General features: G+C 43.0%; 44 protein-coding genes (2 of these 44 running past the window's edge). 20 read left to right on the top strand and 24 right to left on the bottom strand.

The features are described 5' to 3' along the window. A protein-coding gene (gene rodA, locus H6G05_RS04340) for a rod shape-determining protein RodA (protein WP_190576627.1) crosses the window boundary here: on the bottom strand, positions 1-705 show its 5' portion. 552 nt of this gene lie to the left of the window's left edge; only the first 705 of its 1,257 coding nucleotides appear in the window; it begins with the start codon at positions 703-705; its stop codon lies off the left edge, out of view. 284 nt (positions 706-989) lie between these two features. On the opposite strand from rodA, the gene H6G05_RS04335 reads away from it, so the two are divergent. The 6 genes from H6G05_RS04335 to H6G05_RS04310 all read left to right on the top strand — a co-directional run bounded on the left by H6G05_RS04335 (position 990) and on the right by H6G05_RS04310 (position 6,382). Next, positions 990-1,247, top strand: a complete 258-nt coding sequence (locus H6G05_RS04335) for a DUF3107 family protein (protein ID WP_190576626.1) — start codon at positions 990-992, stop codon at positions 1,245-1,247. Between the two features lie 80 nt (positions 1,248-1,327). After that, positions 1,328-2,008 carry an energy-coupling factor ABC transporter ATP-binding protein gene (locus H6G05_RS04330; RefSeq protein ID WP_190576625.1) on the top strand — a complete coding sequence of 227 codons (681 nt, stop codon included), beginning with the start codon at positions 1,328-1,330 and terminating at the stop codon, positions 2,006-2,008. Positions 2,009-2,339: 331 nt separating this feature from the next. After that, the gene (gene eno, locus H6G05_RS04325) at positions 2,340-3,623 is read left to right on the top strand and encodes a phosphopyruvate hydratase (RefSeq protein ID WP_190576623.1); all 1,284 of its coding nucleotides are present in this window, start codon (positions 2,340-2,342) and stop codon (positions 3,621-3,623) included. Between the two features lie 387 nt (positions 3,624-4,010). After that, on the top strand, positions 4,011-4,508 hold the full coding sequence (locus H6G05_RS04320; protein ID WP_190576621.1) for a hypothetical protein: 498 nt from the start codon (positions 4,011-4,013) through the stop codon (positions 4,506-4,508). 72 nt (positions 4,509-4,580) lie between these two features. Continuing rightward, entirely contained in the window at positions 4,581-5,972 is a 1,392-nt protein-coding gene (locus H6G05_RS04315) for a DUF3370 domain-containing protein (RefSeq protein WP_242025237.1), read from the top strand. 269 nt (positions 5,973-6,241) lie between these two features. Further along, on the top strand, positions 6,242-6,382 hold the full coding sequence (locus H6G05_RS04310; protein WP_190576616.1) for a hypothetical protein: 141 nt from the start codon (positions 6,242-6,244) through the stop codon (positions 6,380-6,382). A gap of 44 nt (positions 6,383-6,426) precedes the next feature. Here the strand turns inward: H6G05_RS04310 and H6G05_RS04305 are convergent, their stop codons facing one another. Beyond that, on the bottom strand, positions 6,427-8,754 hold the full coding sequence (locus tag H6G05_RS04305; RefSeq protein WP_190576614.1) for a GUN4 domain-containing protein: 2,328 nt from the start codon (positions 8,752-8,754) through the stop codon (positions 6,427-6,429). A gap of 95 nt (positions 8,755-8,849) precedes the next feature. On the opposite strand from H6G05_RS04305, the gene H6G05_RS04300 reads away from it, so the two are divergent. Together H6G05_RS04300 and H6G05_RS04295 are read left to right on the top strand one after the other, a co-directional pair. Further along, positions 8,850-9,065, top strand: coding sequence for a hypothetical protein (locus H6G05_RS04300; RefSeq protein WP_190576612.1), 216 nt, complete (start codon positions 8,850-8,852; stop codon positions 9,063-9,065). Further along, complete coding sequence (locus tag H6G05_RS04295) at positions 9,058-9,327, top strand: type II toxin-antitoxin system RelE/ParE family toxin (RefSeq protein WP_190576610.1); 270 nt, start codon at positions 9,058-9,060, stop codon at positions 9,325-9,327. The genes H6G05_RS04300 and H6G05_RS04295 overlap by 8 nt, the downstream gene beginning before the upstream one ends. Positions 9,328-9,376: 49 nt before the next feature. On the opposite strand, the gene mnmG is transcribed toward H6G05_RS04295, so the two are convergent. After that, complete coding sequence (mnmG, locus tag H6G05_RS04290; protein ID WP_190576609.1) at positions 9,377-11,311, bottom strand: tRNA uridine-5-carboxymethylaminomethyl(34) synthesis enzyme MnmG; 1,935 nt, start codon at positions 11,309-11,311, stop codon at positions 9,377-9,379. Between the two features lie 302 nt (positions 11,312-11,613). Here mnmG and H6G05_RS04285 point away from each other — a divergent pair, with 302 nt between their 5' ends. Continuing rightward, positions 11,614-13,233, top strand: coding sequence for a hypothetical protein (locus H6G05_RS04285; protein WP_190576608.1), 1,620 nt, complete (start codon positions 11,614-11,616; stop codon positions 13,231-13,233). Positions 13,234-13,356: 123 nt separating this feature from the next. Here the strand turns inward: H6G05_RS04285 and H6G05_RS04280 are convergent, their stop codons facing one another. The 6 genes from H6G05_RS04280 to H6G05_RS04255 all read right to left on the bottom strand — a co-directional run bounded on the left by H6G05_RS04280 (position 13,357) and on the right by H6G05_RS04255 (position 20,726). After that, positions 13,357-15,264, bottom strand: a complete 1,908-nt coding sequence (locus H6G05_RS04280) for a DUF2779 domain-containing protein (protein ID WP_190576607.1) — start codon at positions 15,262-15,264, stop codon at positions 13,357-13,359. 141 nt (positions 15,265-15,405) lie between these two features. Then, on the bottom strand, positions 15,406-16,791 hold the full coding sequence (locus H6G05_RS04275) for an FtsX-like permease family protein (protein WP_190576606.1): 1,386 nt from the start codon (positions 16,789-16,791) through the stop codon (positions 15,406-15,408). A gap of 57 nt (positions 16,792-16,848) precedes the next feature. Next, positions 16,849-18,123: an ABC exporter membrane fusion protein gene (locus H6G05_RS04270; protein WP_190576605.1), complete on the bottom strand. Its 1,275-nt coding sequence runs from the start codon at positions 18,121-18,123 to the stop codon at positions 16,849-16,851. 403 nt (positions 18,124-18,526) lie between these two features. Further along, positions 18,527-19,738 carry a bifunctional ornithine acetyltransferase/N-acetylglutamate synthase gene (gene argJ, locus H6G05_RS04265; RefSeq protein WP_190576604.1) on the bottom strand — a complete coding sequence of 404 codons (1,212 nt, stop codon included), beginning with the start codon at positions 19,736-19,738 and terminating at the stop codon, positions 18,527-18,529. A gap of 59 nt (positions 19,739-19,797) precedes the next feature. Next, complete coding sequence (locus tag H6G05_RS04260; protein WP_190576603.1) at positions 19,798-20,274, bottom strand: acyl-CoA thioesterase; 477 nt, start codon at positions 20,272-20,274, stop codon at positions 19,798-19,800. 68 nt (positions 20,275-20,342) lie between these two features. Next, positions 20,343-20,726, bottom strand: coding sequence for a DUF3110 domain-containing protein (locus H6G05_RS04255; RefSeq protein ID WP_190576601.1), 384 nt, complete (start codon positions 20,724-20,726; stop codon positions 20,343-20,345). A 302-nt stretch (positions 20,727-21,028) separates the two neighbouring features. Here H6G05_RS04255 and H6G05_RS04250 point away from each other — a divergent pair, with 302 nt between their 5' ends. Together H6G05_RS04250 and H6G05_RS04245 are read left to right on the top strand one after the other, a co-directional pair. Beyond that, the gene (locus tag H6G05_RS04250) at positions 21,029-22,771 is read left to right on the top strand and encodes a carbamoyltransferase family protein (RefSeq protein WP_190576600.1); all 1,743 of its coding nucleotides are present in this window, start codon (positions 21,029-21,031) and stop codon (positions 22,769-22,771) included. A 99-nt stretch (positions 22,772-22,870) separates the two neighbouring features. Continuing rightward, positions 22,871-23,821: a class I SAM-dependent methyltransferase gene (locus H6G05_RS04245; protein WP_190576598.1), complete on the top strand. Its 951-nt coding sequence runs from the start codon at positions 22,871-22,873 to the stop codon at positions 23,819-23,821. Positions 23,822-24,029: 208 nt separating this feature from the next. On the opposite strand, the gene H6G05_RS04240 is transcribed toward H6G05_RS04245, so the two are convergent. The 9 genes from H6G05_RS04240 to H6G05_RS04200 form a co-directional block, all read right to left on the bottom strand. Beyond that, positions 24,030-26,558 carry a CHAT domain-containing protein gene (locus H6G05_RS04240; RefSeq protein ID WP_190576596.1) on the bottom strand — a complete coding sequence of 843 codons (2,529 nt, stop codon included), beginning with the start codon at positions 26,556-26,558 and terminating at the stop codon, positions 24,030-24,032. A gap of 151 nt (positions 26,559-26,709) precedes the next feature. Then, positions 26,710-29,595, bottom strand: coding sequence for a CHAT domain-containing protein (locus H6G05_RS04235; protein ID WP_190576594.1), 2,886 nt, complete (start codon positions 29,593-29,595; stop codon positions 26,710-26,712). Between the two features lie 407 nt (positions 29,596-30,002). Further along, entirely contained in the window at positions 30,003-33,254 is a 3,252-nt protein-coding gene (carB, locus tag H6G05_RS04230; protein WP_190576592.1) for a carbamoyl-phosphate synthase large subunit, read from the bottom strand. Between the two features lie 196 nt (positions 33,255-33,450). Beyond that, a complete protein-coding gene (locus H6G05_RS04225; protein WP_190576589.1) occupies positions 33,451-33,684 on the bottom strand; it encodes a DUF167 domain-containing protein in 234 nt (77 codons plus the stop codon). Between the two features lie 48 nt (positions 33,685-33,732). Then, positions 33,733-35,631: a ribonuclease J gene (locus H6G05_RS04220; protein WP_190576587.1), complete on the bottom strand. Its 1,899-nt coding sequence runs from the start codon at positions 35,629-35,631 to the stop codon at positions 33,733-33,735. Positions 35,632-35,845: 214 nt separating this feature from the next. Further along, complete coding sequence (gene dapA / locus H6G05_RS04215; RefSeq protein ID WP_094533685.1) at positions 35,846-36,739, bottom strand: 4-hydroxy-tetrahydrodipicolinate synthase; 894 nt, start codon at positions 36,737-36,739, stop codon at positions 35,846-35,848. Between the two features lie 71 nt (positions 36,740-36,810). Next, positions 36,811-37,827: an aspartate-semialdehyde dehydrogenase gene (locus H6G05_RS04210; RefSeq protein ID WP_190576585.1), complete on the bottom strand. Its 1,017-nt coding sequence runs from the start codon at positions 37,825-37,827 to the stop codon at positions 36,811-36,813. A 138-nt stretch (positions 37,828-37,965) separates the two neighbouring features. Continuing rightward, on the bottom strand, positions 37,966-38,238 hold the full coding sequence (locus H6G05_RS04205; protein WP_094533689.1) for a DUF3143 domain-containing protein: 273 nt from the start codon (positions 38,236-38,238) through the stop codon (positions 37,966-37,968). A 44-nt stretch (positions 38,239-38,282) separates the two neighbouring features. After that, the gene (locus tag H6G05_RS04200; protein ID WP_190576584.1) at positions 38,283-38,756 is read right to left on the bottom strand and encodes a J domain-containing protein; all 474 of its coding nucleotides are present in this window, start codon (positions 38,754-38,756) and stop codon (positions 38,283-38,285) included. 147 nt (positions 38,757-38,903) lie between these two features. On the opposite strand from H6G05_RS04200, the gene H6G05_RS04195 reads away from it, so the two are divergent. Further along, complete coding sequence (locus H6G05_RS04195; RefSeq protein ID WP_190576582.1) at positions 38,904-39,815, top strand: phosphatidate cytidylyltransferase; 912 nt, start codon at positions 38,904-38,906, stop codon at positions 39,813-39,815. Between the two features lie 115 nt (positions 39,816-39,930). Here H6G05_RS04195 and H6G05_RS04190 read toward each other — a convergent pair whose 3' ends face one another. After that, positions 39,931-40,755, bottom strand: a complete 825-nt coding sequence (locus tag H6G05_RS04190; RefSeq protein WP_190576580.1) for a prepilin peptidase — start codon at positions 40,753-40,755, stop codon at positions 39,931-39,933. Positions 40,756-40,840: 85 nt separating this feature from the next. Next, positions 40,841-41,239 (bottom strand): DUF4189 domain-containing protein, encoded by a 399-nt coding sequence (locus H6G05_RS04185; protein ID WP_190576578.1) that lies wholly within the window; start codon positions 41,237-41,239, stop codon positions 40,841-40,843. 496 nt (positions 41,240-41,735) lie between these two features. Between H6G05_RS04185 and H6G05_RS04180 the strand changes: the two genes are divergently transcribed. Further along, positions 41,736-42,530, top strand: coding sequence for a TrmH family RNA methyltransferase (locus tag H6G05_RS04180; protein WP_190576576.1), 795 nt, complete (start codon positions 41,736-41,738; stop codon positions 42,528-42,530). A 208-nt stretch (positions 42,531-42,738) separates the two neighbouring features. Next, entirely contained in the window at positions 42,739-43,383 is a 645-nt protein-coding gene (locus tag H6G05_RS04175; protein WP_190576574.1) for a GAF domain-containing protein, read from the top strand. On the opposite strand, the gene H6G05_RS04170 is transcribed toward H6G05_RS04175, so the two are convergent. Then, positions 43,380-43,919 carry a hypothetical protein gene (locus H6G05_RS04170; protein ID WP_190576572.1) on the bottom strand — a complete coding sequence of 180 codons (540 nt, stop codon included), beginning with the start codon at positions 43,917-43,919 and terminating at the stop codon, positions 43,380-43,382. The two genes, H6G05_RS04175 and H6G05_RS04170, sit on opposite strands and share 4 nt — an antisense overlap. A gap of 128 nt (positions 43,920-44,047) precedes the next feature. On the opposite strand from H6G05_RS04170, the gene aroH reads away from it, so the two are divergent. The 6 genes from aroH (at position 44,048) to H6G05_RS04140 (ending at position 53,672) form a co-directional block, all read left to right on the top strand. Continuing rightward, complete coding sequence (gene aroH / locus H6G05_RS04165; RefSeq protein WP_142657185.1) at positions 44,048-44,428, top strand: chorismate mutase; 381 nt, start codon at positions 44,048-44,050, stop codon at positions 44,426-44,428. Between the two features lie 73 nt (positions 44,429-44,501). Beyond that, positions 44,502-46,541: a tetratricopeptide repeat protein gene (locus tag H6G05_RS04160; RefSeq protein ID WP_190576570.1), complete on the top strand. Its 2,040-nt coding sequence runs from the start codon at positions 44,502-44,504 to the stop codon at positions 46,539-46,541. Positions 46,542-46,606: 65 nt separating this feature from the next. Next, positions 46,607-47,662, top strand: a complete 1,056-nt coding sequence (locus H6G05_RS04155) for a HindVP family restriction endonuclease (RefSeq protein WP_190576568.1) — start codon at positions 46,607-46,609, stop codon at positions 47,660-47,662. Beyond that, positions 47,659-48,633 carry a DNA cytosine methyltransferase gene (locus H6G05_RS04150; protein ID WP_199310318.1) on the top strand — a complete coding sequence of 325 codons (975 nt, stop codon included), beginning with the start codon at positions 47,659-47,661 and terminating at the stop codon, positions 48,631-48,633. The genes H6G05_RS04155 and H6G05_RS04150 overlap by 4 nt, the downstream gene beginning before the upstream one ends. Positions 48,634-48,706: 73 nt before the next feature. Beyond that, the gene (locus tag H6G05_RS04145) at positions 48,707-51,346 is read left to right on the top strand and encodes a M1 family metallopeptidase (protein WP_190576566.1); all 2,640 of its coding nucleotides are present in this window, start codon (positions 48,707-48,709) and stop codon (positions 51,344-51,346) included. A gap of 478 nt (positions 51,347-51,824) precedes the next feature. Beyond that, complete coding sequence (locus H6G05_RS04140; RefSeq protein WP_190576564.1) at positions 51,825-53,672, top strand: ATP-dependent nuclease; 1,848 nt, start codon at positions 51,825-51,827, stop codon at positions 53,670-53,672. A 187-nt stretch (positions 53,673-53,859) separates the two neighbouring features. Here the strand turns inward: H6G05_RS04140 and H6G05_RS04135 are convergent, their stop codons facing one another. The 3 genes from H6G05_RS04135 to metK form a co-directional block, all read right to left on the bottom strand. Next, positions 53,860-55,665, bottom strand: coding sequence for a phosphodiester glycosidase family protein (locus H6G05_RS04135; protein ID WP_242025235.1), 1,806 nt, complete (start codon positions 55,663-55,665; stop codon positions 53,860-53,862). 316 nt (positions 55,666-55,981) lie between these two features. Then, complete coding sequence (locus H6G05_RS04130; RefSeq protein ID WP_190576560.1) at positions 55,982-57,034, bottom strand: NADP(H)-dependent aldo-keto reductase; 1,053 nt, start codon at positions 57,032-57,034, stop codon at positions 55,982-55,984. An 84-nt stretch (positions 57,035-57,118) separates the two neighbouring features. After that, positions 57,119-57,671 carry the 3' portion of a methionine adenosyltransferase gene (gene metK / locus H6G05_RS04125; protein ID WP_190576559.1) on the bottom strand. It continues 686 nt past the right edge of the window, so 553 of the gene's 1,239 nt are visible here — the last part of the coding sequence; the start codon falls outside the window, past its right edge; its stop codon occupies positions 57,119-57,121.

Below are 57,671 nucleotides of genomic sequence, written 5' to 3'. Positions count from 1 at the left end.
TGCAATCACTGTGCTGACAATCCGAAACCAAGGTAATGATACCCAAGCTGCTACACCCATCAGGATTACCCAAACAATCCAAGCGGGTAAATAAAGTGAAAATAGGACTGCGGACACAATTGGCGAAAATATAAGTACCAACCACCCTAAACTTGCACCCGCCCAATAGAGCATCCCAATTGTAATCGCGGCGAACACCAGAGATGTACCAAGGTTCGGTTGTAAAAAAATCAATATCCAAGGCGGTACGGTCACCCAAGCCACTTTAAAAGCATCGATGGGACTTTGAATCGGGCGATCGTGCATCACCGCAGCTAAGGAAATAATTATTCCGACCTTGGCAAATTCTGAAGGCTGGATATTAAACCCACCGATCGTAATCCAACGTTCTGCACCAAGTGCCGTTGTGCCAACAATCATCACCAAAACCAAAGAGATATTGGTGATTGCATAGGTGATCCAGTGCAACCGCAATAACTGATCGTAGTGAAAACGGGCGATCGCAAACATGGCAACCAGCCCAACCGAGCCTGTGACCCAATGCTGCCACCATTCGGTGCGCTGAGAGCGAAAGTCTGAACTATAAATGGCAATGCCACCTAAAATCATCAATAGGATCGGGAAAATCAGTAATAAAGGATCGGCATCACGCCACTCCCGTTTAATATTTTCCCAGTTGGGTAGTTCTAAACCTTTTACGATCATAAACGCAGCTAATTTCGCATCAATTCTTATTATGTATCTTAATTCCAAGATTTACATCAAGAGATAGCTAGGAACAAAAAGATGAGTGGCGGCGCTTCGCGCCGCCACTCATCTTTTTGTTCCTATTACGGGATGCTCTACTGCACAAACCTCACCTTGATTGTCTATGCAATGGCATACTGAAGGTAATAAACAGGTATGCAAATCACTAATGCATCTGCGCTAAACCTTGTAACGACTCTATCTACCTTTCATTTCTAGGCAGGACAACCGAATCAATGCTGATGTATACAGTTGAAATCACCCTCAAAAATAATCCGATCGCTTTGTCTGTACAGCGCAAGGAGCAAGAAAATGCTGAGGCGCTTTATCGTGAAATCGCTAATGCGATCGCTGACGGTAATACCAAAATCTTGGAATTAACCTGCGAAAAACAGGAAGGCAAGAAAGTCTCAGTACTTGCCAGCGAAATCTCGGCTGTGCAGGTTTCTGAAAAGTCAGGGGCTTCTGCGAATATGGGCGCAGGCTTTATCCGTGGCTAATCCTTAGAGTTGCGCCCCACAGGGGCGCAACTCTAAGGGGTTAAGTAATTTTTTGTACAAGTACATACCTGCTATTAACAATGCCCACCGATCAATCTGTAACCACCGCCATCAGTGTTCGCGATCTTAGCTTTGCATGGGCTTCAGGCGAAACCGTCCTCGATCGCTGCACCTTATCTGTACCAAAAGGGGAATTTTGGATGCTGTTGGGTACTAACGGCAGTGGCAAATCGACTTTGCTTAGGCTCCTAGCAGGTTTGCTCAAACCAAGCTGTGGCGATATTGAGATCGGCTCCCGTATTGGCTTTGTATTTCAAAATCCCGATCATCAATTAGTGATGCCAACGGTCGGCGCAGATATTGCCTTTGGCTTAGCATCCGAAAATCTTTCCTACATAGAAACTTTGCATCGAGTCAAAGAATCCCTGAGCGCGGTTAATCTAGAGCAAATGCTCCGTCGCCCCATTTATGCTCTCAGTGGTGGTCAAAAACAACGGGTGGCGATCGCAGGGGCGATCGCACGTCATGCGGAAGTTTTATTACTAGACGAACCTACAGCTTTATTGGATGGCGAAAATCAAACCGATCTGGTTGCTTCGGTGCGAGAGTTGGTCAAACAAAAAAATCTGACGGCTCTATGGGTTACGCATCGATTAAATGAGTTGGATTATGCTGATGGTGCATTTTTATTAGAGCATGGCAAAGTTATTGATCAGGGCGATCCCATGCGTTTAAAACAAGTATTGATAGAACGCAGTTAAAGTTTTTTGGTGGCACGGCAAAGCCGTGTCACCAAAAAATTGATTCTTACTGAATCATCCTAAAAAAGGATTTGGAGACCAAATCCCTACATATTTGTAAAAGTAGGGGCTTGGTTTCCAAGCCCAAATCTCAGAGTTTCACGCTCCAAGTCAAAAGAGAATGGCGGCGCTTCACGCCGCCATTCTCTTTTGACTTGGAGCTATAAAGCATACCAAAAAGTGAATTTTGTCAATTTTTTTGATGAAGACCTAACATTTGAGAAATGGGACAACGCAAAACTGTAAGATTGTTGCGACTAGCTTTACTTAATCATCAAAGGAATTGCTTAAAGTGACTAAAGGCACAGAAATCATTGCGATCGCAGCACGAGAAATCCTCGATTCGCGTGGCAAACCAACCGTTGAAGCGGAAGTTAAATTAGCAAATGGAGCAGTTGGTCTTGCCCAAGTACCCAGTGGCGCATCTACAGGTAGTTTTGAAGCCCATGAGTTGCGAGATGGAGACAAAAAACGCTATGGCGGTAAAGGGGTTTTGATCGCAGTTCGCAATATTACTGAAAAGCTGCTACCCGAATTGAAAGGAGTAGATGCACTCAATCAAGAACTCGTTGATCGGATCATGATCAAGCGAGATGGTACACCTAACAAATCTGAAATTGGCGCAAATGCCATCTTGGCAGTTTCTCTTGCAACTGCCAAAGCAGCTTCCGCAGCGATCGGGCAACCCCTATATCGTTATCTAGGCTCACCCCTATCGAATGTTCTTCCAGTCCCCATGATGAACGTTATCAACGGTGGTGCTCATGCGGATAACAACGTTGATATTCAAGAATTCATGATCGTGCCTGTAGGCGCACCAACTTTTAAAGAAGCATTGCGCTACGGTGCTGAAGTATTTGCAGCGCTTAGCTCGATCCTCCATGAAAAAGGCTTGTCAACTGCTGTGGGTGATGAAGGTGGATTTGCTCCTAACCTTGAGTCTAACCAAGCAGCTCTAGAGTTGCTGATCGACGCAATCACCAAAGCAGGTTACAAACCAGGTGAGCAAGTTGCTTTGGCGCTAGACGTAGCCTCTAATGAGCTATTCAAAGATGGCAACTATGTGATCGACGGCAAGTCTCTCACTCCTCAAGAGTTTGTCAACTATTACGAAGGTCTAATCTCCAAATATCCCATCGTCTCAATCGAAGATGGACTAGAGGAAGATCAATGGGCTAGCTGGAAAGCCATGACTGATCAACTCACCAATACTCAGTTGGTGGGCGATGATTTGTTTGTAACCAACAAGACCCGCCTAGATCGTGGTATTCGTGAGGGTTGCGCTAGTGCAATTTTGATTAAGCTCAATCAAATTGGTAGTTTAACCGAGACGTTAGAAGCGATCGCCACTGCTGATAAGAATGGCTATCGCTCAGTGATCAGCCATCGTTCTGGCGAAACCGAAGACACTACTATCGCCGATCTTGCTGTCGCTACTCGCGCAGGTCAAATCAAAACAGGTTCTCTATGCCGTAGTGAGCGTGTTGCTAAGTACAACCGTTTGCTGAGGATTGAAGCAGAACTTGGCAGTCAAGCTGTGTATGCTGGTGCTGTTGGTTTAGGTCCTTCTCGCTAAGTAATCGTAATACCAAAGCACAAAACGGCTTAGCCGTTTTGTGCTTTGAAAACCCTTCAAACCCAAACCAAAAGATTTTTTGAAAGTATTGCTTTGCAACACTTTCAAAAAATCTTTTGGTTTGAGCGCAAATAATATAGCAAAGCAAGTTTTGCTTAGGAAATAAAACCCAAGAATCGAGTGGCGGCGCGAAGCGCCGCCACTCGATTAGCTAACTCTTTTTTTTGCTATACAAATCCACGAAAGTGTAGCCACACTTTCGTGGATTAAAAACCAAACCCAGTAAGGGTTTTAAAACCACAAAATAGCGTAGCCTTTTGTGGGTAGCCATTTTGTGGTTTGGTATAAACTGGTCGCACAAAAAACAAAAGTAAAAGCAACGAAAGTATGGAAGAACAGCAAAATTTTCTCTACGAATATACTAAATTTTGCCTAGAGCAAGCTCAGCATGGAGTCGATACGCTAGGAACAAAACTCTCAGGGGTTATGGAAATTAGTGCATTACTATTGCTGGGTTTGCGTGTTACTTCTACCTTTCAAATCTATGTCAAACCAGATCAGGAAAACCTGTACTTTATCTATTTAAGTCTCAAACTTTCGGCATGTGTGGCTCTAGCGATCGCGATCGCCTTTGCTGTATTGGGACTATATCCTCGTAAAGTCGCAACCACAGGACTTTCTCCTGAAGTATTAATGCAAAAAAATGAAAGCTTGCAAACTGCAATTACCACTACATGGATGCAGCAAATCGAGGATTTACAAACCTATAAGGCTGAACGCACAGTTTTTTTGCGAAAGGCGATGATCTCCCAAGGAATTGGCATTGCGATCGCCTCTCTTGCTACTACTGATGCTTTTATGATGGCGATTAGTGCGGGACGCTAGTTATAATCGCGATTATTAGATAAACTTGCTTCAATCTTTGGATGCCACAAGCCTATGTTGACAGCTTTTTTAATGTCGCTATTAACTCCGATTACCCCAGTTTTACCTACAACAAACTCCGTAAACAGCCCTACTGTCACTAATAAAGTTGCTCAAGCTGCCAACCAACGCCAAATTATTCTAGATCGCCAAGAAATGCGTCCGCTTATGGGGCAACTTGACAATGTACCAATGTTTAATAGCAATAGTCCTGAGATTGTGCAAACAGAAGGAATTTTGCTGTCAGCTTTTCCACCTGAAGGGATGGCTCATCCCAAGGCGCATTTAAACTTTCCCTTTCAAGGTCGGTTCGATTTATTTACGCACCATATTTCCAAAGCTCCACCCCCAGAAGACTTAAGGACTTTGTATATTGGTGCGATCGCCTATAACCCCACCGATCAGCCTGTAAAAGTCGATATATTGTTAGGGGCTAGCTATCTCAGTCAGCCCGATGCGCCTTTTTACGATGCCCCTAGCTACTCCTTAAATAACAATGGTGAAGTGTATCGTGGTCCTGGCGATCGCGCCATGCTCGACATTTTGCGCGGTCGTCGGCAGGATATCTTCCCTGCTCAGATTGTAATTCCACCCAAGCAAAGCCGCATGTTAATGAATGTGCCGATTCCTGTAAAGGAATTAGAACCACCCTTAAATGGGCGATCTGGATTATCGCGGTTACGCAGTGATGGCAAGGTTTATGTAGCGACGCTCTCTCTCTATGCCCGTCTAAATCCTGATGGAACCGAACGCGCTCCTAATCTTGGAGAATGGGAAGAGATTCTCAAAAAAGGAGAACTAGCTAAACCTCGTGATGTCGTGCCTACGCCACCTGATTTGACGGAAGGAAGATTTGAATATAGCCGTGTGGCTGGTGTGCAGCTAGGTTCCCAATGGTTTGGGAATTTGACCGATAAGGATAGTAATGATCTAGCTATTCCCAAACGTGGTGAATCCTATTCTTATGGGTTGAGTCTCTTGCAATATGGCACGATGGGAACGGGGCAAGTACAAACAGCACCGCTAAAGGTTCGCTATCCCGATACGGCTTATTCGGCTCACGGCAATTATGGTGTGCAGTACAATTTGACAATGCCTCTGCATAACCCTACTAGCGAAACCCAAACTGTCGTTCTCTCATTCCAAAATCCGATCAAATACGACAAGCCAGTTGGTGGTTTGCAATTTTTTGAACCACTTCCTGATGATGTATTTTTCCGTGGTTCGGTAAGGGTGAGATTTCGTGATGATAGGGGCTTAGCACAAACGCGCTATGTCCATTTGATGATGCGTCGTGGTGAGCGTGGGAAGTCTCTTGTGACATTAACTATGCCACCAAGCGATCGCCGTGTTGTCCAGTTTGATTTTCTCTATCCTGCGGATGCTACTCCACCACAGGTTTTGACTGTAACGACTACGCCTTAAAAGTAGCGATCGTTTAAATTTTGGTGGTGCTGCTTTCTGCGCCACCAAAATTTGGTAGAGAAGGAAAATATTTGTAGGTTGTAGGGGTAGAGCATTTGCGCTGATATTTGTAAATTATCATCGAAATCTTTATACGCAAATGCTCTACCCTCTTTGCTGTCATCGATAATTTATCCCTGCGGTTTGGGGATGATCGATGAATGTTGGAGGTTTAGGGCAGAGCATTACCGAATGGAGGGGATCTGTTAATTTTATAAATTGTGACGGTAATGCTCTGCCCCTACGAAATGATGGCAAATTGCTATGATCCCAAGGTGGCTTGCCAGAAATTTTCGGATAATGGTGTGGTGATGGTGAAGAGGCTGGTGACAGGTAACGGATCTTGGAAAGGCGCATTATGTCGTAGCTAATTGTCGGTTTACAAAAGTTAATAAGAGTGTAAAACCTTTATGCCTTACACTCTACAAGTCTCGATGCGAGAAAAGAAGACTCCCCTCCACCCTACCCTTCCCTCATGGGTATAAGGGAGGTGTCCCTTCCCACTCATAAAATTATTCTTGAAAAATGGGTCTTTCTTGAAAAATGGGTCTGGATAGTCCACCCAATTACCCTCGCTTTTCCATGCGGTGCGATCGCAAAATTTATTCCAAGTCTCATCACTCGGATAACTAAAATCTAGCTTACCATCACACTCGACATAAATATCCTTCTGAACGCTAAAGCCAAACTCAAATCCATGTTTCTTGCTATATACCACCCACAGGCGATCGAGCGTAAATAAATCTTGGCAAGGGAAATTTTTAATATCTTCCGCTCTCACCCATCCATCTTCCTCTCGTTCCGTTACCTTAAGTATCAACTTCCAAGTTTCCTGATCCGCTTCATACCATTGCTGATTTTTGAGATATTCCTCTAATTGTTGATAGAGAGAGTTTTTTACCTCAACTTCTACAGCTTGTAACTGACGTTGTTCCTCTAGGGCTTGTAAATCTTTCTTAACCCCTGCATCAATCTGCTTCCTTGTCTCCTGAGTGCAAGCCAAAGCCAAATCGATCGCCCCTGCATCTAGCGCTTTTTTGATGAGACTACTAGGATTCTTCACCTTGCCCACATACAACAAAGTCACCTGTTTCCACCAATCCTCATGGAAATGTGTGTGTAAAATATCTTCCTTTTTGATGCGGATAATTTCCATCGCTGCCAGAAATTCTTGGAAACTCAAATGCGAAAACTCAAGCTCATCATCTTTCTGAACTAACAACTCACTAATCTCTTCTACTTGTTTAAGAAATTCACTCGCATTAACAGTTTCCCCCTGTTCCTTCAAATAAGCATCTAGTCTTTCTAGCAAGATTTCACGATCTATCCGTTCTTCCTTTTGCTGCATCATCTCTAACGCCAACATTTGCAAGATCACCTGTGCCTCAACCTCTCTAAGCATTGTCTCTAACTGTCTTGCATTGGGACGATCCTTGAGTTGCAAATTGCAGATTTCTTGATACAGATCCACTCTCCGCTTTGGCAGTTCCGCACTCGGATAGCGACGATGAAACCGTGCAATCATGGTTAACAATAGGGGATTACTCGCTAGTTTAGTTAATTCATCACGACTAGCGATTTGTCCTAACAATTCATTGGCTGCATCCGTTGCTTCTTTGCGAACTGCGGGAGTGTTTGTTTTGCCACAGCCATAATATTCTTGACACCAATACCACTTGCCCACAAATTCCTGAATCTGCGGGAGCGTAAAAGGCTGCACATGAAACACTGATTTTAGATCTAAGCGATTATTTGCAAAGGGTTGCTCAATGTAGGCTTTAGGACGGGATGACAAAACAAATAATGACTTGGGATAGTTCTGCATTTGTTTATTCAGCCATCGAGCCACCAAGGGGCGCTGTAGTTTAGGAACCTCATCAAATCCATCTAATAAAATTACCATCTTGCCTTTATTGAGAAGATCTCGCGCCCAATTTGTCGGCATTTGCAAATTAGCATTCAGACTAGGAATATGATGTTTCTCAATGATTGTTGGTAAGTCTTCAGGACTTTCTTGGGTGAGTAAATCGCGATACTTCCGTAATAGCAATAGCACAGGCACAAAGCGCTGTACATCTTGATTCTGTTTATTGCGACATAGGCGATAGGTAACATGGCGCAAGAGGGTTGTTTTGCCATAACCACCCCAAGCCAAGATCGCAATCTGCCGATAAATCGAGTCACTTTTTACTTTTGCTAGTAACTGCCAAATATCAACCGTGAAACGATCCTCTAGGTCTTTTGCATTAAAATTTTCAGATTTGACTAACTGAGCGAATTTCTGCTCATGGCGAAATCCCGCCATCCCCATATTCAGATTCAGGCTCAACCGCACAAACACATCCTCTAACATCGGTGTTGCAATGTTATCCATTTTCCCAACACCTTCAGTCCTACAAAGCTCACAGTCCGATGCCTGTGCCTCAAAGTAGCGATCTTCTAACGAGATCACTTTTGCAACAAGCGCACCACCAACACGATCAATTCCTTCATTAATTACCTTACCAAGTCTTTCAGCCCGTTCTTCAGTCCCTTTGTGAATCGGTTGTAATACTTTCGCGGCATAGGAAATTCCCACACCAATAGCTGCCGAAGCGATCGCTTTCGGAATATCACTCTCCTTAAACAATATCCAAAACGCATGAATACCACCAAGCCCTACACCACCTGTCCTTGTTGCCTTAAATAAAAGATCAACAATCTGTTCCTGTAATGTTAGTTTTGGTTCTGGTTCTTGAGTCATTGTGTTTAGGGCGATCGCATTTCAAGCATTGTAAACTAATCAAAATAAATTGGTATGATCGTAAAGTAACAACATTGAAAATTGATCCAAGTTGTATGCAAACATTAACAGTCGGCAATATTTTAGAAGCTATATCGGTTCTTGCCTTTGAAGATCAACTATTTGTAGCCGAAACCTTGCAAAAAAGAATGGTCGAACTACGCAGAAAACAAATTGCCTTAAGAATTCAAGAAGCCGAAGAAAACTATCGACTTGGTAAAGTTCGCACAGGTTCTATTGAAGATCTCATGATGGATTCTAGCGATGATTGAACTAACTTGGGATGAATCATTTGCGCGAATCTTAAAGAAATGGCGCAAAAAGCATCCTGAACTCGTTGCTCGATTTCAACAAAAACTTGAACTGTTCAAAAATGATCCATTTCATCCATCATTAAAAACCCATAGCCTAGTTGGAAATCTTGCAGGCTCTTGGTCAATCAGCATCAACTATGAGCAGAGATTAGTTTTTAGATTTCTATCCGATACCAAAGTTTTGTTGATCGATCTTGGTACTCATGATGATGTTTATTAGACTCAATTCGCTCTTGAGTCATGGTGTTTAGGGCGATCGCCACAACTAATTATCTTGTCTTCGCCGCAAGTCGATGCTGAATCTCCAGATACACTAGCAATGCATTCACATCCGCAGGATTCACCCCACCAATACGGCTAGCTTGCCCAATCGTCATTGGACGAATCTTGCTCAACTTCTCTCTTGATTCCTTAGAAAGAGTCTCGATCGCATTGTAATCAATATCCGTTGGTAACTTGCGATCGCTATGTTTCGCAACCTCCTCAATTTGATGCTCTTGACGTTGGATATAGCCCACATACTTCACTTCAATTTCCGCAGCCAGACGTTCAAACCGATTCAAGTTAGGATCGGCTAAACCATAGTGAATCAATTCCGCATAGTTAAACTTAGGACGACGCAATAAATCCGAAAGCGTAATTGCACCACGAATTATTTCTCCTGTTTCGGCAGTAATTCTTTGCCCAAGTTCATCCTTTTCCTTAACGCGAGTTCCATTCAGACGCTCCACTTCTGCATAAACACGCTCCTGTTTATCACAGAACAATTGCCAACGACGATCATCGACTAAGCCGATCTCGCGTCCAATCGGCGTAAGTCGGCGATCGGCATTGTCCGATCGCAAAATTAAGCGATATTCGGAACGGCTCGTCAACATCCGATAGGGTTCGCGCAATTCCTTAGTGCAAAGATCATCAATTAGCGTACCGATATAGCTGCTAGCACGAGGTAATACCACCATCTCTTTACCCTTTGCAAATAGCGCCGAATTCATTCCTGCAATCACCCCTTGAGCCGCCGCTTCTTCGTAACCAGTAGTTCCATTAATTTGCCCCGCACAAAATAGCCCTTCAATCAATTTCGTCATCAAAGTGGGATAGCACTGAGTCGCAGGAATATAGTCATATTCGACGGCATAGGCGGCGCGAAGCATGTGACAATTCTCTAAACCTGGGAGAGTTCTCAACATTTGCAATTGAATATTCTCAGGCATTCCCGTTGAGAAGCCCTGAATATAAAGCTCAGGAATCGTTCTACCTTCTGGCTCGATAAAAATTTGATGACTTTCTTTATCGGCAAAACGCACAATTTTATCTTCGATGCTCGGACAATAGCGCGGTCCCTTTGCATCGATGAAGCCGCCATAAACAGGCGTAAGGTGAAGATTTTCGCGAATGATGCGATGGGTTTCGGCAGTAGTACGAGTTAAGTAGCAATTCATTTGCTCACGTTCCACCCATGCACTTGGATCGAAGCTAAACCAGTTATGCTCAGTATCCGAAGGTTGCACTTCCATTTTGCTGTAGTCTACGCTGCGGCGATCGACTCTTGCTGGTGTGCCAGTTTTTAGGCGATCGGTGACAAATCCCAAGACATTGAGAGTTTCCGTAAGTCCTGAGACTGCAAATTCTCCTGCCCGACCTGCGGACATGGAGCGATTGCCCACCCAAATCTTGCCATTGAGAAATGTACCTGTGGTCAGGATGACGGCTTTGCAAGCATAACCCACACCAAACTGAGTTTCGACTCCAATAATTGCTTGGTTAGGGTCTAGCAAAACGTTAATTACTGTTCCTTCGCGAACGGAGAGATGCGGCTCATTCTCAACTACAGCTTTCATTTCCGCAGCATATTCGCGCTTGTCGGTTTGCGCTCGCAATGCCCAGACAGCAGGACCTCGTGAACTGTTGAGGATGCGTTTTTGTAAATAGGTGCGATCGGTGATTTTGGCAATTTCGCCACCGAGGGCATCGACTTCATGGACAAGTTGCGATTTGGCGGGACCACCAACGGCGGGGTTACAGGGTTGCCATGCAATGCGATCGAGGTTGAGGGTGAGGAGTAGGGTTTTGCAGCCCATGCGTGCTGAGGCGAGGGCGGCTTCACAGCCTGCATGTCCTGCACCCACGACGACGACTTCAAATTCATCAAGAAACTGAACTTGATTGGCTGAATTAATTGAATTACTCGTTATCTCGCTCATTGTCTAACAGCCCTGACCAACAAAACTTTATTTTAGCCCAAAATTAAGATGAATCTATCGATCGCAAATAACCCAAGAACTCAAGTTATTGGCTAAAAGCTAAAGTCCACTGAAGTGGACTACAAAATATTTCTTACTCCCTTCCCGCCCAAGAATTAGAGGTGTGGCGCAAAGCGCCACACCTCTAATTCTTGGGTTTTATGTCCTAGGCATAGCAAATAAACATTAATAGCTCTAGTTTTTAAAGCTTGATCCCCAAAAAGAAAAGTGCGATCGCGCATTTCTTTTTTATGATGTTACATATGCCTAGATTTCAAAGCCGACTTTTTAATTGGATTGATAGCTCATTACCTGCCCAACTTGGGCGCAGCGTAAGGCGATCGCTCGATCAAAAAATTCGACAGCTTGCAGGACTACCACTCCAAGAGTTGCCGCGCTTGCTAGCTTATCAAGTAGCCAAGGCAGCTCTATATCCTGTGTATCTGATTGCATCTACAGCAAAACGTGTTTTTCCAGCACTTGAGCGAGGCAAGGCTGAGCCTAAAGAAAAACTGCGATCGCAACCAGAGGCGGTGGGGCTTTTATCTGAATTTGATAGTCCAGATCTTGAGCCAAATCTTGATCAACCTCTTGAGCCAAAGCTTGATCTTCCTAAGCCAGAGATTCCTCTACTTTTGCGTCCATTAACTAAGTTTTTGGATTGGATTGATCGCACTAAAACTCAGCTAGATCGCAATATTGCGGCGATCGTTAAGCGCCAAACAGATTACCTTGCAACTTCTGAAAATCCAGACCTAGAACCCAATCTAAATGCTAATCGCATCTTTGCGGAAATCTGGCAACAACAGATAGCCCAAGCCGAACGGAACACCTTAAAAGAAAATAATGGACTCGCTGAAAATGTATCTCTGGGCAAAAATAGAAGACTAGAGCAATTACGTCGTTTAATAGAAGCAGCGATCGCTTACTTTTTTGGCAATCAATCCCCTTCTCCAGAATCTAGCCTAGACAATAAGGAAGAAAGCTCAGAAATATTTGGCACAGAATCCGCAGAAGCATTGCCAGACAGTCCCAAGTTAAGGCGGCGACGAGTCACTTCTGCAAAAGCGGAAACACTTAAAAAAAATGCCCCTCTAGTTGAAAGTAGCAAGCTAGACCGTCTGCGCGATCTGATTGCCGCCGCAATTGATTATTTCATTGGCAAGCGATCGCTAGGTGGTGATCAAGATAAGGCAGATAGCATCAATGGAACTCAGCCCGACTTGCTAGCAGAGCGACTAATTAATCAGCTTCAATCTAGAACTAACAGTTATCCCAAGCGTGATCCTCGTGGTGATCTTAATCAAGATTCCGAATTTTCTGACGCACTCAAAGTTGACTATCAACTAGACCGCTTACAAAGATTAATTGAAGAAGCGATCGCCTATTTCTTTGGTAAACAGCGATCGTCAACTCTAGAAGAAACCTCGGACATCACTCCCAGCGACAAAGCATGGTTAACGATGGAGGATGTATTTGGCGATGACAATGGTCCTTGGCCGATGCCCTTGGAATATGAATCCATTGCATTTAGTAAATCACCAGATCGAGTTGCCATCCATTCATCGGGCGAGTTAGAAAATTTTGAAACTACAACTACACAAATTTCTCAAGATCAACTTAATGGGAGTTTAGTTTTTGAAGAAGAACTATTGAGGTATCAACAGCAAAGTTCTGATACCGACAGCGATCGCCCTCTACGAGCTTGGATTGAAAACAAGGCAAATATTGGTGGGCGTTCCAATAATCCTGTAATTAGGTTACTGCTTTGGCTTGATGAAATCGTTCTCAAGATCGAAGATTTGCTCATAAAGTTTTGGAAAGGATTAACGCGTTTTCCCAAGCGCTTGATTAATTTCATGCGTTTTGGCAAGAAGCGTTAAATTACAGCGCTTTGCGCTCAAACCCAAACAAAAAAATATTAAAAGTGTTGCTTCGCAACACTTTTAATATTTTTTTGTTTGGCAATAACTAATAGGATTGCGCCCCTGCGGGGCGCAATCCTATTAGTTTGAACACAAATTTTGCCAATGTTTCCAAATAATGACCATTGCCATCGTATCAAGGCGGCAGTATTGATAGAGCAACTCTTTCCACTGCGATCGCATGGCTTGATTGTCCATTCCCCGATCGCGATTTTCGCCATACATCAGGTCTTGATAGGCTAGCATTGCGCCAGCACCCTCATTCACCACTTGAACGCGATCGCCTATTTGCAATTGCGGCAACACATCATAGGGACTCAGGATTTCACCATCAACTTCTCGATAGTATTCCTGAAAACAGGGAATTTTATGTAAGTAGGGATTGGTTTTCCAAACCGCAGGTAAAACACATTTAAGGGAAGTACGTCCTTTCATTAAGGGATGAAAATAATGATTAAGTGTAAGCGCATTCATATCAACTAGGTGCGATTTGCCCTTGCTTCCCAACTTAGCGGTATTCGCTAGCCATGTTTGTAATTGCGGATTTTGATAGTCATAGGCTTGCATTTGATAGTAGATATCGCGCAATACACTGTTTTCATGGGTTGCCCATGTCAAGATTGTGCCGCGATCGCCTAGGCATTCCATCAGCGATTCGGCAAATTGAAAATTCGGGAAGGTATTTTCCAGATCTAGCCATTCTGTTTGGATAGGATCTGCATCTGGCTCAGAAATTGTGTGACAGCTCCACTGAAAGGCAACCTGCTCATAGGGGCGCATCCCTGCACGATAGGGGATTGCCATGCGCGAAGTCTCAAAATCAATAAAATGAATGGGATATTCTATCTGCTGCACAATTTGGGGGAGATGCTCAGAAATCCATTCTTTGTTTTTTTGCGTGTATTCAATCTGAATAAGTTGACGATAGCTATAGGTCTCGTCAGTGAGTTCTTCTAAGGGAACATCAAACATACTGACTTGCTTTTGCTGAATCATTTCATTGACTAGAGGAGTCTCATGACCACCAATGCGCCCCATTTGATAGAGTTCGAGGACATGGTTCTCGACATCCGCTAAGTCACCCCAACATTCCTTAAAACCATCACGGGGATCGCGATCGCTAGCACGGTACTCACAACTTTTACAGCTTTTGCTAATCGGCGCAAATATTTCAGAAGATCGCTCTAGCAAATAGTCTAAATATTTCTGAGCAGAAGCAATTGTCGGCTCGATTAATTCTGCAACTTCTGTTTCGATACTAACTTTAGTGAGAAATTGATCTTTTTCTAGTTCCTGAATATCCCCGATAAAATCAACCTTAATTCCATTCATTTTGGAAAAGGAATTACGAGGGGTCGATAGACGCTGAATTTGGAAATAGGAAGCAAGATGATCTATGGCTGTAGTTTTGGCGCGATCGGGAACCAGTAAATAAGGCGCAATCTCTGCCGTGCAATCAGGTAAATGCTCGGCTAGCATTTCTTGCAAAATCCCAACTTGGTAAGCCACATCTTCGATGATATATCTCCATTCACCGCCAACATTTCCAGTACGTTTATTGCGAAAGAGAGAAAGATTGCGGTATTTGACTAAGTTTTCGTGAGCATTACTATCAAATCCTTTAGATCTAATTTCGATAATCTCAATGCGATCGCCTTGCTTGACGAGAATATCAGCTCGGGCTAGCTTATGGGATGCATAAAAAACTGGCTCAAAGAGAGTCACATTCTCCTGTTGTAAATAAGCGATCGTTTCTTGAGCAGCACTTGCAATGCTTTCATCGGAGTTAAGATTTGCCGAAATGTAGATGCCTTCAGGATAGAGAAGGTGAGCAATCTTACTAATGATGAAATTCCCATCGGCTAATATTCTGGTATAGGCATCAACGCGATCGACCGTGGGATAGCCCAACTTCTTGTAATAAAGTTTGGTTGTGCAACTGCGGGCAGTCTTGAGATCGGATTTTGTCAGATAAATAGGATGGGACATACTGCCTAAAAAACTTCGCTGTATCAATCTAGCATGAACGAACAAACCACAAAAGATTTTTTGAAAGTGTTGCAAAGCAACACTTTCAAAAAATCTTTTGCTTTGGATGGGAGCGTAAAGTTTTTGAGAACAGCGATCGCTCTATCCAAAAATTTCCGCAGGATCGGCAGATTGGACTTTGCGTAATGATATCGCACCAGAAATCACACACATCACCATCGTTAAGATCATCACAGGAATTGCCTTATCCCAGATATACAGAGGCAATAACGTGGCATTTTTGGTGAGATTGTACAGCCCAAAGGAAATTCCTAACCCAGGAATAAAACCCAAAATCGATAGAACAAACGCTTCTTGAATGACAACTTGAGCTAGGTATAAATTTCCATAGCCCATCGCCTTAAGCGTCGCATATTCTGCAAGGTGATCAGAAACATCTGTATAGAGAATCTGATAAACGATCACAATTCCGACAATGAATCCCATCACAGTTCCAAGACTAAAGATAAAGCCGATCGCCGTACTTTTTTGCCAATATCCTTTCTCAAAGTCAATGTAGCCTTCCATAGTCAAGATCCGCGTATCATCGACCGCCGCATCGTGAGTTTTTTTCAGATCTTCCACCGTGAGATCGGTCTTATAGACAAACACCTTATCTTTATTCTCTTCGCGAATCATTTTTCCATTTGCATCAATACTTTCTTTATACAAAATCTGAACTCTTTTACCGTCGGGTTGTAATTTTTCGCGAGGCAAAATCACATGATCACTGGGTTGACTCAAAATGAAGTTTCGCATTGCTTCGTAAGGTGATGCATCAGGTTTTAGATTAATCAAGCCGACATTAATTAATCCTGAACGACGACTATCAAAAATGCGAAGAAAATTAGTATCGCTAGTAATCACTGCACCATCAGCAGCAAAGGATGCACCTAGCTCAAATAAACCTCCAATTGTCAGTTTGCGATTGGCAACTTCGCGAGTGACGAGATTGTTACAAGCAAAAGCATCATCGGTGAACTTCGCCTTGAGCGCTAAAGTGCCACATTCTCCCACAATTGGACCAAACTCAGCACGGGAAGCCCGATCAAAGAGAACTACATCTTGAGTTTTGATATGATCAATATTTGCTTCTGCGCCCGCCATTTTAAAGACCTTTGCCTCAGGATTTGCGCCCAATACTAAGATATTACGAGTCTGTCCCGCAGGGTCTTCTTGGATTTTCCAAGCACCAAGTCCGATATATACTGGGTTAACTGAAGCAACTTCCTTCATTCCCAAAGCTTGATAAAGGCGACGTTGTGAGAAGTTCCGCATTCCCACGAGGTTAGTGGATTGAGGACTAATAATTACTAAGTCACCTACCAAATTACTTTGCAAGCGAATCGCACTAGTAAATAGAGCATCGCGGAATCCTAATTGTAAAAACATTAAAACTACCGCGAAGGTAATCCCTGCGATCGCTACCAGCAGTCGGCTTTTTTCGTAGGTAAGTTGTAGCCAAGCAAGAGGTACAGCAAAAATCATAAAATTTCATCTAGCGTTAAAAAAATTAGATTTAATTAAGAGTGCTTTGCACTCCCATTAAACCTCTACCTTGACTCTGACTTGCAAATTGGTAAGCCCTGAAACCTTGGAGCTGTCATCTAACTTGATCTTGACTTCAATAATCCTGACATCGGTTTTTGCAGCAGGATCGGTTCCCAGTACATCATTTTTGGCAATCCGCAACCCGATGCGATCAACTTTGCCAGTAATTTCACCTTCAAAGGCTTCGCTTTGGATGCTTGCTTTCTGTCCAATCTTGATTTTGCCGATATCAGTTTCATAGATTTCTGCTACTACATACATCTGACTGGTATTGCCAAGGTCAACTACTCCATTTGTCTGACTGACAAATTCACCAGTTTTCGTATTGATTTTGAGAACTTGTCCATCAATTGGAGCACGAACTTGGGCTAGATCAAGATCTACTTCAGCTTTTTTGACATTGACCATCGCCGTTTGTAATTGAGCTTCGGCAAACTGGATATCAGTGGGACGGACTTCTCTAACACTACTGAGTAATCCTTGAGATTGTTTTAGACTAAACTCTGCTTGTTGAATCTGTTGCTTAGTTTGTTCAAGTTGTCCTGCGAGAGTGACTGCTTTCAGTCGATAAGTATCCAACATTGACTCTGAAATTGCACCATCTTTTTGTAGCTGCTGAAAGCGATTGTAGTCTCGCTCAGCAATATCTAGTTCTGCTTTAAGTCGAGCCGCATTTACACTAATAGCATTAACATTTGCTTTAGCCGCTTCAACATTACCTGCTTGGGCTTCAATATCGCCACCCTTAGCCCCTGCGCGAACTCTGGCAAGATTACGATCGCTTTCTTGGGCTTGACTTTGAGCTTGAAGTAAAGTGGCGACTGAGCGATCGTAACTATCAAGAATGGCGATCACTTGTCCCTGCTTGACCATATCGCCTTCTTTGACCATTAATTTGACAATGCGAGATGTCCCTAGCGCTGAAGGTGAGGCAACTTTGACAACTTCTCCCTGTGGCTCTACGCGACCTAAGGCACTGATTGCTCTGGGTTGTTCTTTGCTACTGTTACCAGTGGTATTAGTTGCGGGAGATGTGGCTGATGATGGGTTACTACTAAAACGTCCGATCACAAACCAAATACTTACACCCAGTGCGGCTATTGCCAAAGCGATCGCAGGGATTAATAATTTATTGGAACTTTTAGGTGCTAGCGCCTTCTTCATATTAATAGTTTGATTTTTGGCTGAAGTACTTTGTGTATCTCCAGATATATTACTGACTTCCGTAGATGTTTCTACCTGTTTATCCGCCTGTTCATCCACCTGCATATGCTCTTTGCCTCTATATACTTCGGCTTAGAATTAAAAACTAGCCAATAGTGTATCAAGCTATAGCAGTTTGTCCATATCTATGACATCCTACGCTCAGGCTAGATTAAAAATAGACATTAAAAGCCAAGGATTAGCGGTGAGGCGCTTCGCGCCTCACCGCTAATCCTTGAGTAGTAGCTTAGGTTAGATTAATAATCTCCATAATTTCACGAAAACTAGCTAACCCTGCTTCGATATTTTCGATGATTTCATTGGCAAGAATATCGGGGTCGGGGAGATTATCAAGATCGGCGAGGCTTTTGTCCTTGAGCCAGAAAATATCGAGGTTAGTCTTGTCTCACGCCATGATTTCGTCATAGCTAAATCTTAAAAGGTGGCGTGAACCGCCACCTTTTAAGATTTATGTTGTGTATTCAGCGTTAATCTTGACGTAATCGTAGCTAAGGTCACAGCCCCATGCCGTGCCTTCACCACTACCATCACCGACACCGACATTGATGATTACAGTGTCATTTTTGAGATAGTCGCTGGCGGCATTGCGATCGTATTCCTGTGGCGTGCCGTCCTTCATCATCACAAAATCGCCCAGTTGAATATTCAACAAATTTTGATCAAAATCTACACCCGATCGCCCTGCGGCGGCGGCAATTCTACCCCAGTTAGGATCGTTGCCAAAGACGGCAGATTTGACAAGGGATGAACCGACGATAGTTTTGGCAATTTGCCGAGCGGCGACGGTACTAGATGCACCAGTGACATTCACCTCGATCATGCAGGTTGCCCCTTCACCATCACGGGCGATCGCCTTAGCTAAGCTCATACAAACTTCTTGCAACATCGCCTGCACCTGTTGCGCTGCATCAGAATTTTCATCATCGATAACTACGCCCGACTGACCATTGCTTAGTGCTAATACCATGTCATTGGTGCTGGTATCACCATCAACGGTAACTTGGTTGAAGCTGGCATCAATGGAACTAGATAGCATCTTTTGCCATAGCTTTGGCTCCACACCAGCATCACAAGTGACAAAACCCAGCATCGTCGCCATGTTGGGATGGATCATTCCCGAACCTTTACAGATGCCACCAATTCTCACGGGCTTGCCATCAATTACGGTTTCTAGGGCAATACTTTTCGGCACAGTGTCCGTGGTCATGATCGATCGCGAGGCATCTTCACCACCATCGGGCGAAATCAGGGGCGCAATTTTGGCAATACCTGAGCGCATCTTATCCATTAGCAATTGCTTGCCGATGACACCAGTGGAAGCAACTAAAACCCCATCGACTGTATTTAAAGCTTTCTGCACTAGTTCGGCACATTCCACTGCATTCTGCCAACCTTCTGCACCTGTACTAGCATTGGCTTGACCCGCATTGCAGAGGATCGCGCTGACATGGCAACCCTTTGCCAATACTTCGCGGTTGAAGTCTACACAGGCAGCTCTGACACAAGACTTAGTAAATACGCCTGCGGCGATCGCTGGGACATCCGATGCGATCAAAGTTAGGTCAGGTGCGCCAGATGGTTTCAGTCCTGCGGTGATTCCTGCGGCTTTATAGCCCTTTGCTGCGGTCACACCGCCTGCTATTACTTGCCAATTTGCCATGATTTGATTGAGTTCCTCAGTTACTGTGCATTTGCATCTTGCTTCGCAAGATGCAAAACTTAAATTCCCGTTAATTTGGCGATCGCCCCTTCCAATGAACTTGGTAGCGATCGCAACAACTTACGTTTTTCAAAATCTACAGGTACGAGGGTAACCACTGCTGTTACACATAGATCTGTTTCAGTACGAATTTGATATTCCCAGTTCAGGCGGACTTTATCTGGTACAAGTCGAGTCATTACGAGTACATCATCACCCATCCGCGCCGAACGGTGATAGCGCAAATTCATCTCGGCAACTGGCAAGTCCACACCTGCTGAGACTAATTCCTCAAAGCTCATGCCCACAGTTCGCAAGCATTCTACCCGCGCCTCTTCCATCCAAGTGAGATATGTACCATGCCACACTACACCCGCATAGTCAGTGTGATGAGGATATACGCGCACAGCATAGTTAAACCAGCCTCCGTTTTCAGAACTAGGCTCAAATTTAGTAATTGCGTTGGTTAAAGGATTAGAAGTAAGTTCAGCCGTCATAATTTATACCTAAAACAAACTCTAGTCATGTCATAAGAATGCGTCCCTTAGGGACGCATTCTTATGTCTTATAGTAAATTTTCTAAACGACGGCGCATCATCGCAATTACGGGATCTTCTACCTCAATTTCGTCCTCTGGTTCGGGTAGATTTTGATCGCGATCGGCTGACCAGTCCGTTTTATCCACATTTTTTTCAGGGGGGACTAATAGGGCATCGGTTGGTACGATGTTTAAGTCATAGCCTGCTTCTTCACAAAATTCTTCTAAATCTTTGCTATCAATGCTTTCTACTGTTGGCGACAAGAAGTCCTGTGCTTCCAATAAACCTGCATAACGAATTGCATCATCCTCTTGCTCAAAGGCGACAATAATATTACTGCCCTCAATTTCTAGAGTGTAGATACCTTCGTTATCGGTGTTGGCGTTAAACAGCAATACCCAAACTTGCATAGAAAAAACTCGACCATTAGAAAAGCTTTAATATTGTATAGCAATCAACATTACAGTTAAGATCTTAACCCTAAAAAATCAGTAATTCTCATCTAGCAATTCTCCTTATAAAAATCGGTTTTTTGAAAGCCCTTCAACGGCGGGCTTTCAAAAAACCGATTTTAATGTTTCCAGCGCCAAAGGCGCTGGAAACATTAAAATCGGTTTCATAATGAGAATTGCTGCTATCAAACTATGAACATTAAAGTTTTACGCAATTGCTCTATGATTGCGACAATTACTGTCGCACCAATGAAATATTAATGAATATTCTGGGCATCAATGCATATCATGGGGATAGTTCTGCAAGTCTCATCCAAGACGGTCAAATGGTTGCTGCTGTTGAAGAAGAGCGCTTTCAAAGAATCAAACATTGGGCGGGATTCCCATCCGAGTCAATTCGTTATTGCCTACAAGTTGGTGGTATTGATGTTACGCAGTTAGATCATGTGGCTCTTTCTTATAACCCTAAGGCAAATCTCAACCGCAAGTTACTAGTTACATTACAACAGCGTCCTTCTCTTAGCTCATTAATTGATCGCTTTGGTAAGCAAAGCAAAAGCTTAGGAATTCGAGATAATTTAGCGATCGCCTGCAATGTATTACCAGAAAAGATTAAGGCTGTAATTCATACTCTAGAGCATCACTCCACCCACTTTGCGAGTACATTCTTTGTTTCGCCCTTTGAAGAAGCTGCGATTCTATCGATTGATGGCATGGGAGATTTTGTGAGTACTCTCTCTGGAGTAGGAAAAGGGAATCAATTACAATATTTTGAGCGAACTTATTTTCCCCATTCTCTAGGATATCTCTATAACGCAATTACTCTTTATCTAGGATTTCCTAACTATGGAGATGAGTATAAAGTTATGGGGCTAGCTCCCTATGGAGAGCCTGAGTATTTAGAAGAGTTGCGCCAACTTATCTCCCCTCAAGGTGATGGGCTAGAACTAAATCTTGAGTACTTCAATCATCATAAAAATGGGATATCGATGAATTGGACTGGAGGAATACCCACAGTTTTACCATTTCATAGCCAAAAATTAGAAAAATTGCTTGGTAAACCTCGCCAGCCTCAAGATGAACTCACCGAAAAACACCAAAATATTGCTACCTCATTGCAGGTTATCACTGAAGAAATTATCTTTCATATCCTCAATCGCTTATGGGAACGCACTAAAAGCGATCATCTTTGTCTAGCTGGCGGTGTGGCGATGAACTCGGTCGCTAACGGGAAAATCACGCAAAAGACTCCCTTCAAGCAGGTATATATCCCAGTTGGTGCTGCCGATAATGGGACTTGCTTTGGTGCAGCTTTTTACGTGTGGAATCAAATTCTGAAGCATCCTCGTAATTTTGTGCTTGAACATGGCTATTGGGGTTCAGAATTTAGTGATGCTGAATGCTTGGAGGCGATCGCTAAACATAATTTGCGATCGCATTATTTACCATTAGATCAACCACGCGATCGCCAAGTGATGCTAGAAAAAGTTGTCGATGCGATGTGTGATGGTAAGGTCGTTGGCTGGTTTCAGGGAAGAATGGAATTTGGGGCAAGAGCCTTAGGTAATCGTTCTTTGGTAGCTGACCCTCGCCGTGCGGATATGCGCGATATTATTAATCTCAAAATTAAGTTTCGCGAGAAATTTCGACCTTTTGCCCCCAGTATTCTTGAGGAAAAAGTTGGTGAATATTTTGAGATTGATGAGCCGACACCATTCATGGAAAAGGTCTTTAAGATTAAGCCCGAAAAGCGATCGCAAATCCCTGCGGTGACCCATGTTGATGGGACGGGGCGATTACAAAGCGTTAGCTATAGAACTAATCCACTTTACTGGGACTTGATTAATACCTTTGCTCAACGCACAGGCGTACCCATGATTTTAAATACGTCATTAAACGAAAATGAGCCAGTGGTCAGGATTCCTAATGAAGCGATCGCCTGTTTTTTGCGTACTAGTATGGATGTGATCGTGCTTGGCTCGTACTATGTCGAACGTCCTTAGCAATAGTGTGAGGCAGCGCTTCGCGCTGCCTCACACTATATTTCCTACAAGAATGGCGACAGTTATATAATGGCTGTGATTATAATTAAAAAGTTTAAAATGACTTCTACCACTTCAGCCACTACTCCAAAAATTGGACTAGCATCCCGCTTAGTAAATGGCATTTTAGCGATCGCGCCTTTATTTAACATCGCTAAGCAACGCGCCCGCAACATGATGATCGAAAGGGCTGAGTCAATGGGCGTAAACTGGCGGCAAATTGTCGCTGATTTACAAAAACAAGATCTTGATAGCGAAATTGCCCAAGTCCAAAATCCTCATATCCAATATCCCGAATATTATCTCAAGCACTTCCATGCCTACGAAGAAGGGAATCTTGGTTGGTTGCCTGCAACGGAAGTAGAAGTTGCTGCCTATGCTGTACATTCACGCATTTGGAATGATGATCAGCCTCCAGTGGAAGGTGATGCACGTTTGCGTCAAAGTTATATTGATATTGTCAAAGAGAAGATCGCCACTCCACCTCAAGATATTCTCGATATTGGTTGCAGTGTAGGCATGAGTACTTTTGTATTGCATAAAGCCTATCCTCAAGCCAAAATTACGGGTTTGGATTTATCACCACATTTTTTAGCGATCGCTAATTACAATACGCACACCAAGCATCCTGAGTTAGCCGAAAATGGACAGGTGCAATGGATTCATTCTACCGCCGAACAAACGGGATTACCTGATAGTTCATTTGATTTTGTATCCTGTTTTCTGCTATTCCATGAACTACCTCAAGATGCAACGCGCCAAATACTCCGTGAAATTCGCCGTGTTTTGCGTCCTAATGGTTACTTCACTCTCATGGATATGAATCCCTATTCAGATATCTATGTCAAGATGCCTCCCTATATTTTGACTCTACTCAAAAGTACAGAACCCTATCTCGATCAATATTTTTCCTTTGATCTTGCCTCTGAACTAGTTGCCGCAGGGTTTGAGGCTCCCTGCATCACTGCGAATTCACCACGTCATCGCACTGTAATTGCGAAAGTAGCTTAAATCAACGTGAGTTCGATAAGCTATTTGCGGCGTGCGAAGCACGCCGCAAATAGCTTATCGAACTCACGTTAAATTATGTTTTATACTAATTCACAAAAGTGAGCCAACACTTTTGTGAATTAAAAACCAAACCCTGTAAGGGTTTTAAAACTAAAAATGGCGGAGCCATTTTTAGTTTTGGACTGTAAGGGCAATTCATGAATTGCCCTTACAGTCCATTACCGATCGCAAAAAATGCTGACCAATAATTTGGATGATTGTAATTTGGAGATTTAATCAGGGATATTTGGGCGCGTTGTAATGCTTCGGTGGAGGTGATATTACCTTTCTTGAGTTCTTGGTAAAATGCTTCCATGAGCACCTGTGTGCCTGCATCATCAACTTTCCAGAGTGAGGCGATCGCCTGTTTTGCTCCTGCCTTTTGGACTTGATAACCAAATCCTAAAACTTCTACTCCATCACCAAGCTTGCCAACACCAGTCTGGCAAGCGCTGAGTATAACTAAATCTATATTGGGAATTTGCCAATCGCTGATCTCATTTAAGCGGATTTTATCACCATTGCCAAAGATAATGAAGGAGTTGTCTGGTGCGCCAGTATTAAATTCGGCATGGGAGGCAAGATGGAGAATGTTGTGGTTTTTGAATTTAGACTCGAGCGCTTGGCGACTAAACTGATCTTCGGTTAAGGTAACGGAATTTTGGAATGAATTGGCGATCGCTTGGACTTCTTTGAGCGTAGCAGGTAATCCCAATTGTCCAAATCTTTTCTCCCCTGCTTTCCCACCAAACGCTCCTGCTAGGATATTAGGCTGAGTTTTAGGCTTTGGGGAAAAGTCAGATAGGCTATAGGCGATCAGGTTACTGATTTGATATTTTTCAATTAGCCATTTTTTGCCATCATATAGAGCGGCAAGGGGAACATATCGCATTTGCCCATCAGGTGCGTAGAGAATCGTCTTGGCTTTGGATCGGATGAGTTCTGCTTCGATGGGTTTGATCAGTAGATTGTAAAGGGCAACAGCCGCAGCTTTATAATCTTCAGAAGTTGTATCGAGCAGTCCCGTTCTATAATTATTAATTAAGTCTTTTAGTTCTTTTTGGGAGATTTTGACAGTGTGGTTGAGGGGAGGAGAATTGGGAGAGAAAAGGATTAGCTCAAGGCGATCGCTTAAAATCAATGGATAGAGCAGTACTGTACCTTGAGGAATTTGTTGCAGATAGTCGGGAATTTTGTTTAGCTCTGATCTAGGGATTTGGCGGATCTGATTAGCAAGTTGTAGATTGATTTCCGCGCTATCCTCCAACTTTAAAAGCGACAATTGACGAGCAGTCACTGTCTCTGGTTCTAAGAGCTTTACTCCTTGAGCTGTTCTATCATTCCCTTTCACATTTTTGAGATAGTCTTCTAGCTCTTGTACTTTCAGGAGATCGAGGACTTGTAGAGCTTCTATTACTCGTCCTTGCATTAGTAGTAGACTGGCAAGATGGCGATAGGTGCGGGCAACTGTATCCAAAAAAGACTTCTGTTCTTCTTTACTCAGTCCGCGCAGATCTTTGCGGATCGATTCTTGGATATTTACTGATTGCTTGTAAGCAAGGATAGACAATGTGGTTTGGTCGAGGTCGGCAAAGATTACCCCCAAGTTATTGAATACTCTCCCTTCTCCGCGCCGATCGCCAAGTTCGAGCGCGATCGCTAAGTCTCTCAGATAAAATGGGAGCGCTTTGTCGTACTGTCTGAGTTTGTTGTAAATAATGCCAAGCCCACCAACGGCTTTGCCCTCAGTGACACGATCTTTGATTGCATAGGCGATCGCTAGTTGTTGTTGGTGGAAGGTGAGGGCTTTTTGGTACTGACCCAGTTCGCGATACGCAATGCCAAGATTACCGAGGGTGCTTCCTTCTTCCTTGCGATTTTCAATATCGCGGAATATTTCTAGAGCCTGTTGATAAAAGGTAACGGCTTCTTTGTATTTCAGTAAATCACCATAGGCGATGCCAAGGTTGTTGAAAGCCCTGCCTTGACCATTAAGGTCTTTAAATTCGCGAGCGATCGCCAAGTCCTGTTCGTAAAAGGTAATTGCTTTTTGGTACTGACCTAATTCGCGGTAAACAATGCCAAGCCCACCGAGCGCTCGCCCCTCCCCTGCACGGTCTTTGATTTCGCGAGTAATGGTTAACTGTTGTTGATGGAAATTGATTGCTTTCTGATATTTCCCTAGTTCACGGTAAGCGATGCCAAGATTTCCGACAGCATTTCCTTCATTCTGGCGATCGTTAAGTTCTTGGAAGATCGCCACTGCTTGTTGGTAGATGGCGATCGCTTTTTCGTACTGTCCTAGGAGGATGTAGTTAAGTCCAAGACTGTCGAGGGCATTGGCTTCACCTTTGCGATCATTGAGTTCGCGGGCGATCGCTAAACGCTGTTGAAAAAAATTAACTGATTTGTCGTACTGTCCCAGCATGTAGTACGCAATGCCGAAATTGTTCAGTACTTTTCCTTCGCCTGCACGGTCTTTGATCTCTCGATAAATTTGCAGGGTCTTCTGCCATGTCTGAAAGGCGGCTTGAGTCTGATTATTGCGATATTGCTGCAATCCTTGGTTTAGCAATCTACCTGCTTCTGCTCTGCTGTCAGATGCTTCTTGCGCCCATAGGCGATCGCTACCTAATGTTGTTACGGACAAGCAAGACAAAAGAGTGACCAATGCGATCGCGCCCAAACCTTTATTCATGGCAAAAACTGTCCTCCTAAATCACAAAATTTGATTGCGCCTCACAACAGTCCATCTAAACTTTAAACCCAAATTGCTGTTCCGCTAGCTACGCTAGCGAAACAGCAATTTGGGCTTATTTTATAACTATGCTGAGATACTTAACAAATGACTACAACCCATTGCCGATCGCAAAAAATGCTGACCAATAATTTGGATGATTAAACTCTGATGATTTGATTAGAGAAACTTGCGCTCTATGTAATGCTTCTGTACTAGTAACATTGCCTTTTTTGAGTTCATCATAAAAGGCAACCATTAAGGCTTGTGTACCAGCATCATCAACTTTCCAGAGTGAGGCGATCGCATTTTTTGCTCCTGCTTTTTGGACTTGATAGCCAAATCCTAAAATTTCTACACCATCGCCGAGCTTACCCACTCCAGTCTGACAAGCACTCAACACAATCAAATCTATATTCGGAATTTGCCAGTCGGTGATTTCATTGAGACGGATTTTGTCACCATTGCCAAAAATGATGAAGGAGTTGTCTGGTACACCTATGTTGAATTCGGCATGGGTGGCGAGATGCAGAATATTATGATTTTTGAATTTCGATTCAATCGCTTGTCGGCTAAAGTTTTCTTCGATTAAGGTAACTGAGTTTGTGAATGAATTTGCGATCGCTTGAACTTCCTTAAGGGTTGCGGGTAAGGCTGTTTGTCCATGCTTTTGCTCTCCTGCTTTACCACCAAAGGCTCCTGCAAGGATGTTGGGTGAGTTTTTAGGTTGTGCGGAAAAGTCAAAGAGGCTATAGGAGATTAGATTACTAATGCGGTATTTCTCTGCTAGCCATTGTTTGCCGTCATAGAGTGCAGCGATGGGAATATATCGCAAGATGCCATCGGGTGCATACAGAATTGTGGTGGTTTTAGCTTGGACTAGTTCGGCTTCGATGGGTTTAATCAGTAATTGGTATAGTTGTGCCGCAGGTTCTTTGACGTCTTCAGAGCCAGCATCAAGGAGTGTGGCTCTAAAATCAGTCACTAGGGTTTCTAGTTCTTTTTGAGAGATTTTGACGGTGCGGCTGATGGGGGTGGTGTTGGGTGAGAAGAGGATGATTTCGAGTCTGTCTCCTAAAATCAAGGGATAAAGTAAGGCTGTGCCTTGAGGGATTTTTTGGAGATAGTCGGGTACTTTGTTGATTTCTGATTTGGGAAGTTGTTGGATTTTGTTAGCAAGTTGGCTGTTAATTTCAAGACTATTCTCAAAACTAACCGCTAATAGCTTATCGCTCATAGCTTTCTCTGGTTCTAAAAGTCGGACTCCTTGCGCCGATCTGTCACTGCCTTTGATATTTTTGAAATAGTCTTCGAGTTCTTGGACTTTGAGGAGATCAAGGACTTGGAGTGCTTCCACGATTCGATCTTGCTTAATCAACAAATTGGCTAAGCGACGATAACTACTTGTAATGGTGTTGGTATAGGATTGCTGTTCTTCTTTATTAAGCTTTTTGATATCTTTACGGATTGATTCTCTTACATTAACCGATTGTTTGTAAAAAAGAATAGCGAGTTCAGATTGATTTTGATTGCTAAGTAGAACCCCAATATTTTGGAGAACAATCCCTTCGCCATCTCTATCTTTAGTTTCTCGTACAATTTCTAAAGCTTGCGAATAGTAATCAATAGCTTTGTCATAATGACCAAGAACATAATAAGTAGCTCCGAGATTTCCTAGAGCCTGTCCCTCTCCTTGCTTATCTTTGAGTTCTCTTGCGATCGCTAAGGCTTGTTGTTCATATTTAATGGCGTTGTCATAGTTTCCGAGCCGAAAGTAAGAAAGACTGAGTCCTCCCAATGCATTTTTCTCTCCGAGTCTGACTTTGATTTCTCTTGCAATTGCTAAAGCTTGTTGATAGAAATCAATGGCTTTGACGTGGTTACCAAGTTTATTGTAAGAAAGACCAAGATTGCCAAGTGACTGTCCTTCTCCTCGTCTATCTTTGATTTCTCTTGCGATTGCTAAGCGCTGTTGCTGATAATCAATGGCTTTGCTATAGTTGCCAAGGGCATCGTAAGCAATACCAAGATTACCAAGCGATTGTCCTTCTCCTCGTCTATCTTTGATTTCTCTTGCGATTGCTAAGCGCTGTTGCTGATAATCAATGGCTTTGCCGTAGTTGCTTAGAGCATGATAAGCAAGACCAAGATTACCGAGTATTTGACCTTCTCTTTGTATATCTTTAATATCCCTTGCAATTGCTAAAGCTTGTTGATGAAACTCAATGGCTTTGTCATAGTTCCCAAGGGCATCGTAAGCAATACCAAGATTACCAAGCGACTGTCCTTCTCCTCGCCTATCTTTTATTTCTTTTGCAAGCGATAACTGTTGTTGATGAAACTCAATGGCTTTGTCATAGTTCCCAAGGGCATCGTAAGCAAGACCAAGATTACCAAGTGACTGTCCTTCTCCTTCCCTATCCTTGATTTCTCTTGCAATTGCTAACCTTTGCTGATGATAATTAATAGCTTTTTCGTAGTTGCCGAGAGAGTAGTAAACAAGACCAAGATTCCCAAGAGCATTTCCTTCTCCCAATTTATTTTTGATTTCTCTTGCAATTCCTAATGCTTTTTGATGATATTCAATGGCTTTTTCATAGTTGCCGAGAGAATAGTAAGCAAGACCAAGATTGCCAAGAACTGTGCCCTCACCTTGTCTGTCTTTGATTTCCCATAAGCTTGCTAATGCTTTTTGATGATATTCAATGGCTTTTTCATAATTGCCGAGAAAATAGTAAGCAAGACCAAGATTTCCAAGGACTGCTCCCTCGCCTTGTCTATCTTTGATTTCGTAATAAATGCTCAATGCTTGCTGCCATGACTGAAATGCTGTCTCAAACTGGCTAATTTGATATTGCTGATTTCCTTGTTGCAACAGTCGATCTGCTTCCGCTTTACGGTCTTGTGTTGTTTGTGCTTGGGCGCTCTCACTCATCACTATCTGCACTTGCCCACAAGACAAAAAGGTCAACATCGCAATGCCAACAATCTTCTTCATTGCCCACATCCTCACATTTACATCAAAACCCGTAGTTGCTTACCAGCCAGCATAAAGCGATATTCTCCAAAACAGGCGATCGTTACAAAAAAGATAACTGAGATCTTAACAACATCCTATCTATTGCCCTTCAACCCTCTCAAACAGGTGCAAGATCTGAGTGAACATTCTCTAAGCGCAACAAAAAATACCCTCCGCAACTCGCTAGCCTGTATATTCAAGTCTCCCTATCTTCGTTTCAATCTATCTAATCCCCCTAAGTCCCTCAATTCTGGGGGACTTTGAAATAATAATATTTCTTGTCCCCCTAGAATTGGGGGCTAGGGGGCGATTGATTCTTGATTTAGCTAGGTTTTAGGACTTGTGGGTAGTAGCCGCAATGCGGAGGGTATTCTTTAGTTAGGACTTTAAGCGTAATCCTGAAGCGCAGTTACAGAAATCGCTCCAGTTTGGAGAGAACGAATCGCCGCGATCGCTGCTTTCGCACCAGCAAGGGTGGTAATTACAGGAATCTTATAAGCAAGCGCTGTACGGCGAATCATCTTGCCATCGGTTTTCGCCTCTTCACCACTAGGCGAATTGACAATCAATTGGATTTGACCATTCTTCATCGAGTCACCAATGTGGGGACGACCTTCATGGACTTTGAGAACTTGCTTGGATTCAATATTGTTACGACGCAGGATTTTATAGGTTCCTTCCGTAGCCACAATTTTAAAGCCCAATTCGACAAAGGCTTCCGCAACCGAGGGGATGCCGCTTTTATCGCGATCGTTAACCGATAGGAATACAGTTCCCTCAAGAGGTAAATGAGTTCCTGCGGCGATTTGCGCTTTGGCAAAGGCGCGTCCGAATTCGGTATCAATGCCCATGACTTCACCAGTCGATCGCATTTCAGGACCTAAAATCGTATCGGTTCCTGCAAACTTCGCAAAGGGAAGTACAGCTTCCTTAATCGAAATATGTTTAGGAATTACCTCTTCCGTTAAGCCAAGTTCGGCAAGGGTGGCTCCAGCCATGATGCGAGATGCATAATTAACGAGGGGAACATTAATCGCTTTACTGACATAGGGAACAGTACGCGAAGCGCGAGGATTAGCTTCAAGAATAAAGACCTTGCTCTCTTTGAGGTTGTTATTATTCAACTGGACAGCATATTGGATATTCATCAAGCCAATTACGTTGAGAGACTTGGCAAGGCTGATCGTCCATGTGCGAATGGTGGTAAGAACTTCAGGAGGCAAAGAGAAAGTAGGAATTGAACAAGCGGAGTCACCAGAGTGAATCCCTGCTTCTTCGATATGCTCCATGATGCCGCCGATGGTGACATTGCCAAGTTGATCAGCGATCGCATCCACATCCACCTCGATCGCTCCTTCAAGGAAATGATCGATCAGTACAGGATGCTCTGGTTCGATGATGATCGCCCGACGCATATAGTCTTCGAGTTCGGTATCAGAGTAAACCACTTCCATACCACGACCACCAAGAACGTAGCTAGGACGGACTACGACGGGATAACCAACACGTTGAGCGATGACCACCGCCTCTTCTTCAGAACGCGCCAAACCATTATTAGGTTGCAGGATTCCTAGTTGTTGACAGATAGCTTCAAAGCGTTCACGATCTTCAGCAATATCAATAGAATCTGGCGAAGTACCCCAAATTTTAGTATTAGAGTTATTCTCTTCCAGATAACGCAGGAGCGGAACTGAAAGCTTAAGTGGAGTTTGTCCACCGAACTGAATGATCACACCTTCAGGCTGTTCCGCTTCGATGATGTTCAATACATCTTCACGGGTCAATGGCTCGAAATAGAGGCGATCGCTAGTATCGTAATCCGTGGAAACGGTTTCAGGATTGGAGTTAACCATGATTGTCTCGAAACCTGCGGCACGTAATGCATAGCTAGCATGACAACAACAATAGTCAAATTCAATCCCTTGTCCAATGCGGTTTGGACCACCACCAAGGATCATGACCTTGCGCTTTGTCGAAGGTAGAATTTCTGATTCTTCTTCGTAGGTAGAGTAGTGATAGGGCGTGAGCGCTTCAAACTCAGCCGCACAAGTATCGACAGTCTTGTAGGAGGGAATCACGCCGAGGGATTTGCGATAAGTACGAACTGCATCTTCATTTGTGCTAGTGAGGTAGGCAATCTGGCGATCGCTAAAGCCCATGCGTTTTGTTTCCAGCATCTCATCTTTTTTGATACTGTCTAGCTTCCGACCCTTGATCGAAAGTTCCACATCGGTGATCTCGCGCATTTTTTGCAAGAACCAAGGATCGATATTAGTCAATTCAAAAATGGCTTGAACTGATAGCCCTGACAAAAATCCATCGCGAATCGAGAAAATGCGATCGGGATTAGGAACCCGCAAGCTGTACTTAATTTTATCGAGGTCAGGCAATACTTCTTCGCGATCGCCACCAAAACCAAAACGACCAACTTCTAGCGATCGCAATGCTTTCTGGAACGACTCTTGGAAAGTGCGTCCGATCGCCATCGCTTCACCGACGGATTTCATCTGGGTAGTGAGCACTGGCTCAGATCCAGGGAATTTCTCAAAGGCAAAGCGAGGAATCTTAGTTACGACATAATCGATCGTTGGTTCAAAGCTCGCAGGAGTTTTCTTAGTGATGTCGTTAGAAATTTCATCAAGGGTATAACCCACAGCAAGTTTCGCAGCAAATTTAGCGATCGGGAAGCCAGTCGCTTTCGATGCAAGTGCCGAGCTACGCGACACGCGAGGATTCATCTCAATTACAACGACATCGCCGTTTTCAGGATTGATCGAGAACTGAATATTTGAGCCGCCAGTTTCTACGCCAATTTCGCGAATGATTTTAATTGAATAGTCACGTAAGCGCTGATATTCTTTGTCAGTCAGGGTTTGAGCAGGTGCAACCGTAATCGAGTCACCTGTATGAATACCCATGGGATCAATATTTTCGATGCTACAAATGATCACCACGTTATCGGCGAGATCGCGCATCACCTCTAGCTCGTATTCTTTCCAGCCAATCAGCGATCGCTCGATCAAGATTTGCGATACGGGACTAGCTTCAAGCCCAGAGGCACAAATTTCTTCAAATTCCTCTTGGTTGTAAGCGATGCCGCCGCCAGTACCACCCATTGTGAAGGCAGGACGGATAATTAAGGGATAAGTACCAATTTCATGGGCGATCGCGCGGGATTCTTCCATGGTTGTCCCCAAGCCAGACGGACACATGGCAACGCCGATTCGCTCCATTGCTTCCTTAAATAGTTTGCGATCCTCTGCCATTTCGATCGCTTCTAGTTTTGCCCCAATTAGCTCCACGCCATATTTTTCTAAAACCCCCATTTTAGCGAGGGAAACCGCCGTATTTAGGGCTGTTTGTCCACCCATCGTCGGCAAGATGGCATCAGGACGCTCTTTTTCGATAATCTGCGCGACAACTTCGGGCGTAATCGGCTCAATGTAAGTGCGATCGGCTGTAGCGGGATCGGTCATGATCGTAGCGGGATTGGAGTTAACTAGGATCACGTAATAGCCTTCGTCCCGTAAAACTTTACAGGCTTGGGTTCCCGAATAGTCGAATTCGCAGGCTTGCCCGATCACAATTGGGCCAGCGCCAATCAGCAAAATCTTTTGGATGTCATTACGGCGGGGCATAAAATCTTGTATTTCTTAGGTAACTCGCAATACATTTTATAGCGTCATGGTGATCTCTTAGTATGTAGCGCATGATGCTAATTAGTTTGTTGGCTACCAAGTGAGTCTATTTCTAGAACAATATAAGTTTTGAACCCATAAATAAAGGCGGCGCGAAGCGCCGCCTTTATTTATGGGTTTTTATTCTGCACAAAAGTTAGCAGCTTTCAGTATTTTCAATATTTACTAACTTATTTCTTCCAGATAAACCAATCAAAATTGTAATTTGAGATTTTGTCACACTAAAATTTTTGGCTAAAAGCTCAATTAGTTCTTTATTAGCTTTACCATCAACGGGTGGCGATTTTAAATGCACCGTTAGACTTCCATCTTCTTCTTCGATAATGGCTTGCTTTTTAGAGTTTGGCTTGACCTTAATCGATTTTTTCATTCATTTAGCAAAGGTGTAATCCACTGCGTGGATTACACCTTTGGTTATTTAAACTGTTGCCGCAGTACGCTTGCGTCTACCAGCACTTGCCGTGGCCGCACCTGTAGTAGTCACTACTTCACTAGTCGCCGCCGCAACGTTGCCATTACTTCCATTCTCAATCTTAGGAATCACTTTGCCGCTACCTGCTTTTAAAGTCACACCCAAAGCATTTGGCTTTGCGGCGGGAACAGGTGCAGATTGTGTAGAATTTGGAGGTGTTTGCAATAGAAACACGATTACTGGTTTGCTTTGGATTTGTTGACGCAAGACACGGGTGAGGTCGCGCTCAAGTTGTCCACGTAAGCCAGTCCAGTCAACTTCCAGAGAACCAACATTACGGGCAAAGTTACCCCAAGAATTAGCCAAGGAATTATCGATCGCCTTAGCAACTAAAGCAATAATTTGCGAATGTTCCATCGGTAGAACGACACCGCTTAGTTGAATATCAGGAGATGTGGCAAGCTTGCCATCCAGACCGACGGATACCGCGATCGAGAAGATGCCTTCACCAGAAATCTGTTGGCGATCGCGCAATACATCACCCTTAACCATGCCATCGCGAGAAGAATCGACTAGCTCAACACCCGAAGGAACCTTATCCACAATCTTCATGTAGTTTTGGCAAACTTCAACCACATCACCATTTTCGGCAATCACGATATTTTCGCTAGGGATGCCCATTGCTTCCGCCATCTTGGCATGTTGTCTGAGCATTCTCAATTCACCGTGAGCAGGGAAGAAGAACTTCGGACGTACAAGCGCCAACATCATCTTATGTTCTTCTTGAGATCCATGCCCCGAAACGTGAATACCTTTGTCATTACCGTAAATCACATTTGCCCCAAGAGCCATCAAGCGATCAATCGTCCGCACCACAGGAATCGTGTTACCAGGAATTGGATTGGCGGAGAAGATTACAGTGTCGCCTTGACGTACTTCCAATTGACGATGGCTGCAAAGAGACATTCTTGTCAATGCTGACATTGGCTCACCTTGAGAACCAGTAGTCAAAATTAGAATTTGATCATCACGGTAATGACGTAGATTTTGTAAAGGTTGGAACAGATCATCGCGGCACTTAATGTAACCAAGATTACGCGCATGGGCAATGACATTCAGCATTGATCTGCCAACCACGCCAACCACGCGCCCTTGTTTATCAGCGATATCCAAAATCATGTTCACACGATGAACAGAAGATGCAAAAGTGGTGATAATCACCCGACCTTTTGCCATCATGATGTATTTCTCAAGGTTAGGATATACAGCCCTTTCCGAAGGCGTAATTCCAGGGCGTTCCGCATTAGTCGAGTCACTAATCAAAGCCAATACGCCTTTTTCGCCATGTTCTGCAAGACGAGCAAGATCAAAGAATTCACCATCAACAGGAGTATGGTCAATTTTGAAGTCACCAGAGTGAATCACCATCCCCGCAGGTGTATTAATCGCGATCGAGAAACTGTCAGCGATCGAGTGAGTATTACGAATGAATTCCACAAAGAAGTTAGTACCAACACGAACAATATCGCGGGGCATGACACGGCGGAGTTCAGTACGATTTAGGACACCCGCTTCGCGAAGTTTGTCTTCGAGCAGAGCCATTGCTAAACGAGGACCATAAATAACAGGAATTTCAAATTGCTTCAAATGGAATGAAATTGCACCGATATGATCTTCGTGACCGTGGGTGACGATCATGCCCTTGATCTTATGTTTGTTTTCGCGTAAATAAGTCATATCAGGCAATACGACGTTTACCCCTGGCATCATGTTGTCAGGGAAAGACAAGCCCCCATCAAGGAGCATGATTTCGTCGTTATATTCAAATACCCATGTATTTTTGCCAATTTCATGGAGTCCGCCGAGGGCAATAATTTTGAGTGCTGGTGCGTTAGATGTAGTCATAGGTTATCTCTAATGTAAAGAAAAAAGTAAAAGGTAAAAAGGTAAAAATTGAATATTCTGAATACTCAAGGTGATTCAATTTAATGGGTGAAGCTAAACTCTGCGTTTATAAGTACTTAGATAGAATGACTAAAAAGGTGTATTCCCCCCCAAGTTCATAATTATCAGAAGTAATAAAACTCTATGTCTCTAGATTTGAAGTTGTCAGGCTTTACTAGGAAAGAATTCCAACTTTTTTTAATACAACTTTGAGCTTTGCTTCAAGTTCGTCATTACCAGCAACTAGAGGCGATCGCACTACGCCTGTATCTAATCCCAATAAGCGCAGAGCTAACTTGAGAGGGATTGGATTACTAGTTAAAAATAAAGCTTTAAACAAAGGAAAAAGTTGAATATGGATTTGCAATGCTTCTTGAACTTTGCCTGCGGCAAAGGATTGCATCATTGTTTGAAGTTGCTTGCCAACTAGATGGGAGGCAACGCTAACCACTCCCTTTGCACCCACAGCCATTAATGGCAATGTGAGAGAGTCATCACCTGAATAGATCGCAAAATCGGCTGGTGTGAGGGCGCGAATTTGACTAGCTTGATCTAAATCACCTGTTGCTTCTTTAATCCCAATAATACTAGGGATTTCAGCCAGTTTAGCAACAGTCTCAGGTTCCAGTTTGCAACCTGTGCGACTAGGAACATTATAGAGAAGAATCGGAAGCTCTGGTGCAGCTTCGGCGATCGCTCGAAAATGTTGATATAAACCTTCTTGCGGAGGCTTGTTGTAATACGGTGTTACTTGCAGTGTACCATCTAATCCGAGATGTGCGGCTTTTTGAGTAGCCTCGATCGCTTCAGAAGTGGAATTTGATCCTGTACCTGCCATGATTTTCGCTTTACCAGCGATCGCCTGCTGTAACACCGAAAACAATTTATATTCCTCATCCCAACTCAGGGTTGGCGATTCGCCTGTCGTACCACATACGACAATCGTATCAGTCCCCGTCTCGACCAAATGAACGGCAAGCTGTTCTGCTTTCGCATAATCGACATTCCCTTCTCTATCGAAAGGAGTAATCATTGCCGTTAGTAAACGTCCGAAATCGATTTCACTCATAGATACTCATAAATAGAAGCTTGCCAACCAAATTTTGCTAGCCAAATAGTACTTCGCACTGTTTATTGGACTTAGATGAGAGACTTAGCAATCACTAGTTCGGCGATCTGGACTGCATTTAAGGCAGCCCCTTTCCGAATTTGATCACCGCATATCCATAATTCCAAACCATTAGGGTGAGAGATATCTTGACGAATTCGCCCTACCAATACATCATCCTTACCGCTAGCATCAATCGGCATTGGGAAATAATTTTTCGTAAAGTCCTCTACCAACTCTACTCCAGCCGCTGTAGCTAGAATTTCTCTAGCTTTGTCTGGATTAAAGGGATGAGCAAACTCTAGATTAATCGCTTCAGAATGCGCTCGCAATACGGGAACCCGTACACAGGTAGCCGTGATCCGAATATCGTGATCGCCAATAATCTTGCGAGTTTCATTCACCATTTTCATCTCTTCCTCGCAATAGGAATTTTCTGTCATCGGTGAATTGTGGGGAAACAGATTAAACGCAAGCGGATAGGGCAGGATCTCAGGTATAGCAGGCTCACCATTGAGCATTGCTTGAGATTGCACTTTCACTTCTTCCATTGCTCTCGCACCTGCACCACTTGCTGACTGGTAAGTAGAGACGACGATGCGCTGGATTGGTTGCACCTGATGGAGAGGATATATGGCTACGGTCATCAAAATGGTCGTGCAGTTAGGATTGGCGATGATGCCTTTGTGCTGAGCCGCCGCTTCAGGATTGACCTCTGGCACAACTAGCGGTACATCAGGATGCATCCGAAAAGCACTCGAGTTATCAATGGAAATAGCTCCTGCCTTAGTGGCGATCGGTAACCATTTCTTAGAAATACTTCCACCTGCGGAAGCAAGCACAATATCTACATCGTCAAAAGATGACTCAGTAACAGCCTCAATCACTAAATCTTTGCCAGCAAAGGAAATCGACCTACCCGCTGATCGCTCTGAAGCTAAAAGCTTCAAATTACCTAAAGGAAAATTTCTTTCTTCTAGCAAAGCTAGAAGCTCTGTACCCACTGCGCCTGTCGCTCCAAGAATGGCAACGTTATATTTCCTACTCAATGAACCTCCAAAATAAAAACATCAAATTAGGTGGAAAACTTTTGCTAAGACGATGAAGTGACTTATGTATAGTTTCGTCATTTATGTCTTGCTTGATTACATAGTAACAAACTTTCAGAATATTGCTAATTTTTTTGGCTAGGGACCTGTAAAAATTGCATCTTCAACATCTTGGCGACTGAGGGAATAGGGAAATGCGCGTTGAATTTCTTTGCCACCATAGGCATCTTGGATATAGCGCACACGGATATCTTCAACATCCATCACGATTTCTGCTTGCCATGATGATCGCGTAACACGCCAGACATTAGGATTCGACTGATCTTGGTAACATCCCTGCTCGTCTAGCCATGCTTCCAGCGCAGGCAAGGGATGATTATAGAGTGGGGTTGTAGGGGAGGGAAGCGCCATAGCAGACGAGTTTATAGGAATTGTCAAAGAATTTATGAAATGTTTTACGGGAAGTAAGTCCAAAAAACTGATACAGGTGCGATCGCTTCAGGTAAAAGGCGATCGCCTCTTAGTAGGGCGACTAAAACAACTAACACTAAACAAGCAACTAGCGTAGCACCAATTAACAAGAGTGAAAATAGTTCACCACCAGATAATGGACGCTCAATAGGCAAACCGTCATCATCTGCCGTTTGGAGGTTTTTGGGTGTTTGATTTTGGGATTTTACACCATTATCAAAGGTTGCGTACTGAAATCGTGAAAACTGAATACGGCGATCATAGGCACTGCGGCGCTCAGCATTACTAAGCGTGGCATAAGCTTCGTTAATTTGGCGAAAATTTTCAACTGCCTCATCTTTAGGCAATTGGGTAGTATCAGGATGATAGAGCTTGCTAAGATCGCGATAAGCCCGACGAATATCGATTTCACTTGCCCAAGGAGTGACTCCGAGGATGGCGTAATAGGTTTTAGACATAGCACTTACAGATATAATCTACAGACAAAGCCTACAAGTAACAGCTACTTTCATTATGAAACCGATTTCAGGATTTTTAGAACCAAAGGTTCTAAAAATCCTGAAATCGGTTTCATCGTTGTCCACTTTCTCAGTTGTGCTATTTTCATGCCTTGGACTCGGATTATCAGTGCTTTATTAGTTATTCCCCTCGTACTAGCGGCGATTGCCCTAGGTGGATGGGCATTCACAGCCGCATTTGCATTGCTGGTGGTTTTTGGTGAGATGGAATATTTTGCATTGGTAAGAGCCAAGGAAATTGTCCCAGCCAGCAAGATCACTATATTTGTTAGTTTAGCATTGCTCATCGTTTCACAAGTAAGAGTTGATCTTGCTGATGCAGTAATCCCGATCGCGGGAACATTTATTTGTTTTTATCTGTTGTTTCAGTCACGCATCGCCACGATTTCTGATATTTCCGCATCGATATTGGGGTTGTTTTATGGTGGATACTTACCTAGCTTTTGGGTGAGGATTAGAGGGATCGGCGATAACACAATCTTTGAAGTCAGCGATCGCCTGCACCAGTTTGATTTCTTTAATCAATTACGCAATCTCGATCAGCTTTCGTGGCTGAAAATCACTTTTCCAGTATCCTCTGGGGCAGTTTATGTAGTGATGGCGTTTTGCTGTATTTGGGCTTCTGATGTGGGAGCTTATATATTTGGCAAAGTGTTTGGGCGCACTAGACTTTCGGATATTAGTCCTAAGAAAACCGTAGAAGGGGCGATCGCAGGATTACTATGCTGCTGCATTACGGCGATTATTTGGGCTTTTAGTCTCGGATGGTATGAATGGTGGCTATCGGGTGCAATTTTAGGCTTATTAATCGGGGTCGCGGGGTTGCTGGGTGATCTGACGGAATCGATGATGAAACGTGATGCTGGAGTCAAAGATTCGGGGCAGATCATGCCGGGGCATGGTGGCATTCTTGATCGTGCTGATAGTTATGTGTTTACTGCGCCTTTGGTGTATTACTTCCTGACTTTGATTTTGCCTCTTGTGCATAAAGCTTCTTGAGCATTTTTTGCTGTTTATTGTTTACGCTCAAGCCAAAGAAGGCGACGCTATGCGCCGCCAAGCTATAGCTAGGGATGAGTGGCGGCGCATAGCGCCGCCACTCATCCCTAGCTAGCTATAGCCCAAACCAACTTAGATAAGTTGAGAGAATTGACTTACCGAAAAATAGTGAAATCGCTCCGCCTAATGATAAAAAGGGACCAAAGGGAATTGGCTGTTGTTTTCCTAAATCTTTAGTAAATATGGCGATCATCCCCACAAGAGTGCCGATCGCTGAAGCAATCAAAAGTGTCAACAAGACATTTTGCCATCCTAACCACATACCAATCATCGCCGCAAGTTTCGGATCGCCACCACCCATTGCTTCTTTTTGTAGGAAGACTCTACCCGCAATTCGCATAATGTCTAACAGCCATATACCTAGGACGGCTCCACCGATCCCAAATAGTAACAGGGTGGGAAAAGCGAGGCGATCGCCAGTCTTAATCAAAGCTAGGCTAATTTGATAAATTAAACCTAATACCAAACCTGATTGCGTTAAGCAATTAGGCAATGTCATCGTATCAATGTCAATCATGGCAAGTGCTAGCAACCAACTGAGAAAGGCAGCATAAAAACACAAAATTATGACTGGTATCGAAGTTCCGAAAGATGAGGCTACACACCAAAACAGAAAAGCAGTTAACGCTTCGATCGCAGGATAGCGCCATGACACAGGTGTATGACAATAACGACATTTTCCTTTAATCAAAAACCAGCCAATAATCGGAATATTATCGTGGGGCGCAAGTTGCCGCAGACAATGGGGACAACGCGATGGCGGATGTAAAATTGATAAACCTGCTGGAACGCGATAAATTACCACGTTTAAGAAGCTACCAATACAGGCTCCGAGAACGATCGCTAAACATTGTAAAAATAGAGATTCAATTAATAGCAAAGGATTTGAAAAAGGTAGTTCAATAATAAAGAAAATGAGTCAAACAATGTTTGACTCATTTTCTTTATTATTGATTTATTGTGGTTTATTTAGGCAAACATATCGTGCGTGTTACTCTACAATTTACGCCATCATAATCGCGGCAAACTCTGCGTGCAGTGGCTTCGGCTTGTCTACTGCTCGTTGACCAAGCTGTTCCTGCTGCACCATTGCTACCCTCAGCGATTGACATACAAGCATTACGAGCCCACACCATCACCTCACAATCTCCTGGTTCAGAGCTACTTTCACATTCTTGTAAGGCTCTATTTTCAGCAGCAGCACGAGTTCGATAATTCCAAGAATAGCCTTTGTCTTGAGTTGAAGGAGAGCGAGCGATCGCACCATAGCTATTTTGAGCTAAAGCTTCTAGCGCTCCCACAGAAATTGTTGGAATTATAACAGCCGCAGCGATCGCTAAAGAATTCCAGAATTTTTTAGACATATACAATCCTCCCTAAACCATTGGTGACTCCCTATAATTTGTATAGTACCCCGCAAGTTATATTTTTCTTAACTGCGTTTAGATATTTGTAACACTTAAGATGATAATTAAAACTCGTAAAACCTTTGTTTAGAAATAGTTTTAACTATCTTTTAAGCAGGATTTAATTCTCAATAAAGCCACAAAAGTATCTCTTATTGAGAATTAAATCCTGCTTAAAAATAATAAATTGTATAAAAATGTAGGGATTTGGTCTCCAAATCCTATTTCAAGATGACATTGCAACATTATGACCGTCCATACTTGTTCTACGTAAAATAACTTTATAGTGACGGCTATAGCAACAAAAGAGTTAGCTAGTACAAACCAAAACCCAATAATCGAGTGGCGGCGCTTCGCACCGCCACTCGATTATTGGGTTTTATGTCCTAAGCAAAACTTGCTTAGCCATATATTAAAATGTCAATGAAAGAATATTTACTCTAGGAATTAGCAATTGCTCACTAGTACCAAAAATCCATTAGTTAAGCAACTACGATCGCTTGGTGAGAGTGCTAAAGATCGCAAAGAACAAGGACTATTTTTAGTAGAAGGAACTCATGCACTGACAGAGGCGATCGCTACAGCTTATCCGCTTTCAATAGTTTGTTGCACCGAAAAATGGATCGCCGCCAATCCTGATTTGTATGAACAGATTGCAGGGTCTGAGGAAATTGAAAGATTAGAAATTGTCTCGGAAGAAGTACTTCAAGCGATCGCCTCTACCAAAAATCCTGACGGGGCGATCGCAGCAGCACTAATGCCATCTCGCGAAATTGCCCAAATCCATAGCTTAGGTTTAGCCCTAGAAACTATTCAAGATCCCGGAAATATTGGGGCGATCGTGCGATCGGCGGTTGCCGTAGGACTGGACGGCATGTTGGTAAGTAGTGACAGTGTAGATTTGACCAATCCCAAAATCATTCGGGCTACCGCAGGGCAATGGTTTCGTTGTGCGATGCAAACATCTACAAATATCGCTGCGGATATTCGCAAATTGCAGTCTCAAGGGATAAAAGTAATTGCTACGTTAGCTAATGCGCCTAAAACCTATTGGGAATATGACTTTACGCAACCGACTTTGATTTTGCTAGGTAATGAGGGTAATGGGCTATCACCAGAATTAATTGAACTTGCCGATGAAGCGGTATCAATTCCTCAAAGCGATCGCGTTGAGTCCTTAAATGTGGCTATTTGTGCGGCTCTACTGCTCTATGAAGCAAAACGTCAACGATCTTATCCCAAATCATAAAATGGCGTAGCCATTTTGTGATTTTATAGCTGTCGCCAAGTGTATGAGGACATAAAACCAAAAAGATGAATGGCGGCGCTTCGCGCCGCCATTCATCTTTTTGGTTTTATGTCCGAAGCAAAACTTACGTTGCTATATAAATTGCTGTAAAAAGCTCTGTAAACCCAAAAATCGGATTACACTTTTTTTTGAAGCAGCACATCGAAATATGAACCTGACAAAAATCAACTCACAAGACTCTCCAATCCCTGATCGCCTAAACGTGGTTCCTTTCCAGTCCAGTTTAGAAGAGCATTCGCTACTAATAGCGTCTCAAGCTGCAATCAAGTTACAAACAAATTTACTCAAAAGTTCGATCTCCTATGCTCAGTCCATAAGTGGTAGCCTCATCCTTAAAGCTACGCTCAAACAGACTTTGGAAATTCTCACCCAATTTACTGATGCAGGTGAAGGGAGTATTTTTTTGATTAATGAAGATGGACAGATTGAGGAGAGTATCTTAGCTCGAAGCCCTGTGACAAGAGATCGCAAAGATTCTGTGATTTCTAAAGTCTTAGATGAGGGTTTAGCAGGCTGGGCTTTTCGCCATCGACAGATCGGCATCATCTATGATGCGGTTACTGACGACCGTTGGGTACAGTTGCCAGATCAGCCCTATGTTGCTCGCTCGGCTTTGGCAATTCCTTTAATCTATGGCATTGAGGCGATCGGGATTATTACGCTGACGCATCCTCAGCCGAACCATTTTAATGAAGAGCTCGGCATGATGATGCAGTATTGCATGGAAATCATTGCGGCAATAGTAGTTAATGCTCAATTACATGCTAAGTACCGTCCTTTAGATTTAGTCTAATGGGGAAGAGTTAAGGCTATGTAAATCGTCCAGCTATCCATTAGGAGTAATAAAAGAGTAAACATCAGCAAAATTAAATACATCCAAGGTTGAGCGAGAGGACGAATATCTCTTGTGTCAATACCTGTATGTTCTTCAACCTGTTTGACTAATTGCGTAAAGCCAACTACCCGCATTGGTAGTAAATAAGCCTGCTCTGAGTCCTTGCTAACAAAATAATAAACAAGGCCACCCTGACCAGTAATCCTTGGTTTGAGAGCTTTGATATTTTGCCAAGGCAATGACCACCCCTTACGCAATAAACTCGGAAACCAGCGTGGGTAAACCAAACTAATCCCTTGATCATCAAGAATAACGCGATCGCTAAGCGCCCCGTACAAAAACACAAACCCGAATACTAAGCCAATACTTAACCAAGAGGCAGGAATCGTCGCATGGGTAAAGTTGCTCAAAAAGGGCAAAGGAGCAGTGAGCGCGGTATATAACAGTAATAAAGTAATCCGAATCAGTGGTGACACTTTAAAAACATTGATCATATTCACTAGGGATTTTATGTTTTAGGCGATCTCAATTAACTTAACATTGTTTTTTAGGGGTAATCTGATAAATGATGAATATGATTAAACATCAAAAACACTTACATACAGTACGGATGGTGTAAAACGTGGGTTGGCGTGTACGTGGCGTTCGTGGTGCAACAACAGTTGAGGCAAATACATACGAAGCCCTAGAGAGGGCTGTGCTAGAGCTTATGGAGGAAATCGAGGCACAAAATGATATTGATCCGCGCGAAATAGTAAGTGCTACTTTTTCGGCAACAACGGACATTGATGTGGTCTTTCCTGCCAAAATCGCCCGATCGCGATCACAATGGGAAAATGTCCCGCTTTTAGATGTGCAGCAAATGTATGTTAAGGGTAGTTTAGAGCGCTGTATCAGAGTATTAATTCACGTAAATACACCGCTTGAGCAGCACCAAATTAAACATATTTATTTAAATGGCGCACGCGATTTGCGTCCCGATCTTGTTTACGCTCAAATTTGAGAAAATAGAGGGAGTGCTAAGTACTCCCTCTATTTTCTAGATACAATCAGTTCAAACGTAAGATAATAGCCCTATGGTCACAAGAATTTTTCTGTGTAACGAACAGACTGAGCCAGAGATTCGCGATTTTATTCGTGAAGCGATCGCCGATATCTCTGAGGGGGAGCAGTATATCGTTACTTGGAACTGCGGCAACATTCAAACGCTCAAGGCGGGCGATCGCGCTTACTTTAAGCGAATCGGTAGTGCCAATCAGGGCTATTTTGCTTCGGGAACTGTAGTTCCTGCGGATCGTGAATATCAACTCAAACTGCGATCGGCTCGTTATCGGGAACTGAGCGAAGCTTACGACATTGACTCACAATCTAATAATTTTCGGGTATGGGTGGCTTGGGATGCCTGTGTGAGCTTTGATGAGCCGCTTAGGACTGATTATTTAAAGCAGTTGCCACATTTTCAGGGAATGCCCCTCGAACCACAGAGTGATGCAGGTGTATTTCGTGAAGAGTATGTGCGAATGCTTGATCGCGAGTGGGAACGTCAAACCCAAAAGGCTTTTCGGGCTGGCAAGGGAATTAGTCTGATTGATGTTTATTACCGTTGGGGATTAGAGGATATTCAACAAGGTTTCCCTCAAGATGCTTTGGAGTCATTTCGGCAAGCGCTGAAACTCAATCCTAATTTTATCAAGGCATATTTGGGGCTAGGCGATGCCCATGTGAATTTGAGGGAATATGCCAAAGCGGTGGGAGATTATGGCAAGGCTATTTCCATGCGACCCGATAAGGCGAGGCTTGCCTACTATAAGCGTGGCGAAATTAATTTCTTGCTGGGACAGTTTCAGCAAGCGATGGCAGATTTTCAGGCAGCGATCGCCATTGATCCAAATTATGCCGATGCTCATTTTTCTTTAGGCAATACCTATTTCAAGCTTAAGAGCTACGAACAGGCGATCGCGGCCTATAGCAAAACCCTTGAGATCAGTCCTGAGCGAGATTTGGCAGTATTCCGACGAGGACGCTCCCATTATATTCTTAAGGAATTTCCTGAAGCGATTCGGGACTTTAGCCATGCGATCGAGTTGCAGCCTAGCAATGTTGATGCCTATTACTATCGTGGCTTAGCTTATTCTCAGCCTGACACTGCCGATGAAACCCTTGCTGGTGATGATTTTCGCAAAGCGATCGTCCTTTATCAAACTCAGGGTAAGCCCGAAAAGGCAAAAAAAGCGAAAGAATTGCTGGAAACCCTCGCAATTGATTCCTTGCCTAAGGCTAGACCAAGAAGCAGCTACGCGATCAGTGCTGCTGAACCTGACACCAATGCTGTTGTAGATAATCAGCCCGAAATTATTGCTGAAGTGCCGCTAGCTATGTCTACGAGTACTGATAGTAATGACGATCATGATGAAGAGACTAGCAGACTTATTATGGCGACGGAACCAATCTCCAATGAAGTCGCTATCTCTAACGCAGAAACTGCCATATCTGATTTGACTGAAGCGATCGAAAAGATTGTGGAAGTTGAGAAGATTGTGGAAAAGGTTGTGGAAGTGGAAAAGATTGTTGAGGTCGAGAAGATTGTTGAAGTAGAAAAAATAGTTGAAGTTGAGAAATTTGTTGAAGTCGAGAAGGTCGTCGATCGCGTAGTTGAGAAATTTGTAGATCGTGTTGTCGAGAAAGTTGTCGAAAAACCAATACCTTTCTCCATCGAAGATCCTAGCACTGCCGAAAAACTGGCGATGATTTCGGTGATGGCTCAGTATATGCGCGAAGGCTGGATGGTGCGATCAGTAGATAAGTCCCAAGTTGGATACGATCTTGAATGTACCAAAGATGATCTGAGTGAAGCGGTAGTAATTAAAAGCTTTACCAGCGATCGCGAGTCCTTTGCAATTTCGGCGATCGAGATTGAAAATGCCCGTAGCAACAAGGATTTTGTATTGTGGGTAGTCAGTGGTGCTGCTGAAAGTCCTGAATTACGCTGTTTACGAGGACGGGAACTATTCGAGCAATTCGACCTCGATCCGCTCGCCTTCGCTGCCAAAGTTCGACAAGCCGCAGTTCAACTAGAGTTTGCACCAGTTGCTCTCGAAATGCCACAATTTGAGTAGTAAGTTTAGTAGCTTCTGTTTAAGTCTGAATTAATTTCATCAGTTAGTGACATAAGGATAGGTTAATGGCATCGCAAGCAAGTTTATTTGGCTTGAACAATTCAAATCGAGATTTTACTAAAGCAGATGCTTGGGGCAAAAATCAATTTAATTCAAGTTTTCCAGCCGCTTTATCTTGTTATCTCGATCATCGAGGTTTTGCTGCTAATTACATATCCTTCGCCAATCAAAAGTTTGGGATAAATTTCATCGATATTACAAGTGTTTTCGGGATTAAGCCCAATCAAACAAACACATATTTTGCTTTTGAAGCCCAACATACCCCATTTCAAAAATATGTTATTGGAACTCTACCTAGAACTGACTTAGTTATTCAAGATAGTCTTACAGGGCAATGTTTACGAGGCTTAGAAGTTAAATTAACTGCATTACCTGATAACACGACTTGTAACTTGAGTGATGATAAATTTGGTTCTGAAATTGTGGTCAGACCTGACACGATAGTATATTTAGCAGCAAGTATAGTCAGCACAAATATTGAGATAGTTAGGCAACATATTGAAAGTACTGCTGTACTTATTGAGAATTGGTCAGATGCAAGAGAAGTAATTAACAGTATTACAAAAATTATTAACTGTATTTCTGATATTAGTATTGATATTGAGAAAAATCAATCTCCATTTCTTTTACATCCAATTTGGAAGACTGTTGGGAAATCACCAAAACTAGCAGAGAGTTGTCTTGATGTTTTTGTTTGGAGTGATGCTGCCTTTGCTTGGTTTATCTCACAAATATCTAAAAATGATAATGCAGCAACTCAAATAACACGCCAAACTAGAACAAGTATTTGGCTATATAAAATGCTTCTGGATATCTGTACACATGGCAGATGTGACTATAAAGACATCATTGATAAACTTTCTTACAACACTAAAAATGATAAAGCTTTTGCTTCCGCAGGGAATGTAACAAACCCATATATGTCATGCACAAATTTGACATCTCCCAGAATTACAAAAGACGAAATCAAAAATATTATTTTGGGCGGTGGACAAAATCTGCTAAGTCCAGAACGTAGATTTGACGCAATTATTTTCAATTCACCAGAGCTATTCTCATGATTACTGCTGTTGATTTATTTAGTGGTTGTGGTGGTTTATCTCTTGGTTTTCAGCAAGCAGGAATTGAGATTTTAGCAGCTATTGATAACTGGGATATTGCGCTAGATATTTATCGAGAAAACTTTAATCATCCAGCTATTCAACAAGATTTATCTGATGAAAATACCTCAATTAGAATAATTCGTAAATTTGCACCAGAAATGATCATTGGGGGATCTCCATGTCAAGACTTTTCAAGTGCTGGAAAACGTGATTTAAATGGAGATCGTGCTAATCTAACTTACAATTTTGCAAATATTATCTGTGAGATTAAGCCAAAATGGTTTGTGATGGAAAATGTGCAGAGAATTACTAAAAGCCCGATTCTTCAGCAAGTATCGGAGCATTTCATAAGATGCGGTTATGGTTTGTCAAGTGTTATTTTAGATGCTTCTCTCTGTCATGTGCCACAGGCAAGATCACGTTTTTTCATGATTGGTGAACTTGGCAGAAAACAAAATACTTTAGTAGATTTATTTAAGATTAATTTGGCTAATAAACCGATGACAGTTAGAGACTATCTTGGAGATCGATTAAATCTACAATATTATTATCGACATCCTAGAAGTTATGCACGTAGAGGGATTTTCTCAATTGATGAGCCAAGTCCAACCATCAGAGGCGTTAATCGTCCAATCCCTGCAAATTATAAATTGCATAGTGGCGATCCTCAGGATATTGATATCGCTACAGTTAGACCTTTAACAACTATAGAAAGAAGCTATATTCAAACATTCCCAGAGTCATTTAAGTTTTTTGGAACTAAAACAAATCTAGAACAAATGATCGGTAATTCTGTACCTGTGAATTTAGCTTATTTTGTAGGCTCTAACATTTTAAAATATTTCAAAGAAGAAATTGATTTATATGACTTAAATGATTGTATTAAGACTAATGCAGACAATTTTAGCAATATAGCCATCTACCATTAAGCTATATTTTCCCAACTCTTTTGAGATTGCTATACTATGGTGAAATCAAGGTACGTATTAGAGATCGAGTTTTATGACCCGCAAATCTTGGGATAGCTATTTAGAATTAGCCTCAGAATTAGGATTTTGGGATGGCGATAGTGACAAATCGAAAAAACATAAGTCTTTTCACCTACCAGGAGCAAAGCCACATTACAACCCCGATCGCCCAGGACAGGTCGAGCATATAGCCCTAGATTTGGTGCTTGATATTCCACAACAAGCGATCGCAGGTACTTGCAAGATTCGTCTGCGACCTGTGCGCGATGGCATCACTGATTTAACTTTGGATGCAGTTAGTTTGCGGATTGATCATGTCGCAATTACCGATCAAATAGAAGCAAAGCCCGATCCAGACAAGACTAAATGCAAATTTGATTATGATGGCGAATTTCTGAGGATTTATCTGAATCAGCCGACGAAGGCAGGTGTACCAATCGAAATTGCGATCGCCTACGCTGCTGAGCAACCTCAACGCGGGATTTATTTTGTCCAACCGACAGAGCATCAGCCCGATAAACCCACGCAAGTTTGGACACAGGGCGAAGATGAAGACTCGCGCTATTGGTTCCCTTGTTTTGATTACCCTGGGCAACTGGCGACTTCCGAGATTCGGATTAAAGTTCCTAAGGAATTAATGGTAATTTCTAATGGAGAGTTGATCGAAGTTAAGGATCTCAAAAAAGAGAAGATTTATCACTGGTCACAAAAGGAAGTTCATCCTAGCTATTTGATGACTTTAGCGATCGGTGATTTTATCGAAGTAAAAGATGAATGGAATGGTAAGCCAGTCACTTACTATGTTGATAAGTCTCGCACTGCCGAGGAAGCGATCCTGACGATGGGCAAAACGCCCCAGATGATCGAATTTTTTAGTGAGAAGTATGGCTATGACTATGCGTTCCCTAAATATGCACAGGTCTGTGTTGCTGACTTCATTTTTGGTGGCATGGAAAATACTTCCACTACGCTACTAACCGATCGCTGCGTATTGGATCAGAGAGCAGCGATCGATAATCGCTCTAGTGAAAGCTTAGTAGCTCATGAGCTTGCCCACCAATGGTTTGGCGATCTATTAGTGATTAAGCATTGGTCTCATGCATGGGTTAAAGAAGGCGCAGCGACCTACGCCGAAGTGCTATGGACAGATCATGAATATGGAGCCGAAGAAGCAGCTTATTACTTACTAGGTGAAGCGCGTCGCTATATTTCTGAAGATAAAGAGCGCTATCGTCGTCCGATGGTAACTCATGTGTATCGGGAAGCGATCGAACTATACGATCGCCATATCTATGAGAAGGGCGGCTGTGTGTATCACATGCTTCGCACCGAGTTAGGCGATGATTTGTTCTGGAAAGCAATCCATCACTTTGTGCAGACTAATGCCCATAAGACCGTAGAGACGATTGATCTGCTGCGAGCGATCGAGGAAGCAACTGGCAAAAACTGTATGTTCCTTTTCGATCAATATGTATTTCGTGGTGGACATCCCGAATATAAAATTGGCTACAGTTGGGATGGGGATAATAACTTGGCGAAGGTCACAGTTACGCAAACTCAAGATGAATTATTTGATTTGAAGATTCCCATTGGCTTTGGCTTTGAAGAAGTAGCCTCGAATCAAACTTTCACAGTGCGCGTATTTGAGAAAGATCAAGCTTTTTACTTCCCATTGAAACAGAAGCCTAAATACATCAGTTTTGATCGTGGTAATAACTATCTCAAGCAAGTCAGTCTGGAATATGGTATTGCTGAACTAAAAGCTGGCTTGCAGTCCGATCCCGATCCGATCGCCAGAATTCAATGTGCCGAAGCCTTGGCGAAAAAGGGTGGCTTGGAAGCGGTAAAAGCGCTCGGACAAGCCCTTATCGATGAGAAATTCTGGGGTGTGCGCGTGGAGATTTCTGAAAATCTTGCGGCGATTAAACTCGATCAAGCTTTTGAAGCTTTGGCTAAGGGATTGGAAGATCCAGATGCGAAGGTAAGAATGGCGGTAATTAATGGTTTAGCCCAAAACAAGGTACAGAAGAGTTTAGATCTGATCAAACCCTTCATCAAAAAAGGCGATCCTAGCTACAACGTAGAAGCAACCGCCGCAAGGTTAACGGGTGACTTGGCAGCAGCTTTAAGTTCAGAGCGAGAACCTTCTAAAGTAGTGAAGCTCTTACAAACAGTTCTCAAAGAGAGGGCTGGCTGGAATGAAGTGGTGAGATCGGGCGCGATCGCAGGTTTAGCTAAGCTCAAAGATTCCGACGAGGCTCTGGAAACGGTTCTCAAATATACGGAGCCTGATGTCCCACAACCATTGCGTTTAGCCTCAATCCGAGCTTTAGGTGCAATGGGTAAATCCCAATCAAAACCGAAGACTGAGCAGATTCTCAATCGCTTAAAAGTAATTGCTCAAGAAACCTTCTTCTTAACACAGATGGCAGTTGTCGGCGCTCTTGGTCAAGTGGATAGTGCAGCAGCAATCGGCGTATTGCGATCGCTGTCTGATTCTACCCCCGATGGTCGAGTGCGTCGTGTTGCTGATGAAGCAATTCAACGAGTGCAGAGGGCGATCGGTAAGGATGCAGGACTAAAACAATTGCGCGAAGAACTGGATCAACTGCGTAAGGACAATCAAGATCTCAAGAGTCGTTTGGAGGCGATCGAGGCAAAAGCCAAACCGTGAGAAGAAGAAGCACCCTTTGGGTGCTTTTTCTTTTATAGAATTTTTCGCTCTCATCAACAAGTTACTGTAATGGAGGCAATGCTGAAACAATATCGAGATCGCTACCTACGGCAACCTACCTCAATAAATGTCTCTAGAATCAGTGACAGCCCAAGTTAGAGTTGTTTTTATAGTAGTAATCTAATTTGCGATCGCAAAACAAGTAAAATGAGAGGATAAAGAAAAAAAGCAGGCAAGCCATTGCGCTTACACGTATTTACATCCAAATTGATCGCGAGTCCAGAATATTGAACTTGAGAGGGCTAGAAGATTAGGGATTTGCGATTTAATAAAGTCCCAAATATAAAACCAAAATCAGTGGAGCTACGCCGCCCAACTGATTTTGGGAGGTCTGGATTAGTAACTTATTTTCTCGCAAGCCCCTTAGTCCTTGGTAATTAGTTAGTCCTTGGTTATTATTCGTTAGATAAATGCTTGTATGCTGATTTCAAAAGTTCAGGTATTAAACTACAAATCTTTTCGTGATTCTGGATGGATAGAGTTTCGATCAGGAATAAACATTATTACAGGTCAAAATAGCGCAGGTAAGACTGCTCTACTCGAAGCTTTGGCACTGAATTTCCAAAACGTCCCTCATAGAAGTATTAGTATCTTACCTACTCCATTTTCTCTTCCAAAAGCGCAATCTCAGACAAATTTTTCCCTGAGCTTTACAAAGAATGAACGTCAGAGCATACTAGCGCAAATCCCACTTCCGTATTTAATACCTACTCCATCAGCGATAAGTTCAAATGAGGCGTTGCAACTATTTCAAATATGGTTGGATAAGCCAGAAGATGCAATGTTGAGTGCGTCTACATTTGGTGATTCAGCTATCTTTTGGGAGATATTTGACAAAAAATCAGCCTTTGGTTTGTACGAGGCAAATATTCCGTTAAATTATAATGATGCATGTCAACACATACAAACCCAGCGTGATGCAACTGGGGATTTAGTCAATGAAGGAACTGCAAATCAAGTATTAGCGGGAAATTCATTTACTACTTTTCTTGGTATTTCTCAGCAACGAATTTATCGTTTTCTTGCTGAGAGACTTAATGTTGGAAGCTGCGGAAGAACTTATAACCATGAACTTTTACCTAATACATCTAATCTGCCAGAGGCGCTTGGCATATTGCAAGGCAAAAATCCAGAACTATTCGAGCTTTTTAATGAATACGTCTCAATAATATTTCCTCAAATCAAACGAATTTCTATTTTGCAGGGCGCTCAAATTGAAATTAAAGTTTGGCATATTTCCCCTTCCACCTTTAGAGATGATCTATCTTTCTCTCTGTCTGCTTGTGGTACAGGAGTTGGTCAAGTCTTATCCATTTTGTTCGTCATACTTACTGCCAAATTTCCGAGAGTCATCATTATCGATGAGCCTCAATCTTTCTTGCATCCTGGAGCAGCAAAAAAGCTTATAGAAATTTTCAAGGAGCTAGGTAAAAATAGTAGATTTCCAGAACATCAATATATTATTTCTACACATTCACCCACGATAATCGCTGCTGCTGAACCTGCAACTATCACAATGCTCAGATATGCAGAAAGTTGCGAAACATTGGTTTCTACAATGAATTCGGAAAAGGCAGGGGAATTAAGAACTCTTTTGGATGAGGTTGGAGTTAGCCTTTCTGATGTATTCGGCATGGATAAAATACTTTGGGTCGAAGGACCGACAGAAGAAAAATGTTACCCATTAATCATTACCAATATTCTCAAGAAACCTCTTAGAGGGGTTCAGATCCTTGCAGTCAAGAATACAGGTGATCTTGAGGGAAAACGGGCACACATTATTTTTGATATTTACGATAAATTAAGTGGAAGCCAAAATTTATTTCCTCCAGCCGTAGGTTTTTTGTTTGACAAAGAAGAACGAACAGAACAGCAAATGAAGGATTTGCGAAAGCGAAGCTTAAACCCAGTTGAGTTTTTATCTCGACGGATGTATGAAAATTATTTACTACACCCAGAAGCTATAGCAAGCGTCCTGAATGATTTAGACACAAACCAAGAGAAAGTAGTTGAGTCTTCAGATGTTGAGGTAATTCTATTGGAAAGTAAAAAAGCTCACTTTCCAAAAGGAATCGCAGATGTCAGCTTAATTGATGGGGCAAATGTCCTAAAAGATATATTTCCGAAGCTATCGAACAGTAGGGTAACATTTTTAAAAACTAGAGATTCTCTAAAACTCACAGAATGGCTGATTACAAATCATCCTGAATCTTTAATAGAAATATCTGAAATTTTAGATAAAATACTCTATCCTATCAACGCTTGACAAGTAATCTCTAGATGGGTTTTGGTGGCTGTGGGATTAAATGAGAAATGGATATAGAAAAATCCATCTTCAGAACAGATGCCCAAAATTTTGGCATAGCTGTCTTCAGTGTTTTCGTAATTTGACAGCCTATGAAGTCATCGACATTTTGAGTTGCTATCGCAGTTTGAGATGGGATGAATTTTTGCTAGAACTGTGGTTTAGCGGGTGGTGGAGTAATGAAAATAGCGATCGCATTATGTACAGGAGCAATTTCTGTTATAGGACGATTGAGAATTTCACCACCTAAAAACAAGCTCGAAGAACTACCACCATCAAGATTAAGCGCATCAACTGCTCCCATCTTTTTGAGAACTTCCGCAGTTTGCAAGAGATTAGGAGCAACGCCTTCAGGTGCAGCTTGAACAGTAGCAAGGATTAGTTTGCCTTTCTCTTTCGTAGTAGCGATCGCACTACGATTAGCCGCTTGAGTATCAAATCCTGCCTGAAATTGTTCTAATTTTCCATCTAAGGAAAGAGTTCCATTTTTAAGTAGTAGTGGACCTGCGCCAATTAAGTTAGGGAAATTCGCAAACTTATCAGGAATGAAAGCCTGACGACCACGGACAGTCATGCCAATAGGTAATTGTTTAGCCGCTTCAGGAGTTTGTCTAGCCACTAAAACATAGCCGTCGTTAGGAATGGTGATTTGCCCCACGCCCACTGCACCGCCTTGATATTGAGCCACGACGCGATCGCCACGAACTACAATTAAAAGTTCATTTTCGGTAAGTGGTGAATATACACTGCCCCAATTAGGAGTATAGCGAGCTATGCCTCTTTGGACATAGCCACTATTGAGATTAGTCAGTGCAATCGTGATTTGACTGGCGGTACTGATTTCTTCTTTGAAATTTAGCCGATCAATTAGCGTTTCACCCTTCTCATTCCAAGCGATCGCCCCTCTAACTAGTGCTGTTCCTGCTAGCCAACGATTTCCTTCACGAATTGCGCCAACGGGTAACTTCCGAATCCGATTAAAAAATCCGCCATTAATCGCCCCTACCGCTTGCGCCTGTTGCACCATTTGCGGCAGAGGCATCAAACCTAAGATTCCGTTAGGGGAGCCATCGGGATTACTCCAGATAGCGCGTAATTTTAATTGTGGAGATTTCAAGTCAACTTCTAGAGCCGTCACCGCAAACTTAATTGTTTTCGGATCTTTATCAGTCTTTGGTCTATTGGGAATTTCCACCACTCGTTCAATTCTTCGCAATCCCTCCGCCCATTGCACAGTTAAACTTGGTGGTACATAATCACGGCGTAAATCGATCACAATCTTAGGGGTTGGACTACTGAGCATCTCGATCGCAGGATTAATCGGCGCATTCGTTTGAATCTGAATCTGGGTTAATTTGCCCTGTGGCTGCACATTAACCGACTTGACTAAATTACCTGCGATCGCATTTGGGCCAATGGGTAAATCCGCAGCTACCTCAGCCGATACAATTACCGTAATCACATTGCCCTGCTGATTAACGCGCCAAGGAGTCCGCCGATTTAGATCGATCACAAGGCGATCTCCCCAAGGCTGTTTACTGCGCCGCACAGCTTGCATGGTCACATTAGGGGTGTAAATATTCAGGGCATTTCCTGCTATTTCTGTTCGCCATTGCTCAGCGAAGGGTGCAAGATCGAGATAGCGAAATCGTCCTGTACTATCAAAGGCAACTCGCGAAAATGTAGGACTCGAAAACCATCGCAATCTTTGGCGATCGGCTTTGTCCGAATCCAGCATCTGTACACCTAAGCCACCTGTTAGCCAATCTTCCTGCACATAGAAGCTTTGTTGCCCTTGCTCCACTCTTTTAATCCAACGTCCTGACCAAGGCTGTCCATTTAATTGAATTACATTTCCACTATCAGGTATGGTTGCTGAAGGTGCGCTGTCAGCTATCAGGATTTGACAGCTAACGGCAGCAAGAAAGGAAATTAGGGTTTTACGGTATGTCATTTTCATGAGGCTAAACAGGAACTATAGTTTGAATAATGTTTAGACATAAATAGCTATACCAGCAATTCTCATTATAAAAATCGGTTTTTTGAAAGCCCGTCAACGGCGGGCTTTCAAAAAACCGATTTTGTTGTTTTCAGCACCTTCGGCGCTGAAAACAACAAAATCGGTTTCATAATGAGAATTTCTGTAGCTAGACATAATTAATGACAAAGCAAAACCTATAAAGTTGCGCTCCGCAAGAGCGCAACTTTATAGGTTTGGTAATTTATTTTGCACAAGTACGTAAAGTGTCTAAACATTATTCAGAGATAACCTAAGATACGGGATTAAAGTAGCGAGAGTGAACGTCGTCAATTTCCACCAAAATCTCCGCATCTAATTGAATATTAGCACTGTCAATATTTTCCTTAAGCTGGGTCATCTTCGTCGCACCAATAATTGTACTTCCCACAAACCAACGGCTTCTCACAAAAGCTAAAGCTAATTGCGTCGATGACAGATTATATTTTTGAGCGATCGCCACATACTTTTCTGTGGCTTCATTGACATTAACTTTTTGATAGCGCTGTCCAAAGGTCGGGAATAGAGATATACGTGTATTTTCTGCTGTACCTTGAACATACTTACCAGACAAATGTCCAAAGGCAAGTGGACTATAGGCTAGCAAACTTACCTCCTCTCGATAACAGGCTTCCGCAAGGTGGCTATCAAAAGTGCGGTTAAGCAAACTATAGGCATTTTGAATCGATACAATTCTTGGTAAACCGAATCTTTTCGCTGCATGACTAAATTCACAGATGCCCCATGCAGTTTCATTACTGACCCCTAAGCAGCGAATTTTACCCGCCTGAATTAATTCAGCAAAGGTTTCTAGTTGCTCTACAATACTGACCATCTCTCGCTCTTGCTGAGGATCAAAGCCCACCTGTCCAAACATTGGTACATTACGATCAGGCCAGTGAATTTGATAGAGATCGATGTAGTCTGTTTGTAAGCGCTTGAGGCTATCATCAACGGCTTGCAAAATATTTTTTCGACTGAGTGCTGCGATCGCATCATCTCGCAGCCATTTGTAATTACGTCCCGAACCAATAATTTTGGTAGCAATAATTAATTTATCGCGCTGTTGCTTAATGTGTGGTTGTGATAGCCATTCGCCAATATATTTCTCGGTTAGACCTTGGGTTTCGGCGTTCGGCGGTACTGGATACATCTCGGCAGTATCAATGAAATTGATCCCTTGGGAGATCGCATAGTCTAGTTGTTCATGGGCTTCGGCGATCGTGTTTTGTTGTCCATAGGTCATTGTTCCTAGACAAATTTCGGACACCAAGAGTTCACTTGTACCTAGTCTTCTATATTCCATGTTGAGTGCATGTATACCACAAACATAACAATACCATCGCTTAAAGAAGAAAGGCTCGTTAACGAGCCTTTCTTCTTTATAAAATTAAGCGTTCTTTTTCAGGATTTCTACTTTATCCAGACGTTCCCAAGGCAGGTCTAGATCATTGCGTCCCATGTGACCATAGGCTGCCACATCTTGATAGAAACGCCCCTTGCGATCGCTTGGCAAATTTTGCAAATCAAAATTCTTGATAATTGCCGCAGGGCGCAAATCAAAATTGTCCTTGACTAAGCGTAGTAGAGTTTCCTCATCAACCTTGCCAGTGCCGAATGTTTCGATGTGCATACTGGTAGGACGCGCCACACCGATCGCATAGCTGATTTGTAACTCGCACTTACTGGCAAGCCCAGCTGCCACAATATTTTTAGCAGCATGACGAGCTGCATAAGCGGCACTGCGATCGACTTTTGTGGGATCTTTGCCTGAGAACGCACCGCCACCATGACGTGCATAGCCGCCATAGGTATCAACGATAATTTTGCGTCCCGTCAGCCCCGAGTCACCTTGTGGTCCACCAATTACAAATTTACCTGTGGGGTTAACTAGGTAGCGGGTTTGGTTATTAGGTTTGATCGATGTATCAGCAAAACTAGGC

This window comes from Phormidium tenue FACHB-1050, from assembly GCF_014696925.1.
Lineage (GTDB): Bacteria > Cyanobacteriota > Cyanobacteriia > Pseudanabaenales > Pseudanabaenaceae > Pseudanabaena.
Note: the sequence above shows the minus strand (reverse complement) of the source record. Positions and strands in the feature narration are given on the sequence as shown.

Bases quoted from the DNA above. Each gene is read 5' to 3' on its own strand.
- H6G05_RS04335 (WP_190576626.1), top strand. From the start codon at position 990: ATGTATACAGTTGAAATCACCCTCAAAAATAATCCGATCGCTTTGTCT.
- H6G05_RS04330 (WP_190576625.1), top strand. From the start codon at position 1,328: ATGCCCACCGATCAATCTGTAACCACCGCCATCAGTGTTCGCGATCTT.
- H6G05_RS04320 (WP_190576621.1), top strand. From the start codon at position 4,011: ATGGAAGAACAGCAAAATTTTCTCTACGAATATACTAAATTTTGCCTA.
- H6G05_RS04315 (WP_242025237.1), top strand. From the start codon at position 4,581: ATGTCGCTATTAACTCCGATTACCCCAGTTTTACCTACAACAAACTCC.
- H6G05_RS04310 (WP_190576616.1), top strand. From the start codon at position 6,242: ATGCTCTGCCCCTACGAAATGATGGCAAATTGCTATGATCCCAAGGTG.
- H6G05_RS04305 (WP_190576614.1), bottom strand. From the start codon at position 8,754: ATGACTCAAGAACCAGAACCAAAACTAACATTACAGGAACAGATTGTT.
- H6G05_RS04300 (WP_190576612.1), top strand. From the start codon at position 8,850: ATGCAAACATTAACAGTCGGCAATATTTTAGAAGCTATATCGGTTCTT.
- H6G05_RS04295 (WP_190576610.1), top strand. From the start codon at position 9,058: ATGATTGAACTAACTTGGGATGAATCATTTGCGCGAATCTTAAAGAAA.
- mnmG (WP_190576609.1), bottom strand. From the start codon at position 11,311: ATGAGCGAGATAACGAGTAATTCAATTAATTCAGCCAATCAAGTTCAG.
- H6G05_RS04285 (WP_190576608.1), top strand. From the start codon at position 11,614: ATGCCTAGATTTCAAAGCCGACTTTTTAATTGGATTGATAGCTCATTA.
- H6G05_RS04280 (WP_190576607.1), bottom strand. From the start codon at position 15,264: ATGTCCCATCCTATTTATCTGACAAAATCCGATCTCAAGACTGCCCGC.
- H6G05_RS04275 (WP_190576606.1), bottom strand. From the start codon at position 16,791: ATGATTTTTGCTGTACCTCTTGCTTGGCTACAACTTACCTACGAAAAA.
- H6G05_RS04270 (WP_190576605.1), bottom strand. From the start codon at position 18,123: ATGCAGGTGGATGAACAGGCGGATAAACAGGTAGAAACATCTACGGAA.
- argJ (WP_190576604.1), bottom strand. From the start codon at position 19,738: ATGGCAAATTGGCAAGTAATAGCAGGCGGTGTGACCGCAGCAAAGGGC.
- H6G05_RS04260 (WP_190576603.1), bottom strand. From the start codon at position 20,274: ATGACGGCTGAACTTACTTCTAATCCTTTAACCAACGCAATTACTAAA.
- H6G05_RS04255 (WP_190576601.1), bottom strand. From the start codon at position 20,726: ATGCAAGTTTGGGTATTGCTGTTTAACGCCAACACCGATAACGAAGGT.
- H6G05_RS04250 (WP_190576600.1), top strand. From the start codon at position 21,029: ATGAATATTCTGGGCATCAATGCATATCATGGGGATAGTTCTGCAAGT.
- H6G05_RS04245 (WP_190576598.1), top strand. From the start codon at position 22,871: ATGACTTCTACCACTTCAGCCACTACTCCAAAAATTGGACTAGCATCC.
- H6G05_RS04240 (WP_190576596.1), bottom strand. From the start codon at position 26,558: ATGAATAAAGGTTTGGGCGCGATCGCATTGGTCACTCTTTTGTCTTGC.
- H6G05_RS04235 (WP_190576594.1), bottom strand. From the start codon at position 29,595: ATGAAGAAGATTGTTGGCATTGCGATGTTGACCTTTTTGTCTTGTGGG.
- carB (WP_190576592.1), bottom strand. From the start codon at position 33,254: ATGCCCCGCCGTAATGACATCCAAAAGATTTTGCTGATTGGCGCTGGC.
- H6G05_RS04225 (WP_190576589.1), bottom strand. From the start codon at position 33,684: ATGAAAAAATCGATTAAGGTCAAGCCAAACTCTAAAAAGCAAGCCATT.
- H6G05_RS04220 (WP_190576587.1), bottom strand. From the start codon at position 35,631: ATGACTACATCTAACGCACCAGCACTCAAAATTATTGCCCTCGGCGGA.
- dapA (WP_094533685.1), bottom strand. From the start codon at position 36,739: ATGAGTGAAATCGATTTCGGACGTTTACTAACGGCAATGATTACTCCT.
- H6G05_RS04205 (WP_094533689.1), bottom strand. From the start codon at position 38,238: ATGGCGCTTCCCTCCCCTACAACCCCACTCTATAATCATCCCTTGCCT.
- H6G05_RS04200 (WP_190576584.1), bottom strand. From the start codon at position 38,756: ATGTCTAAAACCTATTACGCCATCCTCGGAGTCACTCCTTGGGCAAGT.
- H6G05_RS04195 (WP_190576582.1), top strand. From the start codon at position 38,904: ATGCCTTGGACTCGGATTATCAGTGCTTTATTAGTTATTCCCCTCGTA.
- H6G05_RS04185 (WP_190576578.1), bottom strand. From the start codon at position 41,239: ATGTCTAAAAAATTCTGGAATTCTTTAGCGATCGCTGCGGCTGTTATA.
- H6G05_RS04175 (WP_190576574.1), top strand. From the start codon at position 42,739: ATGAACCTGACAAAAATCAACTCACAAGACTCTCCAATCCCTGATCGC.
- H6G05_RS04170 (WP_190576572.1), bottom strand. From the start codon at position 43,919: ATGATCAATGTTTTTAAAGTGTCACCACTGATTCGGATTACTTTATTA.
- H6G05_RS04160 (WP_190576570.1), top strand. From the start codon at position 44,502: ATGGTCACAAGAATTTTTCTGTGTAACGAACAGACTGAGCCAGAGATT.
- H6G05_RS04155 (WP_190576568.1), top strand. From the start codon at position 46,607: ATGGCATCGCAAGCAAGTTTATTTGGCTTGAACAATTCAAATCGAGAT.
- H6G05_RS04150 (WP_199310318.1), top strand. From the start codon at position 47,659: ATGATTACTGCTGTTGATTTATTTAGTGGTTGTGGTGGTTTATCTCTT.
- H6G05_RS04145 (WP_190576566.1), top strand. From the start codon at position 48,707: ATGACCCGCAAATCTTGGGATAGCTATTTAGAATTAGCCTCAGAATTA.
- H6G05_RS04140 (WP_190576564.1), top strand. From the start codon at position 51,825: ATGCTGATTTCAAAAGTTCAGGTATTAAACTACAAATCTTTTCGTGAT.
- H6G05_RS04135 (WP_242025235.1), bottom strand. From the start codon at position 55,665: ATGACATACCGTAAAACCCTAATTTCCTTTCTTGCTGCCGTTAGCTGT.
- H6G05_RS04130 (WP_190576560.1), bottom strand. From the start codon at position 57,034: ATGGAATATAGAAGACTAGGTACAAGTGAACTCTTGGTGTCCGAAATT.